The organism is Enterobacter cloacae complex sp. SHL009 (genome assembly GCF_049237205.1).
GTDB classification, from domain to species: Bacteria; Pseudomonadota; Gammaproteobacteria; order Enterobacterales; family Enterobacteriaceae; genus Enterobacter; species Enterobacter cloacae_M.
In genome coordinates, this window is sequence record NZ_JBMKIW010000006.1 from 57,672 (window position 1) to 114,732 (window position 57,061).

Annotated in this window: 55 protein-coding genes and 1 pseudogene (1 of these 56 running past the window's edge); 39 read left to right on the top strand and 17 right to left on the bottom strand. The window is 55.5% G+C overall.

Annotation, left to right across the window (positions count from 1 at the left end; all coding sequences use genetic code 11):
- Nucleotides 1–413: 413 nt before the first annotated feature.
- The 9 genes from ACOTZC_RS15050 to trmL all read left to right on the top strand — a co-directional run bounded on the left by ACOTZC_RS15050 (nt 414) and on the right by trmL (nt 10,562).
- A complete protein-coding gene (locus ACOTZC_RS15050; RefSeq protein ID WP_023309922.1) occupies nt 414–2,321 on the top strand; it encodes a PTS mannitol transporter subunit IICBA in 1,908 nt (635 codons plus the stop codon).
- Nucleotides 2,322–2,419: 98 nt separating this feature from the next.
- A complete protein-coding gene (gene mtlD / locus ACOTZC_RS15055) occupies nt 2,420–3,568 on the top strand; it encodes a mannitol-1-phosphate 5-dehydrogenase (RefSeq protein ID WP_248162862.1) in 1,149 nt (382 codons plus the stop codon).
- The gene (gene mtlR / locus ACOTZC_RS15060) at nt 3,565–4,155 is read left to right on the top strand and encodes a mannitol operon repressor MtlR (RefSeq protein WP_047173755.1); all 591 of its coding nucleotides are present in this window, start codon (nt 3,565–3,567) and stop codon (nt 4,153–4,155) included. The genes mtlD and mtlR overlap by 4 nt, the downstream gene beginning before the upstream one ends.
- 58 nt (nt 4,156–4,213) lie before the next feature.
- Nucleotides 4,214–4,576 carry a YibL family ribosome-associated protein gene (locus ACOTZC_RS15065; RefSeq protein ID WP_010436679.1) on the top strand — a complete coding sequence of 121 codons (363 nt, stop codon included), beginning with the start codon at nt 4,214–4,216 and terminating at the stop codon, nt 4,574–4,576.
- A 335-nt stretch (nt 4,577–4,911) separates the two neighbouring features.
- Nucleotides 4,912–6,567 carry an L-lactate permease gene (gene lldP / locus ACOTZC_RS15070; RefSeq protein ID WP_023309919.1) on the top strand — a complete coding sequence of 552 codons (1,656 nt, stop codon included), beginning with the start codon at nt 4,912–4,914 and terminating at the stop codon, nt 6,565–6,567.
- Nucleotides 6,564–7,337: a transcriptional regulator LldR gene (lldR, locus tag ACOTZC_RS15075; RefSeq protein ID WP_045400284.1), complete on the top strand. Its 774-nt coding sequence runs from the start codon at nt 6,564–6,566 to the stop codon at nt 7,335–7,337. The genes lldP and lldR overlap by 4 nt, the downstream gene beginning before the upstream one ends.
- Entirely contained in the window at nt 7,334–8,521 is a 1,188-nt protein-coding gene (gene lldD / locus ACOTZC_RS15080; RefSeq protein ID WP_045400286.1) for an FMN-dependent L-lactate dehydrogenase LldD, read from the top strand. The genes lldR and lldD overlap by 4 nt, the downstream gene beginning before the upstream one ends.
- Before the next feature lie 181 nt (nt 8,522–8,702).
- Entirely contained in the window at nt 8,703–10,043 is a 1,341-nt protein-coding gene (locus ACOTZC_RS15085) for an MFS transporter (RefSeq protein ID WP_163354489.1), read from the top strand.
- 45 nt (nt 10,044–10,088) lie between these two features.
- Nucleotides 10,089–10,562: a tRNA (uridine(34)/cytosine(34)/5-carboxymethylaminomethyluridine(34)-2'-O)-methyltransferase TrmL gene (gene trmL, locus ACOTZC_RS15090; protein ID WP_033147028.1), complete on the top strand. Its 474-nt coding sequence runs from the start codon at nt 10,089–10,091 to the stop codon at nt 10,560–10,562.
- Here the strand turns inward: trmL and cysE are convergent.
- The 5 genes from cysE to ACOTZC_RS15115 all read right to left on the bottom strand — a co-directional run bounded on the left by cysE (nt 10,559) and on the right by ACOTZC_RS15115 (nt 13,668).
- A complete protein-coding gene (gene cysE, locus ACOTZC_RS15095; RefSeq protein WP_008502718.1) occupies nt 10,559–11,380 on the bottom strand; it encodes a serine O-acetyltransferase in 822 nt (273 codons plus the stop codon). The genes trmL and cysE overlap by 4 nt on opposite strands.
- Nucleotides 11,381–11,454: 74 nt before the next feature.
- Entirely contained in the window at nt 11,455–12,474 is a 1,020-nt protein-coding gene (gpsA, locus tag ACOTZC_RS15100) for an NAD(P)H-dependent glycerol-3-phosphate dehydrogenase (protein ID WP_023309915.1), read from the bottom strand.
- The gene (gene secB, locus ACOTZC_RS15105) at nt 12,474–12,941 is read right to left on the bottom strand and encodes a protein-export chaperone SecB (RefSeq protein WP_003860835.1); all 468 of its coding nucleotides are present in this window, start codon (nt 12,939–12,941) and stop codon (nt 12,474–12,476) included. The genes gpsA and secB overlap by 1 nt, the downstream gene beginning before the upstream one ends.
- Nucleotides 12,942–12,973: 32 nt before the next feature.
- Entirely contained in the window at nt 12,974–13,225 is a 252-nt protein-coding gene (grxC, locus tag ACOTZC_RS15110) for a glutaredoxin 3 (protein ID WP_023309914.1), read from the bottom strand.
- Nucleotides 13,226–13,236: 11 nt separating this feature from the next.
- Nucleotides 13,237–13,668, bottom strand: coding sequence for a rhodanese-like domain-containing protein (locus ACOTZC_RS15115; protein ID WP_023309913.1), 432 nt, complete (start codon nt 13,666–13,668; stop codon nt 13,237–13,239).
- A gap of 247 nt (nt 13,669–13,915) precedes the next feature.
- Between ACOTZC_RS15115 and gpmM the strand changes: the two genes are divergently transcribed.
- Genes gpmM through ACOTZC_RS15130 form a run of 3 tightly spaced genes read left to right on the top strand, consistent with a single transcriptional unit; the run spans nt 13,916 to nt 17,689 of the window.
- A complete protein-coding gene (gene gpmM / locus ACOTZC_RS15120; RefSeq protein WP_126303890.1) occupies nt 13,916–15,460 on the top strand; it encodes a 2,3-bisphosphoglycerate-independent phosphoglycerate mutase in 1,545 nt (514 codons plus the stop codon).
- Between the two features lie 33 nt (nt 15,461–15,493).
- Nucleotides 15,494–16,753 carry a murein hydrolase activator EnvC gene (gene envC, locus ACOTZC_RS15125; RefSeq protein WP_229218481.1) on the top strand — a complete coding sequence of 420 codons (1,260 nt, stop codon included), beginning with the start codon at nt 15,494–15,496 and terminating at the stop codon, nt 16,751–16,753.
- A 3-nt stretch (nt 16,754–16,756) separates the two neighbouring features.
- Entirely contained in the window at nt 16,757–17,689 is a 933-nt protein-coding gene (locus tag ACOTZC_RS15130; protein ID WP_421635851.1) for a divergent polysaccharide deacetylase family protein, read from the top strand.
- Nucleotides 17,690–17,692: 3 nt separating this feature from the next.
- On the opposite strand, the gene ACOTZC_RS15135 is transcribed toward ACOTZC_RS15130, so the two are convergent.
- On the bottom strand, nt 17,693–18,493 hold the full coding sequence (locus tag ACOTZC_RS15135; protein ID WP_047173752.1) for a glycosyltransferase family 2 protein: 801 nt from the start codon (nt 18,491–18,493) through the stop codon (nt 17,693–17,695).
- A 205-nt stretch (nt 18,494–18,698) separates the two neighbouring features.
- On the opposite strand from ACOTZC_RS15135, the gene ACOTZC_RS15140 reads away from it, so the two are divergent.
- Nucleotides 18,699–19,904: a glycosyltransferase gene (locus tag ACOTZC_RS15140; RefSeq protein ID WP_047173751.1), complete on the top strand. Its 1,206-nt coding sequence runs from the start codon at nt 18,699–18,701 to the stop codon at nt 19,902–19,904.
- A 15-nt stretch (nt 19,905–19,919) separates the two neighbouring features.
- A complete protein-coding gene (locus ACOTZC_RS15145) occupies nt 19,920–20,834 on the top strand; it encodes a hypothetical protein (protein WP_421635852.1) in 915 nt (304 codons plus the stop codon).
- Between the two features lie 26 nt (nt 20,835–20,860).
- Here the strand turns inward: ACOTZC_RS15145 and tdh are convergent, their stop codons facing one another.
- Together tdh and kbl are read right to left on the bottom strand one after the other, a co-directional pair.
- The gene (gene tdh / locus ACOTZC_RS15150; protein WP_023309906.1) at nt 20,861–21,889 is read right to left on the bottom strand and encodes an L-threonine 3-dehydrogenase; all 1,029 of its coding nucleotides are present in this window, start codon (nt 21,887–21,889) and stop codon (nt 20,861–20,863) included.
- Nucleotides 21,890–21,898: 9 nt separating this feature from the next.
- Complete coding sequence (gene kbl, locus ACOTZC_RS15155) at nt 21,899–23,095, bottom strand: glycine C-acetyltransferase (RefSeq protein WP_126303899.1); 1,197 nt, start codon at nt 23,093–23,095, stop codon at nt 21,899–21,901.
- A gap of 215 nt (nt 23,096–23,310) precedes the next feature.
- Here kbl and rfaD point away from each other — a divergent pair, with 215 nt between their 5' ends.
- From rfaD to ACOTZC_RS15185, 6 genes are read left to right on the top strand one after another with little or no spacing between them, the layout of a single operon-like run.
- Nucleotides 23,311–24,243, top strand: coding sequence for an ADP-glyceromanno-heptose 6-epimerase (gene rfaD, locus ACOTZC_RS15160; protein WP_008502707.1), 933 nt, complete (start codon nt 23,311–23,313; stop codon nt 24,241–24,243).
- A gap of 2 nt (nt 24,244–24,245) precedes the next feature.
- Entirely contained in the window at nt 24,246–25,292 is a 1,047-nt protein-coding gene (rfaF, locus tag ACOTZC_RS15165) for an ADP-heptose--LPS heptosyltransferase RfaF (RefSeq protein WP_047173748.1), read from the top strand.
- A 3-nt stretch (nt 25,293–25,295) separates the two neighbouring features.
- Complete coding sequence (gene rfaC, locus ACOTZC_RS15170) at nt 25,296–26,279, top strand: lipopolysaccharide heptosyltransferase RfaC (protein ID WP_047173747.1); 984 nt, start codon at nt 25,296–25,298, stop codon at nt 26,277–26,279.
- 3 nt (nt 26,280–26,282) lie between these two features.
- Nucleotides 26,283–27,392: a glycosyltransferase family 9 protein gene (locus tag ACOTZC_RS15175; protein WP_421635853.1), complete on the top strand. Its 1,110-nt coding sequence runs from the start codon at nt 26,283–26,285 to the stop codon at nt 27,390–27,392.
- 5 nt (nt 27,393–27,397) lie between these two features.
- Nucleotides 27,398–28,306 (top strand): glycosyltransferase family 2 protein, encoded by a 909-nt coding sequence (locus tag ACOTZC_RS15180; RefSeq protein ID WP_047173746.1) that lies wholly within the window; start codon nt 27,398–27,400, stop codon nt 28,304–28,306.
- Nucleotides 28,294–29,505: an O-antigen ligase family protein gene (locus tag ACOTZC_RS15185; protein ID WP_248169719.1), complete on the top strand. Its 1,212-nt coding sequence runs from the start codon at nt 28,294–28,296 to the stop codon at nt 29,503–29,505. Before ACOTZC_RS15180 ends, ACOTZC_RS15185 begins: the two co-directional genes overlap by 13 nt.
- A gap of 23 nt (nt 29,506–29,528) precedes the next feature.
- Here the strand turns inward: ACOTZC_RS15185 and ACOTZC_RS15190 are convergent, their stop codons facing one another.
- Complete coding sequence (locus ACOTZC_RS15190) at nt 29,529–30,485, bottom strand: polysaccharide deacetylase family protein (RefSeq protein ID WP_239631598.1); 957 nt, start codon at nt 30,483–30,485, stop codon at nt 29,529–29,531.
- A 150-nt stretch (nt 30,486–30,635) separates the two neighbouring features.
- On the opposite strand from ACOTZC_RS15190, the gene rfaQ reads away from it, so the two are divergent.
- From rfaQ to coaD, 7 genes and pseudogenes are all read left to right on the top strand, one after another.
- Nucleotides 30,636–31,706 carry a putative lipopolysaccharide heptosyltransferase III gene (gene rfaQ / locus ACOTZC_RS15195; protein ID WP_248162867.1) on the top strand — a complete coding sequence of 357 codons (1,071 nt, stop codon included), beginning with the start codon at nt 30,636–30,638 and terminating at the stop codon, nt 31,704–31,706.
- A complete protein-coding gene (locus tag ACOTZC_RS15200; RefSeq protein ID WP_045400323.1) occupies nt 31,703–32,830 on the top strand; it encodes a glycosyltransferase family 4 protein in 1,128 nt (375 codons plus the stop codon). The genes rfaQ and ACOTZC_RS15200 overlap by 4 nt, the downstream gene beginning before the upstream one ends.
- Nucleotides 32,831–32,832: 2 nt before the next feature.
- Nucleotides 32,833–33,933, top strand: a pseudogene (locus ACOTZC_RS15205) (glycosyltransferase).
- Nucleotides 33,934–33,944: 11 nt separating this feature from the next.
- Nucleotides 33,945–34,934: a glycosyltransferase gene (locus tag ACOTZC_RS15210; RefSeq protein WP_045400329.1), complete on the top strand. Its 990-nt coding sequence runs from the start codon at nt 33,945–33,947 to the stop codon at nt 34,932–34,934.
- A 66-nt stretch (nt 34,935–35,000) separates the two neighbouring features.
- The gene (waaA, locus tag ACOTZC_RS15215) at nt 35,001–36,275 is read left to right on the top strand and encodes a lipid IV(A) 3-deoxy-D-manno-octulosonic acid transferase (RefSeq protein WP_045400332.1); all 1,275 of its coding nucleotides are present in this window, start codon (nt 35,001–35,003) and stop codon (nt 36,273–36,275) included.
- Complete coding sequence (locus ACOTZC_RS15220; RefSeq protein WP_045400335.1) at nt 36,275–37,045, top strand: glycosyltransferase family 2 protein; 771 nt, start codon at nt 36,275–36,277, stop codon at nt 37,043–37,045. The genes waaA and ACOTZC_RS15220 overlap by 1 nt, the downstream gene beginning before the upstream one ends.
- A gap of 3 nt (nt 37,046–37,048) precedes the next feature.
- On the top strand, nt 37,049–37,528 hold the full coding sequence (gene coaD, locus ACOTZC_RS15225; protein ID WP_023334018.1) for a pantetheine-phosphate adenylyltransferase: 480 nt from the start codon (nt 37,049–37,051) through the stop codon (nt 37,526–37,528).
- A gap of 2 nt (nt 37,529–37,530) precedes the next feature.
- Here coaD and mutM read toward each other — a convergent pair whose 3' ends face one another.
- The 4 genes from mutM to radC all read right to left on the bottom strand — a co-directional run bounded on the left by mutM (nt 37,531) and on the right by radC (nt 39,726).
- The gene (gene mutM / locus ACOTZC_RS15230; protein WP_047743204.1) at nt 37,531–38,340 is read right to left on the bottom strand and encodes a bifunctional DNA-formamidopyrimidine glycosylase/DNA-(apurinic or apyrimidinic site) lyase; all 810 of its coding nucleotides are present in this window, start codon (nt 38,338–38,340) and stop codon (nt 37,531–37,533) included.
- Between the two features lie 72 nt (nt 38,341–38,412).
- Complete coding sequence (rpmG, locus tag ACOTZC_RS15235) at nt 38,413–38,580, bottom strand: 50S ribosomal protein L33 (RefSeq protein WP_003024094.1); 168 nt, start codon at nt 38,578–38,580, stop codon at nt 38,413–38,415.
- A 22-nt stretch (nt 38,581–38,602) separates the two neighbouring features.
- Complete coding sequence (gene rpmB / locus ACOTZC_RS15240) at nt 38,603–38,839, bottom strand: 50S ribosomal protein L28 (protein WP_002436699.1); 237 nt, start codon at nt 38,837–38,839, stop codon at nt 38,603–38,605.
- Between the two features lie 218 nt (nt 38,840–39,057).
- A complete protein-coding gene (gene radC / locus ACOTZC_RS15245) occupies nt 39,058–39,726 on the bottom strand; it encodes a RadC family protein (RefSeq protein ID WP_023309889.1) in 669 nt (222 codons plus the stop codon).
- A gap of 170 nt (nt 39,727–39,896) precedes the next feature.
- Here radC and coaBC point away from each other — a divergent pair, with 170 nt between their 5' ends.
- From coaBC to slmA, 3 genes are all read left to right on the top strand, one after another.
- On the top strand, nt 39,897–41,108 hold the full coding sequence (gene coaBC / locus ACOTZC_RS15250; RefSeq protein WP_087823747.1) for a bifunctional phosphopantothenoylcysteine decarboxylase/phosphopantothenate--cysteine ligase CoaBC: 1,212 nt from the start codon (nt 39,897–39,899) through the stop codon (nt 41,106–41,108).
- Nucleotides 41,086–41,544 (top strand): dUTP diphosphatase, encoded by a 459-nt coding sequence (dut, locus tag ACOTZC_RS15255; RefSeq protein ID WP_008502691.1) that lies wholly within the window; start codon nt 41,086–41,088, stop codon nt 41,542–41,544. Before coaBC ends, dut begins: the two co-directional genes overlap by 23 nt.
- Nucleotides 41,545–41,664: 120 nt before the next feature.
- Complete coding sequence (gene slmA / locus ACOTZC_RS15260; RefSeq protein ID WP_024906630.1) at nt 41,665–42,261, top strand: nucleoid occlusion factor SlmA; 597 nt, start codon at nt 41,665–41,667, stop codon at nt 42,259–42,261.
- Between the two features lie 40 nt (nt 42,262–42,301).
- On the opposite strand, the gene pyrE is transcribed toward slmA, so the two are convergent.
- The gene (gene pyrE, locus ACOTZC_RS15265; protein WP_045400340.1) at nt 42,302–42,943 is read right to left on the bottom strand and encodes an orotate phosphoribosyltransferase; all 642 of its coding nucleotides are present in this window, start codon (nt 42,941–42,943) and stop codon (nt 42,302–42,304) included.
- A 67-nt stretch (nt 42,944–43,010) separates the two neighbouring features.
- Nucleotides 43,011–43,727 carry a ribonuclease PH gene (gene rph / locus ACOTZC_RS15270; protein WP_010426431.1) on the bottom strand — a complete coding sequence of 239 codons (717 nt, stop codon included), beginning with the start codon at nt 43,725–43,727 and terminating at the stop codon, nt 43,011–43,013.
- 125 nt (nt 43,728–43,852) lie between these two features.
- On the opposite strand from rph, the gene ACOTZC_RS15275 reads away from it, so the two are divergent.
- The gene (locus ACOTZC_RS15275) at nt 43,853–44,716 is read left to right on the top strand and encodes a YicC/YloC family endoribonuclease (protein WP_126303903.1); all 864 of its coding nucleotides are present in this window, start codon (nt 43,853–43,855) and stop codon (nt 44,714–44,716) included.
- 205 nt (nt 44,717–44,921) lie between these two features.
- A complete protein-coding gene (locus ACOTZC_RS15280) occupies nt 44,922–45,539 on the top strand; it encodes a trimeric intracellular cation channel family protein (RefSeq protein ID WP_023334014.1) in 618 nt (205 codons plus the stop codon).
- A 2-nt stretch (nt 45,540–45,541) separates the two neighbouring features.
- Here the strand turns inward: ACOTZC_RS15280 and ligB are convergent, their stop codons facing one another.
- Nucleotides 45,542–47,212 (bottom strand): NAD-dependent DNA ligase LigB, encoded by a 1,671-nt coding sequence (gene ligB / locus ACOTZC_RS15285; RefSeq protein ID WP_126303905.1) that lies wholly within the window; start codon nt 47,210–47,212, stop codon nt 45,542–45,544.
- Nucleotides 47,213–47,463: 251 nt separating this feature from the next.
- Between ligB and gmk the strand changes: the two genes are divergently transcribed.
- The 5 genes from gmk to recG are packed head-to-tail and all read left to right on the top strand — an operon-like array spanning nt 47,464 to nt 53,330.
- Nucleotides 47,464–48,087, top strand: a complete 624-nt coding sequence (gmk, locus tag ACOTZC_RS15290) for a guanylate kinase (RefSeq protein WP_010426438.1) — start codon at nt 47,464–47,466, stop codon at nt 48,085–48,087.
- 54 nt (nt 48,088–48,141) lie between these two features.
- On the top strand, nt 48,142–48,417 hold the full coding sequence (gene rpoZ, locus ACOTZC_RS15295; RefSeq protein ID WP_000135058.1) for a DNA-directed RNA polymerase subunit omega: 276 nt from the start codon (nt 48,142–48,144) through the stop codon (nt 48,415–48,417).
- A 19-nt stretch (nt 48,418–48,436) separates the two neighbouring features.
- The gene (gene spoT / locus ACOTZC_RS15300; protein ID WP_023309883.1) at nt 48,437–50,551 is read left to right on the top strand and encodes a bifunctional GTP diphosphokinase/guanosine-3',5'-bis pyrophosphate 3'-pyrophosphohydrolase; all 2,115 of its coding nucleotides are present in this window, start codon (nt 48,437–48,439) and stop codon (nt 50,549–50,551) included.
- A gap of 4 nt (nt 50,552–50,555) precedes the next feature.
- Nucleotides 50,556–51,245: a tRNA (guanosine(18)-2'-O)-methyltransferase TrmH gene (gene trmH / locus ACOTZC_RS15305; RefSeq protein WP_045354723.1), complete on the top strand. Its 690-nt coding sequence runs from the start codon at nt 50,556–50,558 to the stop codon at nt 51,243–51,245.
- Between the two features lie 3 nt (nt 51,246–51,248).
- Nucleotides 51,249–53,330, top strand: a complete 2,082-nt coding sequence (recG, locus tag ACOTZC_RS15310; protein WP_421635854.1) for an ATP-dependent DNA helicase RecG — start codon at nt 51,249–51,251, stop codon at nt 53,328–53,330.
- A 2-nt stretch (nt 53,331–53,332) separates the two neighbouring features.
- Here the strand turns inward: recG and gltS are convergent, their stop codons facing one another.
- Nucleotides 53,333–54,535: a sodium/glutamate symporter gene (gene gltS / locus ACOTZC_RS15315; protein ID WP_023309880.1), complete on the bottom strand. Its 1,203-nt coding sequence runs from the start codon at nt 54,533–54,535 to the stop codon at nt 53,333–53,335.
- 225 nt (nt 54,536–54,760) lie between these two features.
- Here gltS and xanP point away from each other — a divergent pair, with 225 nt between their 5' ends.
- Nucleotides 54,761–56,152 carry a xanthine/proton symporter XanP gene (gene xanP / locus ACOTZC_RS15320; RefSeq protein ID WP_023309879.1) on the top strand — a complete coding sequence of 464 codons (1,392 nt, stop codon included), beginning with the start codon at nt 54,761–54,763 and terminating at the stop codon, nt 56,150–56,152.
- Between the two features lie 119 nt (nt 56,153–56,271).
- Nucleotides 56,272–57,061 carry the 5' end (the start) of an AsmA family protein gene (locus ACOTZC_RS15325; RefSeq protein ID WP_421635855.1) on the top strand. Its footprint extends 899 nt past the window's final position, so the window shows 790 of its 1,689 coding nt (coding positions 1–790); it begins with the start codon at nt 56,272–56,274; its stop codon lies beyond the right edge, outside the window.

Consider the following 57,061-nt stretch of genomic DNA (forward strand, 5'->3'; position numbering starts at 1 on the left):
TTTAGCTTAACGTGTCGCGCTATGCCATCCTGACGCCGAATCGCTAAGCAGAGTTTGCCCCCGATCACAGCCGGAGAAATCTGCATAAAAATATTTTGTGAAATCAGTCACAATCCAGAAACAAACACACAAAACAAAAGTGTGACAACCATCACAGAAAAGAGTGGTTTTTGCCGCATTTCTCGCCGTCGTATTTTTTTTGCCCACCTTTTTTGTGACCAGGATCACCTCATAGGCATCCACACCCCCCACCTTTACGTGATATGCGTCACACAAATTTTCACTGTCTGGACAGTTGAACGATTCAGTGCCAGATTTCACAGCATCAGAACAGGGCCCGGCTACCTCTGCCGCCTCATTAACAATAAACCTCGGGCCGCAAGCCTAAGCGTAAACAGAAGAAGGGGTGTTTTATGTCATCCGATTTCAAGATCAAAGTTCAAAGCTTTGGTCGTTTCCTCAGCAACATGGTGATGCCAAATATCGGCGCGTTTATCGCGTGGGGTATCATCACTGCATTGTTCATTCCGACAGGGTGGTTGCCTAACGAAACGCTGGCGAAACTTGTTGGCCCAATGATTACCTATCTCCTTCCGCTGCTCATCGGTTTCACCGGTGGTCGTCTGGTGGGCGGTGACCGTGGTGGCGTAGTGGGCGCTATCACGACCATGGGTGTTATCGTCGGTGCGGATATGCCGATGTTCCTCGGAGCAATGATTGCCGGTCCTCTGGGCGGCTGGGCGATTAAGAAATTCGACGTCTGGGTTGATGGTAAGATCAAATCCGGCTTCGAAATGCTGGTGAACAACTTCTCTGCGGGCATCATCGGGATGATCCTCGCAATTCTGGCGTTCCTCGGCATTGGCCCTGCGGTTGAAGTACTGTCCAAAATTCTGGCGGCAGGCGTTAACTTCATGGTTGCGCACGACATGCTGCCGCTGGCGTCTATCTTCGTTGAACCGGCGAAAATCCTGTTCCTGAACAACGCCATCAACCACGGCATCTTCTCGCCGCTGGGTATTCAGCAGTCTCACGATCTCGGCAAGTCTATCTTCTTCCTGATTGAAGCTAACCCGGGTCCGGGTATGGGCGTTCTGCTGGCGTACATGTTCTTTGGTCGCGGCAGCGCTAAGCAGTCTGCTGGCGGTGCGGCAATCATTCACTTCCTGGGCGGTATTCACGAAATTTACTTCCCGTACGTGCTGATGAACCCACGTCTGATCCTGGCCGTTATCCTTGGCGGTATGACCGGCGTGTTCACCCTGAGCGTGCTGGGCGGCGGTCTGGTGTCTCCAGCTTCTCCGGGTTCTATCCTGGCGGTGCTGGCGATGACGCCAAAAGGGGCGTACTTCGCGAACATCGCGGCCATCTGTGCAGCCATGGCCGTCTCCTTCGTGGTCTCTTCTATCCTGCTGAAAACCAGCAAAGTGAAAGAAGACGACGATATTGAAGCGGCGACCCGTCGTATGCACGACATGAAAGCTGAATCCAAAGGCGCGACCCCGCTGGCGGCTGGCGACGTGTCTAACGACCTGAGCCACGTGCGTAAAATCATCGTTGCCTGCGACGCCGGTATGGGTTCCAGCGCAATGGGTGCAGGCGTGCTGCGTAAGAAAGTGCAGGATGCGGGCCTGACCAACATCTCCGTCACCAACAGCGCCATTAACAGCCTGCCGCCGGACGTTGACCTGGTCATCACGCACCGCGACCTGACCGAACGCGCCATGCGCCAGGTGCCGCAGGCGCAGCACATCTCGCTGACCAACTTCCTCGACAGCGGCCTGTACACCAGCCTGACCGAACGTCTGGTTGCGGCGCAGCGTCACGAAGACAACGAAGTGAAAGTGCGCTCAAGCCTGCAGGACAGCTTTGACGAGAGCAACGCCCACCTGTTCAAACTGGGTGCGGAAAACATCTTCCTCGGTCGCACAGCGGCAACCAAAGAAGAAGCGATTCGCTTTGCCGGCGAGCAGCTGGTGAAAGGAGGCTACGTTCAGCCTGAATATGTTGACGCGATGCTGGAACGCGAAAAACTGACGCCAACCTACCTGGGCGAATCCATCGCGGTGCCGCACGGTACGGTTGAAGCGAAAGATCGCGTCCTGAAAACCGGCGTCGTATTCTGTCAGTATCCGCAGGGCGTGCGCTTCGGTGAAGAAGAAGACGACATCGCCCGTCTGGTGATTGGTATCGCCGCTCGCAACAACGAGCACATTCAGGTGATTACCAGCCTGACCAACGCGCTGGACGATGAGTCTGTCATTGCGCGTCTGGCGAGCACCACCAGCGTGGAAGAAGTCCTGGCACTTCTTAACAAATAAGTCCTCTTCCCTCTCCCCTCTGGGGAGAGGGCTAGGGTGAGGGGAAACGTTCCTCACCCCAGCCCTCTCGGGTAAAAACATTGATGAAGGTTAAATCTATGAAAGCATTACATTTTGGCGCAGGTAACATCGGTCGTGGTTTTATCGGTAAACTGCTGGCAGACGCGGGCATTACGCTGACATTCGCCGATGTGAATCAGGTGGTCCTGGATGCCCTGAATGCGCGTCATAGCTATCAGGTCCATGTAGTCGGTGAAAACGAGCAGGTTGAGACGGTATCCGGCGTCAACGCGGTCAGCAGCATCGGGGAAGACGTTATCGACCTGATCGCCAGCGTCGATCTGGTCACCACGGCCGTGGGTCCGGTCGTTCTTGAGCGCATCGCCCCTGCGGTTGCGAAAGGCCTGGCAAAACGTAAAGCGCAGGGCATCGACACCCCGCTGAACATCATCGCCTGTGAAAACATGGTGCGCGGCACCACGCAGCTGAAAGGCCACGTGCTCAACGCTGTAGCAGATGAAGACAAAGCCTGGGTTGAAGCGCACGTCGGGTTTGTGGATTCCGCCGTAGATCGCATCGTTCCGCCGTCTGAATCCGCCAACAACGACCCGCTGGAAGTGACCGTAGAAACCTTCAGCGAGTGGATCGTTGATAAAACCCAGTTTAAAGGCGCCCTGCCGACCATTCCGGGAATGGAATTAACCGATAACCTGATGGCATTTGTCGAACGCAAACTCTTCACGCTGAACACCGGGCATGCTATAACCGCGTACCTCGGAAAATTGGCCGGTCATCGGACCATTCGTGATGCGATCCTCGATGAGAAGATCCGCGCGGTGGTAAAAGGGGCAATGGAAGAGAGCGGCGCGGTGCTGATCAAACGCTACGGTTTTGATGCTGATAAACACGCAGCATACATCCAGAAAATCCTCGGTCGCTTTGAAAACCCGTATCTGAAAGATGACGTTGAGCGCGTGGGCCGTCAGCCTCTGCGCAAACTGAGCGCAGGCGACCGTCTGATTAAGCCGCTGCTGGGCACGCTTGAATACGGCCTGCCGCACGCCAACCTGGTGAAAGGGATTGCCGCCGCGATGCACTACCGCAGCGAGCAGGACCCGCAGGCGCAGGAACTGGCTCAGCTGATTAATGACAAAGGCGCGCAGGCTGCGCTGGCGCAGATTTCCGGTCTGGACGCCAACAGCGACGTGGTTGTGGAGGCGGTTAACGCATACAACGCAACCAAATGATGCACAGTGCGGCGCAGGTTAACCTGCGCCCAAATAATAGATTGTCAGATATGCAGGCAATAATGGAACAAACCCAGGCCTTTGAAAATCGTGTGCTTGAGCGTCTGAATGCTGGCAAAACCGTACGAAGCTTCCTGATTGCCGCCGTCGAGCTGTTAAACGAGGCGGTGAATATCCTGGTGCTTCAGGTGTTTCGCAAAGACGACTACGCGGTAAAGTATGCTGTAGAACCGTTACTGGACGGAGACGGACCGCTGGGCGATCTATCCGTGCGTCTGAAGCTAATTTATGGTCTTGGCGTTCTGAACCGGCAGGAGTATGAAGATGCGGAGCTGTTAATGGCGCTGCGCGAAGAACTCAATCATGACGGTAACGAGTACACCTTTACCGATGATGAGATCCTGGGGCCCTTCGGCGAGCTGCACTGCGTCACCGCGCTGCCCCCTGCTCCCCATTTTGATAACAGCGACCCTGAGCTCTACGCGATGCAAAAGCTGCGTTATCAGCAGGTTGTCCGTTCCACGATGGTTCTCTCCCTGACTGAGCTGATTTCCCGAATCAGCTTAAAAAAAGCGTTTCAGAAGTAAGCCTGCTCACATTGGTGTATCCTTCCCTGTAAATTCCCCGTTTTCAGAGTTATTTGTCATGAAAGAAGTCGAAAAGAACGAAATTAAACGCCTGAGCGACCGCCTGGATCTGATCCGCCATCAGATGGCTGGCCTGTCACTGGTCGATTCCGCCGAGAAGTACGCCGAGCTGGAAAAAGAAGCCGCCACGCTGGAAACAGAAATCGAGCGCCTGCGCGAAGTGAAAGGCCAGAAGCTGAGCAAAGAAGCGCAGAAGCTGATGAACATGCCGCACCGCCGCGCGATCACCAAAAAAGAACAGGCCGACATGGGTAAGCTTAAGAAAAGCGTCCGCGGTCTGGTGGTGGTACACCCGATGACCGAGCTTGGCCGCGAAATGGGCCTGAAAGAGATGACGGGTTTTTGTAAGACCGCGTTCTGATACTTCCCCCTCACCCAAACCCTCTCCCCAAAGGGGCGAGGGGACTGTACGGTGCGGTTTTCTCCCTCTCCCCATGGGAGAGGGCCGGGGTGAGGGCATCAGGCCCCACCCCGCTTCAAATTGGCCCAACCAATCCCCCTTTTCTTTCTTCCCTGGTTCACAATTCCATTATTTCCGCTCACAAACTCATTGCTTGACCATAACATTTGGTTAACCATTCATTGTCATTAACCCTACAACACAACATTGGCAGGACCACTTTTACACAACCTGTGACGCAGAGTTGAGCGGAGACTCACCCGCAGCGCAGGCTGTCTGGTCCCCAGGAGACCTGCATGAGCCTCTGGCAACAAAACTACGACCCGGCCGGTAATATCTGGCTGTCGAGCCTGATCGCATCGCTTCCGATCCTGTTCTTCTTCTTTGCGCTGATTAAGCTCAAGCTGAAGGGCTACCTCGCCGCGACGTATACCGTTGCTATCGCCCTGATGGTGGCGCTGTTCTTCTATAAAATGCCGGTCGATCGCGCGCTGGCCTCCGTCGTCTACGGTTTCTTCTACGGCCTGTGGCCGATTGCGTGGATCATCATCGCGGCGGTGTTTGTCTATAAAATCTCGGTGAAAACCGGGCAGTTCGACATTATCCGCTCGTCGATTCTTTCCATCACGCCGGACCAGCGCCTGCAGATGCTGATTGTCGGCTTCTCCTTCGGGGCATTTCTGGAGGGCGCGGCAGGCTTTGGCGCACCGGTGGCGATCACCGCCGCGCTGCTGGTCGGTCTGGGCTTTAACCCGCTCTATGCCGCGGGCCTGTGCCTGATTGTGAACACCGCGCCGGTTGCGTTTGGCGCGATGGGTATTCCGATTCTGGTGGCCGGACAGGTTACCGGGCTGGACAGCTTCGAGATCGGCCAGATGGTCGGCCGCCAGCTGCCCTTCCTGACCATTATCGTCCTGTTCTGGATCATGGCGATTATGGATGGCTGGCGCGGCGTGAAGGAAACCTGGCCTGCGGTGATGGTGGCGGGCGGTTCGTTCGCTATCGCTCAATACCTCAGCTCGAACTTCCTCGGCCCGGAGCTGCCGGACATCATCTCTTCGCTGGTGTCGCTGGTCTGTCTGACGCTGTTCCTGAAACGCTGGCAGCCGGTGCGTATTTTCCGCTTCGCCGACATGGGCGCTTCGCAGGTTGATCAAACCCTGGCCCGTACGGGCTATACGGCAGGACAGGTGATCCGCGCCTGGTCGCCGTTCCTGTTCCTGACCGCAACGGTCACCCTGTGGAGCATCCCGCCGTTTAAAGCCCTGTTCGCGCCGGGTGGGGCGCTGTACGACATGGTGATTAATATTTCCGTACCGTTCCTCGACAAGATGGTCGCCCGTATGCCGCCGGTGGTGCACGCTGCCACGCCGTATGCCGCGGTCTATAAATTCGACTGGTTCTCCGCCACCGGTACCGCCATCCTGTTTGCCGCTATTCTTTCCGTAGTATGGCTGCGCATGAAGCCTGCGGCCGCGGTGCAGACCTTTGCCGCGACCGTTAAAGAGCTGATGCTGCCGATTTACTCCATCGGCATGGTGCTGGCGTTCGCGTTTATCTCGAACTACTCCGGCCTGTCATCGACGCTGGCGCTGGCGCTGGCCCATACCAGCCACGCCTTCACCTTCTTCTCGCCGTTCCTCGGCTGGCTGGGGGTGTTCCTGACCGGTTCCGATACCTCGTCTAACGCCCTGTTCGCCGCGCTGCAGGCAACGGCGGCCCAGCAGATTGGCGTGTCGGACGTCCTGCTGGTGGCCGCGAATACCACCGGCGGCGTGACCGGGAAAATGATCTCTCCACAATCCATCGCCATTGCCTGTGCGGCGGTGGGACTGGTCGGTAAAGAGTCGGATCTGTTCCGCTTTACCGTGAAACACAGCCTGATATTCACCTGCATGGTGGGGGTGATCACCACCCTGCAGGCCTATGTCTTAACCTGGATGATCCCATGATAGTAATGCCCAGACGCCTGTCCGACGAGATTGCCTCTCGCGTGCGGGCGCTGATTGAAGAACAACAGCTGGAAGCGGGCATGAAGTTGCCCGCCGAACGCCAGCTCGCCGCCCAGCTTGGCGTGTCGCGCAATTCTCTGCGTGAGGCGCTGGCGACGCTGGTTAGCGAAGGGGTGCTGGTGAGCCGTCGCGGCGGCGGCACCTTTGTACGCTGGCAGCATGACGACTGGTCCGAGCAAAACATCGTGCAGCCGCTGAAGACGCTGATGGAGAACGACCCGGACTACAGCTTCGACATCCTTGAAGCGCGTCACGCCATCGAAACCAGTACCGCCTGGCACGCGGCCATGCGGGCAACCGACGCCGACAAAGAGAAACTCATCGCCTGCTTTGAGGCCACGCAAAGCAGCGACCCGGATATCGCCTCCCAGGCGGACGTCCGTTTTCACCTGGCGATTGCCGAGGCGTCGCACAACGTGGTGCTGCTCCAGACCATGCGCGGGTTCTTCGACCTGCTGCAATCCTCCGTGAAGCAGAGCCGCCAGCGCATGTATCTGGTTCCGCCAGTGTTTGCCCGACTAACCGAACAGCACGAGGCGGTGCTCAACGCCATTCTGGCCGGTGATGCCGAGGCCGCGCGCAAAGCGATGATGGCGCATCTCGGTTTCGTGCACACCACCATTAAACGATTCGATGAAGACCAGGCCCGACAGGCGCGTATTACCCGTCTGCCTGGCGACAGTGATATTTCCAGGGAGAACAAAGCATGATTATTTCAGCAGCCAGTGACTATCGCGCCGCGGCGCAGCGCATTTTGCCCCCGTTCCTGTTCCACTACATCGACGGCGGGGCGTATGCCGAATACACCCTGCGCCGCAACGTGGAAGACTTGTCGGAGGTGGCTCTGCGCCAGCGCGTGCTGAAGAATATGTCTGACCTGAGCCTTGAGACAAAGCTGTTTAACGAAACGCTTTCCATGCCCGTCGCGCTCGCGCCTGTGGGCCTGTGCGGCATGTATGCCCGCCGTGGCGAAGTGCAGGCGGCCGCGGCGGCGGATGCCAAAGGCATTCCGTTTACCCTTTCCACCGTGTCCGTCTGCCCGATTGAAGAGGTCGCCCCGACCATCAAGCGCCCGATGTGGTTCCAGCTGTACGTCCTGCGCGATCGCGGCTTTATGCGCAACGCGCTCGAGCGCGCCAAAGCGGCGGGCTGCTCCACGCTGGTCTTTACCGTCGATATGCCAACGCCCGGGGCACGCTATCGTGATGCCCACTCAGGCATGAGCGGCCCGAATGCTGCGTTACGCCGCTACTGGCAGGCCATGACCCATCCGCAGTGGGCGTGGGATGTCGGCCTGAACGGTCGTCCGCACGATCTCGGGAATATCTCGGCATACCTCGGTAAACCGACCGGGCTGGAGGATTACATTGGCTGGCTGGCGAACAACTTCGATCCGTCGATCTCGTGGAAAGACCTGGAGTGGATCCGCGAATTCTGGGACGGCCCGATGGTGATCAAAGGGATCCTCGATCCGGAAGATGCCCGCGACGCGGTACGCTTTGGCGCAGACGGGATTGTGGTCTCTAACCACGGCGGACGCCAGCTTGACGGGGTGCTCTCTTCCGCACGCGCCCTGCCGGCCATCGCCGATGCGGTGAAAGGCGATATTGCGATCCTGGCCGACAGCGGCATCCGCAACGGGCTGGACGTGGTGCGCATGATTGCGCTGGGCGCCGACAGCGTGCTGCTGGGACGCGCGTATCTGTATGCGCTGGCGACGGCGGGCCAGGCAGGGGTGGCGAATCTGCTCAACCTGATCGAAAAAGAGATGAAGGTGGCGATGACGCTGACAGGAGCGAAAACGATCGGTGAAATCAGCAGAGATTCTCTGGTGCAGGAGTTAAGCAAATTACCGGCGGCGCTGGCGCCACTTGCTCAGGGAAACGCGGCCTGACCTTCGCCGGTTAATCCCCCTTTCTCACGCGCCCGATTTCCCCCTCGGGCGCTTTTTTACGCCAAAAATAACATCCAGATAACATATTGGATAAGAAAATTTGACATCCACCCGCCGTCCGCAATTGTATAGACAAGCAAATACAAGAACACAAAAACAACATCAGATCGGAGTGGAGCGTATGGCGTATTCAGGTAAGGTGGATATTCAGCAGGTGATCGATGAGAGTCCCTTTTCAGGGTTTCACTGGCTGCTCATTGTACTAGGCTTTCTGGTTCTGGCGATCGATGGTTTTGATACGGCAGCGATGGGTTACATCGCGCCTACGCTGTCGGCAGAATGGGGAATACACAAACAGGATCTGGGGCCGGTGCTGAGTGCGGCGCTGCTGGGGCTGTCGCTGGGCGCGCTGGTTGCCGGTCCGGTATCGGACCGGATGGGGCGCAAGCGCGTGCTGGTCTTTTCGTGCCTGTTCTTCGGCCTTGCGAGCCTGGGGACGGCCTGGGCGCAAAGTCTGAATACCCTGACGCTGTGGCGCTTTCTGACGGGCCTGGGCCTCGGCGCCGCAATGCCTAACGCCATCACGCTGATCTCCGAGTTTGCCCCCCAGCGCTGTCGCGCCATGGCGATCAATGCCATGTACTGCGGCTTCCCTCTGGGCGCGGCGGGCGGCGGCGCGATCTCTTCCTGGCTTATCCCCCACCACGGCTGGCGAAGCGTGCTGCTGACCGGGGCGATTGCGCCGCTGGTTTTAACGCTGCTGCTGGCGCTGTTTTTACCGGAGTCCGTGAAGTTTCTGGTGCAGCGCGGGAAAGACGTCATGCAGGTCCGCCGCATCGCCAGCCGGTTTGCCCGCAGCACGCTGGATAGCGTCACGGGCTTTTTCCTGGCGGAGGAGAAAGTCGCCTCTAAAAAAGGGAGCGTGTCGCAGCTGTTTTCCATGCCCTGGCTGCCCGGCACCCTGATGCTGTGGGTGACCTATTTTATGGGGCTGGTCATTTACTACGTTCTGCTAAGCTGGATGCCAACGCTGATGCAGGGGATGGGCTATGCCCTGGCAGAATCCGCATGGCTGACCTCGCTGTTCACCTTCGGCGGCACCGCAGGCATTCTGCTCGCGGGCTGGATGATGGACCGCTGGGAAGCGCACAGGGTGGTCGCGTGTGGTTTCGTGCTGACAATGGGCCTCATCCTTTTGCTTGGCATTGAGCATAACCATATCGCCCTGTTTGGCGGGCTGATTTTCCTGATGGGGATCGCGATGAACGGCGCGCAATCGGGCATGCAAACCCTGGCCGCCACCTTTTACCCTACCGAGTGCCGCGCGACGGGCATCGCCTGGATGCAGGGGATCGGCCGCTTTGGCGGCGTGGCGGGAACCATGACCAGCGCCCAGCTTCTCTCTATGCAGTGGCAGGCAGACAGTATTTTAATGATCCTCAGCGTGCCCGCTCTGGTAGCCGCTGCGGCAACCGTCTACAAAATGCTGTACGGCCGCTCGCAGGAACCCGGCGTCGCGTAGTTCCTCTCTTTTCTGCTATTCTGCCCCCGCAATTAAGGGGGCAGCATGCTTAACATCGTTTTATTCGAACCAGAAATTCCGCCGAATACCGGCAATATTATCCGCCTGTGTGCCAACACCGGTTTTCGTCTGCATATCATTGAGCCGATGGGCTTTACGTGGGACGACAAACGTCTGCGTCGCGCAGGGCTGGATTATCATGAATTTACCGCCGTCGTTCGCCATCACGATTACGCCGCGTTTCTGGAAGCAGAGAAGCCGCAGCGCATGTTCGCCCTGACTACCAAAGGCACGCCAGCGCATAGCGCCGTGAGCTATCAGGCAGGTGACTATCTGATGTTTGGCCCGGAAACCCGCGGCCTGCCGGCCACGATCCTGGATGCCCTGCCCGCCGAGCAGAAAATCCGTATTCCGATGATGCCGGACAGCCGCAGCATGAACCTGTCGAACGCGGTGTCGGTGGTGGTGTATGAAGCCTGGCGCCAGCTGGGGTATCCGGGCGCCATTCTCAGAAGTTAAATGCCGTCACCATACTCGAACGTATGGTGAATGCCGTTGAAGTGCTGATCCATGTCCATGGAAGGCTTATCGCTGTCTGGTTTACCGACGATGCGCGCCGGTACGCCAGCGGCGGTGGTATGCGGCGGCACGGGCTGGAGCACTACGGAGCCTGCGCCGATCTTCGCACCGCGCCCGACTTCGATATTGCCAAGGATTTTGGCACCCGCGCCAATCATCACCCCTTCACGGATTTTCGGGTGGCGATCGCCGCTGGTTTTACCGGTACCGCCCAGGGTAACCGACTGCAGGATCGAGACGTCATCTTCAATGACCGCCGTTTCCCCGACGACAATCCCGGTGGCGTGGTCGAGCATGATCCCGCGGCCAATTTTCGCAGCCGGGTGAATATCGACCTGGAACGTCACGGAAACCTGGTTTTGCAGGAAGATCGCCAGCGCGCGGCGGCCTTCATTCCACAGCCAGTGGCCGATGCGGTAAGCCTGCAGGGCGTGGAAGCCTTTCAGGTACAGCAGCGGCGTAGAATATTTATCGACCGCCGGATCACGCGTGCGCACGGCCTGAATATCGCAGGCGGCAGAGGCGATCATTTCCGGGTCTGCAGCGTAAGCCTCTTCCACCACTTCCCGAATGGCGATAGCTGGCATGATCGAGGAAGCCAGCTTGTTGGCGAGCATATAGCTCAGCGCGCTGCCGAGGTTTTCGTGCTTAAGTAGCGTCGCGTGGTAGAAACTGGCCAGCATAGGCTCGCAGTCGGCCAGCGCCCGGGCTTCGGCTTTAATATTGTTCCAGACGATATCCAGTTCTTCACACGGCATTGCTTACTCCAGACGATAGTTAATGACCAGCCAGTTCTGCGCTGGCTGGGTCATTCAGGTGACAACGGTTCCGACTAGTTACTGCTGCGCTCGTCCTTGCGCGCACGACCTAATAAGGTCAATGCTGCCTCGCGCGCATTTTTTCCGCAATACAATACCTGATAAATTTCCTCGGTTATTGGCATTTCGACACCGAAACGGTGCGCCAACTCGCGGACTTCCTTGGTATTGCGGTAGCCTTCAACCACCTGACCAATCTTCTCCTGCGCGCCTTTAACATCGCTGCCCTGTCCGAGCATCATGCCAAAACGGCGGTTACGAGACTGGTTATCGGTACAGGTCAGCACCAGGTCGCCCAGGCCAGCCATTCCCATAAAGGTGGCCGGATCGGCACCCAGCGCTTCGCCCAGGCGGGACATTTCGGTCAGTCCTCGGGTGATCAGCGCCGTACGCGCATTGGCACCAAAACCAATGCCGTCTGACATCCCGGCACCAATCGCAATCACGTTCTTCACCGCACCGCCCAGCTGCACGCCGATAAAATCGGGGTTGCTGTAGACGCGGAAGCTCTTGCCGCAGTGCAGCAGCTGTTGAAGATCGTCGGAGAAGGCCTGATCGGTGGAGGCCAGCGAAATCGCCGTCGGCAGGCCAGCGGCCAGCTCTTTGGCAAAGGTCGGGCCGGAGATGACCGCCAGCGGGATCTCATCACCCAGCGCTTCGCGGGCAACGTCCTGCAGCAGGCGTCCGGTTTCGGCTTCCAGTCCTTTTGTCGCCCAGACAATGCGCGCATCCGGGCGCATCAGCGGCTTAATCTGGCGGAGCACGTCGCCAAATACATGGCTCGGGACCACAATCAGAATGTTGCGGCTGGCCGCCAGCGCGGTCGCAAGGTCGCTTTCAAGGTGCAGGGAGTCGGGGAACGGAACGTCCGGAAGAAACGCCACGTTACAACGGTCGCGTTGCAGCGTTGCGATATGTTTTGGATCGTGGCCCCAGAGAACCACTTCGTGACCATTTCTTGCCAGCGTGATGGCAAGAGCGGTGCCGTATGAGCCGGCACCGATCACAGTCATTGACGCATTAACAGTGCTCATCAGGCATCCTGATGTTGTTCAGCACCTTCGCCAGCTTGCTGCTGCAGATAGTTCATGAACAGCGCATCAAAGTTAACTGGCGCAAGGTTCAGTTGCGGGAATGTACCGCGAGAAACCAGGCTGGTGATGCATTCACGCGCATACGGGAACAGAATGTTCGGGCAGTACGCACCCAGGCAATGCGCCATCTGGTTGCCTTCGATACCGCCGATAGAGAAGATGCCGCCCTGCTGTACTTCACACAGGAATGCAGTTTCTTCGCCCAGGGACGCGGTAACGGTCACACGCAGCACGACTTCATACACGTCATCTGCCAGCTGGGTAGATGCGGTATCCAGATCAAGTTTAACCTCTGGCTGCCAGTCTTTCTGGAAAACATGTGGCGCATTTGGCGCTTCGAAAGAGACGTCCTTGGTGTAGATACGCTGGATCTGGAAAGTCATTTCGGTGTTGTTTTGTTCTGACATGGAAATACCCTTTTTAATTGTCCTAAAGTCTCTTAGCTCAGCAGCGGATCGAGTCCACCACGGGCGTCGAGCGCATACAAGTCATCACAGCCGCCAATGTGCTGCGCATCAATAAAAATCTGCGGAACCGTCGTGCGACCACTACGTTTGATCATCTCTTCGCGTTTAATCGCGTCACCGTCGATCGGCAGTTCCTGGAACGTGACGCCTTTGCTGTTCAGCAGCGCTTTCGCACGATGACAGAACGGGCACGTCGCTTTGGTATAGATCTCAATATTGGCCATGACTGAACTCCTTATTTACCGCGTACCAAAGGAAGATTTTCCCCGCTCCAGCCGGAAATACCTTCTTTCAGCACCGTTACGTTTTCGAAGCCTGCTTTATGAAGCGCGCTGGCAGATTCCTGTGCCTGCATGCCGGTCGCATCGACAACGATAATCGGCTGGGCTTTGTGTTTCTCAAGCTCACCGACGTTGTTCGCTTTGATTTCAGCTGGCAGCAGGTTGATTGCGCCCGCAATGTGACCTTTACGGAAATCGTCACGCTGACGCAGATCGACCACGACGGCATCTTCTTTGTTGATCAGACGCGTCGCTTCACCACGGGTGATAACCTTAATTTTAGACGTCAGGCTCTTAAATGTGGTGAACAGCACAGCAGCCAGCAGGCCAATCCACGCGATGCTCAGAACCGGATGGCGGCTAACGAATTGCATAATTTCTTGCATGGAGGGTAACTACTCCCGACTAAGTGATAAAAAAAACCAGGACAGGAGTATACCTGTGCGTTCTGGCAAATACAGCCAGCGACCATAACCTAATCCATTTTCTGCGGCATGCCACCTAAAAAAATGCCTCAAAATGGTCTGATGAACATCTTGCCCCTGCGCTTTCTTTGATCTTCTGCGGCTATTTGATCGATTCAGCTGTAGTAAAATTACGCAAATTTTGACTCTTGAGCATGAGGTTGTCGCAATGTCGGTTTCTAAAAAACCTATGGTACTGGTGATTCTGGATGGCTATGGCTACCGTGAAGATAGCCAGGATAACGCTATTTTCAACGCCAAAACCCCGGTCATGGATGCCCTGTGGGCGAAACGTCCGCATACGCTGATTGACGCGTCTGGCCTGGAAGTAGGCCTGCCGGACCGCCAGATGGGCAACTCCGAAGTCGGCCACGTAAACCTGGGCGCCGGGCGTATTGTGTATCAGGATCTGACGCGTCTGGACGTTGAAATCAAAGAACGCACCTTCTTCTCCAACCCAACGCTGTCTGGCGCGGTCGATAAAGCCGTTGCCGCTGGCAAGGCCGTACACATCATGGGCCTGCTCTCTGCTGGCGGCGTGCACAGCCACGAAGATCACATCATGGCGATGGTTGAACTGGCCGCTGAACGCGGTGCAGAAAAAATCTATCTGCACGCCTTCCTGGACGGTCGCGATACGCCACCACGCAGCGCAAAAGGCTCTCTGCAAGCCTTCGAAGACAAATTCGCCGCGTTGGGTAAAGGCCGCGTAGCATCCATTATTGGCCGTTACTACGCCATGGACCGCGACAACCGCTGGGATCGCGTTGAACAGGCCTATGACCTGTTGACCCTGGCAAAAGGTGAATTCCAGTTCGCGACCGCCGTTGAAGCGCTGGAAGCAGCTTATGCTCGTGATGAAAACGACGAATTCGTCAAAGCGTCCGTCATTCGCGCTGAAGGCCAGACCGACGCCGCCATGGAAGATGGCGACGCGCTGATCTTCATGAACTTCCGCGCTGACCGCGCGCGCGAAATCACCCGTGCTTTCGTCAACAGCGACTTCGACGGTTTTGCCCGCAAGAAAGTGGTAAACATCGACTTCATCCAGCTGACCGAATATGCGGCAGACATCAAAGCGCCGTGCGCATACCCACCGGCCTCGCTGGCAAACACCTTCGGTGAGTGGATGGCGAAGAACGACAAAACGCAGCTGCGTATTTCCGAAACTGAAAAATACGCGCACGTGACCTTCTTCTTTAACGGCGGCGTTGAAGAGCCGTTCAAAGGCGAAGACCGCATTCTGATCAACTCACCGAAAGTCGCGACCTACGATCTGCAGCCAGAAATGAGCTCTGCAGAATTGACGGAAAAACTGGTTGCGGCCATCGAGAGCGGTAAATATGACACCATCATTTGTAACTACCCGAACGGCGACATGGTGGGTCATACCGGGGTGATGGAAGCGGCAGTGAAAGCGGTTGAAGCGCTGGACCACTGCGTTGAGCAGGTAGCGAAAGCGGTTGAATCCGTTGGCGGCCAGCTGCTGATCACCGCAGATCACGGTAACGCTGAACAGATGCGCGACCCGGCGACCGGCCAGGCGCACACGGCCCATACCAACCTGCCTGTTCCGCTGATTTATGTGGGTGATAAATCACTGAAAGCAGTGGAAGGCGGCAAGCTTTCTGACATCGCGCCAACCATGCTGTCGCTGATGGGTATGCCGATCCCTGAAGAGATGACTGGTAAGCCGCTGTTCATCGTGGAATAATCGCTCCCCATGAGGGGAAAGGCGATTTTTTCAATCACATGGGTCGTGAAGCCGCTTAGGTTATCAGTCAGACCTCTGTTTTACGCCAGCGCACTCAGCGCTGGCGTATTGCTGTGCGCCGTATCCGCCCACGCGGATGACCGCGACCAGCTGAAATCCATTCAGGCCGATATCGCCGCCAAAGAGCGTGCGGTACGCCAGCAGCAGCAGCAGCGCTCCGCCCTGCTCGCCCAGCTTAAGCAGCAGGAAGAGGCGATCTCCGCCGCAACGCGTAAACTCCGTGAAACGCAAAATACCCTCGCCCAGTTGAATAAACAGATCGACGAGATGAACGCGTCGATTGCCAAACTCGAGCGCCAGCGCGATGCGCAGGAGCGCAATCTTGCCGCACAGCTTGATGCCGCATTCCGTCAGGGTGAACATACCGGACTCCAGCTGATCCTCAGCGGCGAAGAGAGCCAGCGCGGCCAGCGCCTGCAGGCCTACTTTGGCTATCTCAACCAGGCGCGTCAGGAGACGATCGCGCAGCTGAAGCAGACGCGCGAAGAGGTCTCAACGCAAAAAGCCGAGCTGGAAGAGAAGCAGAGCCAGCAGCAGACATTGCTCTACGATCAGCAGGCCCAGCAGGCGAAGCTCGAGCAGGCCCGCAACGAGCGTAAGAAAACCCTGGCCGGTCTCGAGTCCTCGATTCAGGAAGGACAGAGCCAGCTGAGCGAAATGCGCGCCAACGAATCCAAACTGCGTAACAGCATCGCCCGTGCGGAAGCCGCGGCGAAAGCGCGCGCCGAAAAAGAGGCTCGCGAGGCGCAGGCCGTTCGCGACAAGCAGCAGGAAGCCTCCCGCAAAGGCACCACCTACAAGCCAAGCGAAAGTGAACGTTCCCTGATGTCGCGTACCGGCGGCCTGGGCTCACCTCGCGGCCAGGCTTTCTGGCCCGTTCGCGGTTCAATTCTGCATCGCTATGGCGAACAGCTGCAGGGTGAGCTACGTTGGAAAGGGATCGTTATCGGTGCGTCTGAAGGTAGCGAAGTGAAAGCGATTGCCGATGGTCGTGTGATTCTGGCCGACTGGTTGCAGGGTTACGGACTGGTGGTGGTAGTCGAACACGGTAAAGGTGATATGAGCCTTTACGGCTACAACCAGAGCGCGCTGGTCAGCGTCGGCACGCAGGTGCGCGCGGGCCAACCCATCGCCCTTGTGGGCAGCAGTGGCGGTCAGGGCCGCCCGTCACTCTATTTCGAAATTCGTCGTCAGGGTCAGGCGGTCAATCCACAGCCGTGGTTGGGAAGATAAGTTTTGCTTCAATTTCGTCGAATCGTTTTCTCCGTCGTCAGCGCGCTGGCGCTGGCTGCACCGGTATACGCAGGTAAGCTCGCTATCGTGATTGATGACTTTGGTTATCGTCCGCACTATGAAAATCAGGTGCTGGCGATGCCGTCAGCCATCTCCGTTGCCGTCCTGCCAAATGCCCCCCATGCGCGTGAGATGGCGACCAAAGCCCACAGCAGCGGGCATCAGGTTCTCATCCACCTGCCCATGGCCCCGCTCAGCAAACAGCCGCTGGAAAAAGATACCCTGCGCCCGGATATGAGCAGCGAGGAGATCGAGCGCATCATCCGCGACGCCTACAACAAGGTGCCGTATGCCGTAGGGCTGAACAACCATATGGGCAGCGCTATGACCTCCAGCCTGTACGGGATGCTAAAAGTGATGCAGGCGCTGGAGCGTTACAACCTCTACTTCCTCGACAGCATGACCATCGGCAACAGCCAGGCGATGCGCGCCGCTCAGGGAACGGGCGTAAAGGTGATTAAGCGCAAGGTGTTCCTGGATGACACCCAGAACGAAGCCGATATTCGTATGCAGTTCAATCGCGCGGTACAGCTGGCCCGCCGCAATGGTTCGGCCATTGCCATCGGTCACCCGCACCCGTCGACCGTCCGCGTCCTGCAGCAAATGCTGCCGACCTTACCTTCCGATATCACGCTGGTGCGCCCGAGCGATCTGCTTAACGAGCCGCAGGTGGATACCTCTACGCCGAATTCTGCGCAGCCCGTGCCAACTGCACCGCGTAATCCGTTCCGCGGCGTGAAGCGCTGCGTACCGAAGCAGCCGCTTGAGCCGGTCTATGCAACCCGCTTCTTCTCCGTCATCGGAGACAGCATCAGTAACAGTACGCTGGTGAATTACGTCCAGCAGCAGTGGCAGGGATGGGGTAAGAAAGCCTGACGCTTATTTCGCAATCTGAGAGTCCGTCTGCTCGTTAGCAACGGGCTCTTTTTTTTCCTGATGCTGATACCAGGATTTGAAATACTTCAAAAAGCTATAGGCTGTGGCGTACAGTCCCGTCGCCACCCCCACTTTGCCCTTACGCCAGGCGCCGCTAAACAGATACCATTTGAAAAAAGCCCCGATGGCGCTGATTACGCCGCGCCCGATAGAGGGCCGTATTTTTTGATGTTGAACCAGGCGGGTTGTATAACAATTTAATTTGTTAAAAAGCTCATGCATCGTGGGAAACGTATCATGTTTTACATAACCCGGAATACGTTCACAACGGAGAAAACCTTCGACCTGATCGTCTACCGGTCGGTTATTAAACCGAGACTGGTTACGGTTAAAAAGACGCACAGGATAATCAGGGGATGAAACAGGATAAATCGTCCGGACTTCCTCACCCAGAACAAACCAGTGGCGGCATATTTGCCATGCCATTCCCGGGTCTGGCTCATCGCCTGCTTTTAACGTTAAAACGGCATTAACCGTTTCCTGATCAAGAATTTCGTCGCTGTCGATGCACAGGACCCAGTCATGGCTGGCTAAGGATATAGCATAGTTCATCTGCTCGCCATGCCAGCCAAATTTTTTATAGACGGGTTGAAGGCCAAAGCTTTCACAAATATATCGTGTTTTGTCCGTGCTGCCAGAATCGACTACGACAATTTCATCCGCTATTTTCAAAAGAGGCGGGATAACATCGTGCAATAATCTTTCAGAATTAAACGTTAATAAGCAGACCGTTATTTTAAACATTTCCCCACTCTCAATAGCAGTCTAAATTAATATTATTAATACTATATAAATGAGTAGAGACGATTAAAGTCCTGAATCACACTTTTCAAATAAGCACGCTTGAAATTTTGTCTAATCCTGAAGCGCAATAAAATAGAAAAATCTATTTTATTTCAACAGATTCTTTATAATGCAGTCAGTTGAAGGGTAGCACACGGATTCAGACATGCCGCACAAAAGTAAAATTCTCCTCCTGGATACGGGTAAAGAATGGGGGGGAGGCACCAACAGTATGCTTGAGCTCCTGAAGCGAATCAATCGCGATAAATTCGATATTACCTGTTGTTTTTACAGTGATTATAGTCGTGCTGAAGGTGAGACGATTGGCCAGGTGCTCAACGGCATCGGGATCCCACTCATCGTTATCCCTCAACGCCAGCAGCCGGTCTGGGCCAAATTGCTGAAGGAAGCGGGACGTAGCCTGCTGTTTTTCTCACGCGGCGCCCGCAAGGCATTTACACGTCATGTGGATATCATGTGGCGCATCAGGCCTAACGTCAGCAAAATCGAAACCCTTTTCAAGCAGGGCGGTTTCGATACGCTCTATATGAATAACCAGCCGGGCTCAAATGAGGAAGGCTATCTCGCGGCGGCAAAGCTGCAGGCGCGGTTGATTCAGCACTGCCGCATTGAACCTGTTTTAACCCCGCCGCTGGTAAAGCTGGTTAATGCCCATGCCACAAAAATCATCGCCGTCTCGCACGGCGTTGAACGCGTGTTGCTTGAGCATGGCGTCCGGCCCGAACTGTGTACGACGGTCAATAATGCCATCGACATCCACCAGCCTTTACCTGACCGACGCGCGATGCGCCAGCGCCTGAACATCGATGACGACACGTTTGTGTTCGGCAGTATCGGGTCGTTAATCCCTCGCAAAGCCAACCACCACACGCTGGAGGCGCTGGCACAGTTCAGCCAGAAACATCCCCAGGCGAAATGGAAAATGGTGCTGGTCGGAGAAGGTGCCGAGCGTCGCGCTTTAACAGAACAAGCCCGAGCGCTGGGAATTGAATCCCGCGTCATCTTCACCGGTTTTCAGAATACCCCATTTGATTACCTCGCTACGTTTGACGCCTTTATTCTGGCCTCAAAAAGCGAGGGGCTGCCGCGCGTGGTGCTGGAAGCGATGCTTCTCAATATCCCCGTGATTGGCTCTCAGGTGACCGGCACGGCGGAATTGATTGATCATGATTCGACAGGGCTGCTCTTCCCCTGGAGCGATGTTTCACAGCTTGCACAGCATCTGGACAATATCTGGTCAGATGCGGACCTGCGGGCTCGACTGGCTGCGGCTGCATACCAGAACGTCTGTCATACCTATGCCATCGAAAACTATGTCAGCGGTGTCGAAGCCGTGCTTGGCGCGCACTAACCAAACGAGATAACTATGTTTAAATTTCTTAATGCTCGCTATCGTCATATCACCGGGCGACACAACATTCTTTACAGCTCTCTGCCCGTGACGGGCGCGCTTGCTGCGGTGGATTCTATTGTGATTCCGTGTACCGGCGCAGATTTCGTCGAAGAAGCATTACTCTCTGCCACCTTCGCGGAACGCTATGCCACCGGGGTGAGCGAAATCGTCATCGTCAGCGATCAGCCTGAATCCGCCTTTGGGGTACTGCCGCCGAAAACACGCGTAGTGACGCTTAACCTTCCGGTTCGTGAGGAAGGTTACCGCTATAAGCAGATCTACCTCAGCCGCCTGGTGAAGCTTAACGCCCCGCTGCAGGCGCGCGGTGAAGGCGTATTGATGATCGATTCCGATCTCAACTTGCTCAAGATGCCCGAGATCAACATGGCAGATATGCATATCTACTCCAGCTTCCGTCAGGGCAAAATGATTGCCAAGCTGGACGGTGCGCCAGCGGAGAAAGTGCCGGCGTATTACAAAGAGACGGTGCGCCCGTATCTGGTCGATCACGTTAACGGCGCGTTTCTTGCGGCAACTAAAAAAACCTGGCGCCGTATCTGCCCGCTGTGGCTGACGCTGTTCCAGGATACCTGGGAGCTGATGGACGACACGCAGCCGCCGACCGATCAGCTGCCGCTCGCCGCGCTGCTGGACATGCTGGATCTAAAAACGGTTAACCTGGGTGACTGGATGAACTGGCCGGTCTCGAAGAAAATCGGCGGTCAGGAAGCCGTTGTACCGAAAGAGGTGATTGGCGCGCACGGCGGTTTCCCTCTCTCCGAATGGCAGAAGTATCTTGAATCGCCGGATAACAAACTGTTGTTCAAAGGTCAGGACTACACCCGCAAGGTGCGTTACCTGACGGACGAAGAGAAAAAGAATCAGTAAAAAAGGGGCCTGAGGCCCCTTTTTGATTACTTATCCCAGCTCAGGATCACTTTTCCTGACTGGCCGGAACGCATCGCGTCGAAGCCCTGCTGGAACTCATCGATGGAGAAGCGGTGAGTAATAATCGGGGACAGATCCAGACCGGACTGGATCAGCGCCGCCATCTTGTACCAGGTCTCGAACATCTCGCGGCCATAGATGCCCTTGATGAACAGCCCCTTGAAGATGACTTTGTTCCAGTCGATAGACATATCTGACGGCGGAATACCCAGCATCGCGATACGGCCACCGTGATTCATGGTGTCGAGCATGGTGCGGAACGCCGGCGGCGCGCCGGACATCTCCAGACCTACGTCAAAGCCTTCGGTCATGCCCAGCTCTTCCATCACGTCGGTCAGGCTCTCTTTCGAGACATCTACCGCACGGGTGACGCCCATTTTGCGTGCCAGCGACAGACGGTATTCGTTCACGTCGGTGATCACAACGTTGCGCGCACCCACGTGCTTCGCCACCGCAGCCGCCATAATGCCGATTGGGCCCGCGCCGGAGACCAGCACGTCTTCACCGACCAGGTCGAAGGAGAGCGCCGTGTGCACCGCGTTGCCGAACGGGTCGAAGATGGAGGCCAGATCGTCAGAGATATTGTCCGGGATTTTGAAGGCGTTAAAGGCCGGGATCACCAGATATTCCGCGAAGCAGCCCGGACGGTTTACGCCCACGCCAATGGTATTACGGCACAGGTGCGTACGCCCGCCGCGGCAGTTACGGCAGTGGCCGCAGGTAATATGGCCTTCACCGGAGACGCGATCGCCAATTTGGAAGCCTTTCACTTCCTGGCCGATACCCACCACTTCACCGACATATTCGTGACCGACAACCATCGGTACCGGAATGGTTTTCTGCGACCACTGGTCCCAGTTGTAGATGTGAACGTCAGTACCGCAGATGGCGGTTTTACGAATTTTGATCAGCAGATCGTTATGACCGACTTCCGGCTCCGGCACGTCGGTCATCCAAATCCCTTCTTCCGCTTTCAGTTTGGATAACGCTTTCATCACACGTCCTCAGGCAATTACGCCCAGCTGTTTGCCGATGCGGGTAAAGGCTTCCACCGCACGTTCAATTTGTTCAGGCGTATGCGCCGCAGACATCTGGGTGCGGATACGCGCCTGACCTTTTGGCACCACCGGGAAGAAGAACCCGGTGACGTAAATCCCTTCTTTCTGCAGCTCGCGAGCAAATTGCTGCGCGACGACCGCATCACCCAGCATCACCGGAATGATCGCGTGGTCAGCACCGGCCAGGGTAAACCCTGCGGCGCTCATTTTTTCGCGGAACAGACGGGCGTTGGACCACAGGCGGTCGCGAAGCTCAGCGCCGGACTCCACCATCTCCAGCACTTTGATGGAGGCAGAAACAATGGCCGGCGCCAGGGAGTTGGAGAACAGATACGGGCGGGAGCGCTGGCGCAGCCACTCGACCACCTCTTTACGCGCGGCGGTATAGCCGCCGGACGCGCCGCCGAGCGCTTTGCCCAGCGTACCGGTGATGATGTCCACGCGGCCCATCACGTCACAGTATTCGTGGGAACCGCGGCCGTTTTCGCCGACAAAGCCGACCGCGTGAGAGTCATCGACCATCACCAGCGCGTCGTATTTATCCGCCAGGTCGCAAACGCCCTTCAGGTTGGCGATCACGCCGTCCATGGAGAACACGCCGTCGGTGGCGATCAGCACGTGGCGAGCACCGGCTTCACGCGCCTCTTTCAGGCGCGCTTCCAGCTCGACCATGTCGTTGTTGGCGTAGCGGAAACGCTTCGCTTTGCACAGGCGTACGCCGTCGATGATGGAAGCGTGGTTCAGGGCGTCGGAGATAATCGCATCTTCTGCGCCAAGCAGGGTCTCAAACAGACCGCCGTTGGCGTCAAAGCAGGAGGAGTACAGAATCGCGTCTTCCATTCCGAGGAAGCTCGCCAGCTTTTGCTCAAGCTGCTTGTGGCTGTCCTGCGTACCGCAGATAAAGCGTACGGAGGCCATGCCGAAACCGTGGGTGTCCATGCCGTTTTTTGCAGCGGCAATCAGCTCAGGGTGATTCGCAAGACCTAAATAGTTGTTCGCACAAAAGTTGATCAAATGGCTGCCGTCGGCAACGGTGATGTCCGCCTGCTGGGCAGACGTGATAATACGCTCTTCCTTGAACAACCCTTCCGCACGTGCGGTGTCGAGGTCGCTGTTTAACTGTTTGTAAAAATCACCACGCATTGCAATTCTCCAGACTCGGCAAATTTCGGGACATATTACCCAAACCTATAGTTCATGACGAGATGACACGTCATCTCTTGTCGTTTTTGCAGCATAAATCACGCGTACCCCTGCGCTGTGAAGGTGAATGGCTGAAGGGCAGCCATACTAATGATATGATAGAGACATTAGCGTCCGGGATTGTCCCCGGGCTCCACACTTCAAAGGTTACAGTTATGATCATCGTTACCGGCGGCGCGGGCTTTATCGGCAGCAATATTGTTAAGGCTCTCAATGACAAAGGCATCACCGACATCCTGGTGGTTGACAACCTGAAAGACGGCACCAAGTTCGTCAACCTGGTGGATCTGAACATCGCTGACTACATGGATAAAGAAGACTTCCTTATCCAGATTATGGCAGGCGAAGAGTTCGGCGAGATCGAAGCCATCTTCCACGAAGGTGCGTGCTCTTCCACCACCGAGTGGGACGGTAAGTATATGATGGACAACAACTATCAGTACTCCAAAGAGATCCTGCACTACTGCCTGGAGCGTGAAATTCCGTTCCTGTATGCCTCTTCTGCGGCCACTTACGGCGGGCGCACCTCGGACTTCATCGAGTCCCGTGAATATGAGCAGCCGCTGAACGTCTACGGCTACTCCAAATTCCTGTTCGACGAGTACGTGCGTCAGGTGCTGCCAGAAGCGAACTCGCAGATCGTCGGCTTCCGTTATTTCAACGTCTACGGACCGCGCGAAGGCCACAAAGGCAGCATGGCGAGCGTGGCGTTCCACCTGAACACCCAGCTGAATAACGGCGAAAGCCCGAAACTGTTCGAAGGCAGCGACGGCTTTAAGCGCGACTTCGTTTACGTAGGCGACGTTGCCGCAGTGAACCTGTGGTTCTGGGAAAACGGCGTATCCGGCATCTTCAACCTGGGTACCGGCCGCGCGGAGTCCTTCCAGGCCGTGGCTGACGCAACGCTGGCTTATCACAAAAAAGGCAGCATCGAGTACATTCCGTTCCCTGACAAGCTGAAAGGCCGTTATCAGGCGTTCACCCAGGCCGATCTGACCAACCTGCGCGCCGCAGGCTACGACAAGCCGTTCAAGACCGTTGCCGAAGGCGTAACGGAATATATGGCCTGGCTGAACCGCGACGCGTAAGTATGAAGATTCTGGTGATCGGCCCGTCATGGGTGGGCGACATGATGATGTCGCAAAGTCTCTATCGCACGCTCAAGGCGCGTTATCCCCAGGCGATAATCGACGTGATGGCACCCGCATGGTGCCGTCCGCTGTTGTCGCGTATGCCGGAAGTGAACGAGGCGATCCCGATGCCGCTTGGCCACGGGGCGCTGGAAATTGGCGAACGCCGTAAACTCGGCCATAGCCTGCGCGAGAAGCGCTACGATCGGGCGTATGTCCTGCCAAACTCCTTTAAATCCGCCCTGGTGCCCTTTTTTGCGGGTATTCCACATCGCACCGGCTGGCGCGGTGAAATGCGCTACGGCCTGCTGAACGATGCGCGGGTGCTGGATAAAGAGGCCTGGCCGCTGATGGTGGAGCGCTATGTGGCGCTAGCCTACGACAAAGGCGTGATGCGCAGTGCGAAAGATCTGCCGCAGCCTCTGCTATGGCCACAGCTTCAGGTCAACGACGGTGAAAAATCCCAGACCTGTAACGCGTTTGGCCTTTCGTCTGAACGTCCGATGATTGGCTTCTGCCCCGGCGCCGAGTTCGGCCCGGCAAAACGCTGGCCGCACTACCACTATGCGGAGCTGGCGAAACAGCTGATTGACGAAGGCTACCAGATTGTCCTGTTCGGTTCGGCAAAGGACCACGAGACAGGCAACGAAATTCTCGCGACGCTCAGTAATGAACAGCAGGCCTGGTGCCGCAACCTGGCGGGAGAAACGCAGCTTGAACAGGCGGTTATTCTGATCGCCGCCTGTAAGGCTGTGGTCAGCAACGATTCGGGCCTGATGCACGTCGCTGCCGCGCTCAACCGCCCGCTGGTGGCGCTGTATGGCCCAAGTAGCCCGGACTTCACGCCCCCGCTTTCTCATAAAGCGCGCGTCATCCGCCTGATCACGGGCTACCATAAAGTTCGCAAGGGCGATGCCGCAGAAGGCTACCATCAGAGCCTGATCGACATTACGCCAGAGCGCGTTCTCGAAGAGCTTAACGAACTGCTGTTGAGTGAAGAAGGATAACGAATGCGGGTACTGATCGTTAAAACTTCTTCGATGGGCGATGTGCTGCATACGCTCCCGTCACTGACGGACGCCATGCGGGCCGTTCCCGGCATTCGTTTTGACTGGGTGGTGGAAGAAGGCTTCGCGCAGATCCCCACCTGGCATGAAGCGGTTGACCGCGTGATACCGGTGGCGATTCGCCGCTGGCGCAAAGCGTGGTTCTCCGCGCCGATTAAAGCCGAACGCAAGGCCTTCCGTGAGGCGGTGCAGGTACAGCATTATGACGCTATCATCGACGCCCAGGGGCTGGTGAAAAGCGCCGCGCTGGTGACGCGTCTGGCACATGGCGTAAAGCACGGTATGGACTGGCACACCGCCCGCGAACCGCTGGCGAGCCTGTTCTATAATCGTCGCCACCACATCGCAAAGCAACAGCATGCCGTCGAACGTACCCGCGAGCTGTTTGCAAAAAGCCTGGGCTACGCGAAACCGGAAACCCAGGGCGACTACGCCATTACGCAGCACTTTTTGCGCAATACAGATCCCTGTGCTCAGCCTTATCTTGTCTTCCTGCATGCCACAACGCGCGACGATAAACACTGGCCGGAATCGCACTGGCGAAGCCTGATTGAACTAACGCAACCCACCGGCATCCATATTAAACTCCCGTGGGGTGCCGAACATGAGCGGCAGCGTGCAGAGCGTCTGGCAGACGGCTTTTCACACGTCGAGGTATTGCCAAAACTCACGCTGGCACAGGTTGCAGCGCAGCTGGCGGGAGCGAATGCTGTTGTTTCCGTTGATACAGGTTTAAGCCATTTAACCGCGGCGCTGGATCGTCCGAATATTACGATTTTTGGTCCGACCGATCCTGGATTGATCGGGGGTTACGGCAAAAACCAGCATCAGATGGTCAGCCCGACCCAGCAAACGAAGGATATCAGCGCAGATGCTATTTTTTCATTTTTACAGGGCAGCCGTTGGCTTTCCAACAGGGATATCTAACGCATGAGTTACGTATTTCTGCTGATTTTACTCTTTCCGGTGAAGCTTATCCGGAAGCTGTTCCGCAAAGAGACGGGTAAAAACCTGGTCATTCAGACAGCAAAAATCGGCGATTTTGTTAATGCAACGCCCCTTCTGGCGTACCTGCAAAAAAGCGACGTGCTCATCAGCCGTAGCGTAGGTGCGCTGGCGAAGCATGATGAGACGATCGACAAGATTTTTTTTATCGAGCAGCATAAGCGTAACCTGTGGCGAAAGCTGGTCTTTGCCTGCCGGATCATGGACCGCTATGACAATGTCTATCTCCTGCAACCCAACAGCGTGAACCTCTTTTTCGCCTCCGTATGTAACGCTAAAAACAAACAGTTTTTAAGCACTTACACGCGCAGATGGTATCACGGCATTTTCTATGCAACGGCAGACGGTACTGTTGAACACGGTAAGAAGACGCTTTCGGTCACGAACTATCTCAGGCTGGCCGATCGCGCCTTATCCTGGCAAGACTCGCCAAAGCACGCCACAAAACCCCTTTTCAAACCCGCGACCTATCCGGCAATCCTCGACAAACCCGGCGTGATCCGCATTGGCATCAGCGTAGCCGCCGGGAATAAAGCGAAAACCGTTCCGCCGGTCATCTGGAAGCAAATTGCCGATCGTCTCGTCGACCTGCCCTGCGAGTTTTATGTCTTTGGCGCGCCGAATGAACAATCGTGGATGGATGATATCACCCGCGCTTATGGTGAACTGCCCAACTTTATTAATCTGATTGGCAAAATCTCGCTTGAAGAGCTGCCGTGGGCCATTTCTAAAATGGATTGCTATATCGCGTCTGACTCGGGGAATGTCTACATTGCCGATGCTGTCGGCGTGCCGGTAATCTTACTGTTTGGGCCTTGTTGCCACTATGAACAGCGTCCGCTGGGCAACGTATTGCTAATTGGTAATGATGACAATATTTGCTCATATGTTTTTGAAACACGATATTACTTCTCACAGGGCCGGGAAGAACTCTTCGCTGTAACAGACGAATCGCTGCGTGAACTTAAACATTTCATCTGTGAGCTACCAACAATTAACGCAACCGCATACTCCTTTGATGCTCAGGGAAACTAATTTTTATGGCCTTTCTAAGCATCATTATTGCCGCGCATAACGCCAAAGAGACGCTTCACACAACGCTAGAAAGCCTGCAAAACGCGATTGAGGGTGCGGGCGAAGATGTGGAGATCATTATCTTTAACGACAGTTCCAATGACTCTACACAGGATATTATTGAGGCGTGGCTACCAACGCTTCCGAATGCGCAATCCCGATACGTTGAGTACCGTAACGTCGGTCATGTTCGAAGCAGTGCCCTCTCGCTGGCCTCAGGCGAATACATTACCATGCTGGATAGCGATGACCGATTGAAACCAGGCAGCATCAGGGACGCCGTGGCGTTTCTCAAAACAGAGCGCCCTGATATGCTTCTGACGCGCCTGCTGGAAATTCGCGACACAAAAAAAATTACAGCCGAGTGGCAGGGGTTCTCTCCTGTTGCTTTGTCACAGCATGAGGCAATAAAGCGATTCCTGCAGCACAAAGATTTTCAGGCACACCTCATCGGGCAATTCATTCATCGGAAATTGTATGTAGATAACCCGATTCCTTCGATGGTTTGCTATGAAGATTTCGCCGTATTTCCCGGCATGCTGGTGCAATCGAGTAAAATCGTTTATCAGCGTCAGGGACACTATTATTACATCAAACGTAGCGACAGTTTGTCGAGCCGTCTCGACGCCACTAAAATCGCTACGCTGGTTGAATGCACATTACAGATGGAAAAAACATTCCCTCGTTCTTTTCAGCATCTTGTTAATTGTCACTGGTTTGATATCTACCGTAACCACCGGCAGCATCTGACTGACCTGCAACTCAAACTGGTCAAACAGCGGGTCAATGCACTTTATTCTCTCTCTTTCTTCTTCTCAAGAGATGTACGTTTCAGCTACAAAAAAAGGGTTATTGAGGCATTATGGAAAAAGTAAAACTGCGACTTTATCAGCTTACGCTGATTATGAGCCTTATTTCGCTCGCGCTGGCGCTGCTGAGTTCTGGTAAGCAGCGAGAGTTTTTCTATATTGCGATTTATGCCAGCATTATCGGCTTAGCGTGCGAATATAAAAAAATCACAGTGCGTCCTTTTTCTATCGCCTTACCGATTCTACTAATTGGGTTGCTCAATCTTGGCTGGTATCTGGTGTATGAATATCATAGCGAAGGTCTGAACGCTTATAGCGATTATCTCGGTGCAAGTAAAAAGTTGATTCTCGCAAGTATTCTCATTTTTTACCTTGACCGGTTTAAGTCTTATATTGATAAAGCTTCCTTCCAGAAATATTTTTTATACGCCTCTGGTGCAGGGGTTATACTTGCCACTGGTTATGGCTTATGGCAGGCATCACAGGGTATGGGACGTATTGAGATGGCCATAAACCGTGCGACCGTGTCGGCCTATGTTTACTCTGTACTGTCGCTAGCGTTTGTATACAGCCTTTATCTACAGAAAAATATAAAACTGTATGTAGCCGCAGGACTCATCATCTTAATATCTTATTTTGTTATTCTTCTAACGGGCACGCGTGCCGCAATGGGATTATATTTGATCCTGGCGATTGTACTCACGCTTTATCACTTCAAAAGAATACACCTTAAATCAACGCTGATTTTCTTATGTATTGTGGCGGGTATTGTTATCGTTAGCTACAAGCCATTAATTTTACCCAAGTTACAACAAACACAAACTGAAGTTGAAAGTTATCAAAAAGGCAATGATGCAACTTCACTCGGCGCACGTTTTTCTATGTGGAGTGTTGGTATTCAAAATGGCCTTGCCCATCCTTTAGGGCAGTCAGTTGAAGACCGTGAAGTATGGACACAGCAATATGTGAAAAATGGACATCCACATCTTGCATCCGCACTCGATTATATCAGGGTGCATCTACATAATGAGTTTATTGAAAAATATTCTCTGCAGGGGATCCCCGGGCTGGCGATATTATTCTTTTTCTATATATCGATGATCGTTTACGCACTTAAAAACCGGAATGGCCTGCTGCTGACGACTATGCTTCTTTTATTACTCTATGGCCTGACGGACGTCATACTGTTGAGTTCAGAAGCCTTAATCTTCTTTGTCACCGTGTTTGCGCTGAGTACACCTTTTTCGCAAACCCGGCAACGCTAACGATAATGCCCGCGTCGCGGGCATTATTTTTTCTTGTATTGATAAAACTCCGCCAGCGTCATCCCTACCGTCTTATCGGATAACCAGCCAAAGAGCATTTCTAAATCCTGATATAATCCTTCGATCGCCGCCTCATCTTTAAATGTGGGGCTTCCCCCAGGCATAAATTCCGACGAATGAAGCATAAACTCCACGTACTCACTTCCCTGCGACAGACATTGCTGTGCGACCTGAATCATCTGCGCCGCATTCCCACCGGACGGTCTTAGCCAGTTCACAGAGGGTGAGCGGTATTTACCGCGAAGCCTGTCGTAACCCTGTTTGATCGTGTTCAACCAGGCCGGGTGTTTATACTGGATGCTCATCGGCACTTCGAGTAGTGGGCTATTGCCCGCCCGGGAAATATTATCTAAATCGATAAAATAGGCGTGGTCGGGGAAATGCTGGTAATTCGTTCCGCCATTACCCTGCGGCGCACCTTTCGCATTGCGCCAGTTCACCCGCGGCGTCACGGAGCAATCAACCTGGTAACCCAGTTCAACGAGCAATTTTGCGTAGCGACTGTCAAATGCCCAACGCCCGGCACGGTGGCTTAACATTTTGGTCTGGAATGTCTCTTCCAGCAGGCGGGTCATGAACAGCACTTTCTCGCGCATCACCTCATCCGAAAATTCAATTAAATAAGGCTGCCAGCGCCAGTCGTCTCCCGTGAGATCGTGTTCCGGTGGGCTATTCCAGGCGTGAAGGTGCATTCCCACCTCGCCCTGACCGCGGCCAATCACGTCCCTGGCGAATTCAATGAAAACGGGTTCGATCGCCATCTCGTAATTGGTCAGCCACACGGGCTTAAAACCGAAACGCTCACAAAGCGTCTGGAACCGCGCCAGATAGCGCGCATTTTCCGTTTTAATGACGCGGTGATTTTGCCAGAGATTATCGCCCTCAGTATCAATTGTGATGATAAACGCTGGTTTGTTCATAATGAGTCCGCAAGACAGGAAAGTTAGCGCTATGTTACGCACTCTCCAAAGCATGAGTAAACCCTTCCAGGGAAATTCCTGAGATTATGGAGAAAGAGTGCAAGTCGCTATCAGGTCTATTAGAATTGCCATCAGTACAACGCCGATAAGATGATGATGAATAACTTACCTGACACACCTGATTTGCGCATTTTACTTATCAAACTCCGCCATCATGGCGACATGTTGCTGACCACTCCCGTCATTGATTCGTTACGTCAAAAATGGCCGCAGGCGCAGATTGATGTCCTGCTGTATGAAGAAACGCGCGATATGCTCGCCGCGCATCCGGCGATCGGTACAATTTATGGAATCGATCGTAAATGGAAGCAGCTGGGCACGCTGAAGCATCTTCAAAAAGAGTGGCAGCTACTGTGTGCGTTAAGAAATCAGCATTATCATCTGGTCATTAACCTTGCCGATCAATGGCGTAGCGCAATTGTCACCCGCTTCACCGGCGCCCCCGTTCGCCTCGGATTTGCATTTAACAAACGCAATAGTGCCTTTTGGCGTTTTTGTCACACCGATCTGGTCTCTGTCGACGGCCACAAATCCCTGCATACGGTCGAGCAGAATCTCTCCATTCTGGGGCCATTATCTGTCGCGCCGCAGCCTGCCGTCACCATGGCCTACACCGCAGAAGACTGGGATCATGCCCGTCAAAGACTGACGCAGACGGGTGTTGGCGACAGCTACATCGTGATCCAACCAACGTCCCGCTGGTTCTTTAAATGTTGGAGCGAAGACAAAATGGCGCAAACCATTACTGCACTGCAGCAGGAGGGCCATACGGTTGTGCTCACCGCGGGGCCGGATAAAAAAGAGCTGGCGATGATCGATCGCATTCTCGCCGCCTCGCCGAAGACGGGGGGCGTCTCTCTGGCGGGCCAGCTAACGTTGCGCCAGCTGGCCTCACTCATCGATCATGCGCGTCTTTTTATTGGCGTTGACTCCGTTCCTATGCATATGGCTGCCGCGCTTCAAACGCCCTGCGTGGCATTGTTTGGTCCATCAAAACTGACGTTCTGGTCACCGTGGCAGGTTAAAGGGGAAGTGATCTGGGCCGGCGATTACGGCCCGCTACCCGATCCGGATGCCATTGATACCAAAACGAAAGAACGCTATCTCGACGCCATTCCCGTTGATGCTGTCGTCTCCGCCGCAAGGAGATATCTGTCATGAAACCCAATCGCCTGGCCATTGTTCGCCAAAAGTATCGCCCTGATGGCGGAGCAGAACGCTTCGTTTCGCGCGCCCTCACCGCGCTGAGCAATCAGAACCTTGAGCTAAACGTCATCACGCGCGAGTGGCAGGGAGAGAAGCAAGACGACTGGCATATCCACATTTGCAACCCTCAGAAATGGGGCCGTATCAGTCGAGAACGCGGATTTGCACAGGCCGCGCGCGCGCTGTGGCAGCAACAGCAGTTTGATATTGTTCAAAGCCATGAGCGCATCCCGGGGTGTGATATTTATCGCGCGGGTGATGGGGTGCATCGTCGCTGGCTGCTGCAGCGCGCGCGCATTTTACCTGCCTGGCGCGCGCAAATGCTGATGTATGACCGCTATCACCGCTATGTGATGCGTGCGGAACGGGAAATGTATCAGGCGCCTGAGTTAAAAGCCGTAATCTGTAATGCGGAGATGATCAAACGCGAAATCGTTGAAGACTTTAATATTGACGCAAAGAAAATTCATGTGATTTATAATTCTATTGATTCCAGCCGCTTCGTTCCGGCCCAGGAGGCACAGCGTGCGATTTTGCGCCAACAATTTGGTTTGCCAGCCGATGCCGTTGTGTTCTGTTTTGTAGGCTCAGGGTTTGAACGAAAAGGATTAGCCAGCGCCATACGCGCTATTGCTGGAACATCTGCCTGGCTGATTGTGGTTGGGCAAGATAAAGCAGAACGTCGTTACCGCGACCTCGCCCGTTCGTTAGGCTGCGAGGGGCAAATCCGTTTCCTGGGGATGCAAAAAGAAACTCTGCCTTTTTATCAGCTATCCGATGGTTTACTGTTGCCAACGCTGTATGATCCCTTTCCTAACGTCATTCTTGAAGCGATGGCCTGCGGCTTGCCCGTCATTACTTCAGAGAGTTGCGGTGGTGCAGAATTTATTCAACAAGGCCAGAACGGATTTTATTGTGACGCACTTGATATCAGTACATTGAAGGAAGCGGTAGCCGCTATCCCTTCACTGGAAAAAAATAACAATATGGGACGAGCGGCACGTGAACGTGTAAAAGACGCCACTCCCGAAAAACTATCAAGTCAGCTTATTACGCTTTATCAAAAATTACTGGATTAAAAATGCGCATCCTAATGATTATTGATGGTTTACCCGGTGGAGGAGCCGAAAAAACGGTTCTTACACTCTCCCGCGGGTTAATAGAAATGGGGCATCAGGTCTCTCTATTCTCTCTGCGGAAAGTGTGCGACTACGCCATCCCGGAAGGCATCGATTATCAGGTTGTTCAGGACACATGTAAAAAACCGTGGCGAAAGCTGACGGAGATCCCACGCCGCGCCCAACTGCTTGATCAGGCGATTGAGCGAGCTGAGCGCAGCGGCAAATTTGATGTGGTGTTCTCTCACCTGCACAAGACAGACCGCATTGTGGCGCACTGCCGCGCGCTGGAACGTGACAAAGTCTGGTTCTGCGTGCACGGCATGTTCTCGTTTTCCTATCTTCGCCATCGCAGCGGACTTTCGCGCTGGTTTAAACATCTTAAAATTCGTCATACCTACGAAAACCGCAACGTTGTCGCCGTCTCAGGCGCCGTGTTGAAAGATCTTTCCGAGACGCTGGCGCTCAATCTTCGACGCAAAGCGGTTATCCATAATCCTTTTGATATTCCTGAAATTCAGCGTCTGGCGGATGCGCCTTTCGAAATGCAGGGAAAGGATTACATTATTCATGTTGGCCGCTTCCATGAGCACAAACGCCACGACCGACTCTTACGTGCGTTCGCCCTGAGCAAAATTGACACCACGCTGGTCATGATGGGCAATGGCTCTGACGCTCAAATTCGCAAACTCAAGCAGCTTGCAGCCGAGCTGGGTATTGAAAACAAAACGGTTTTCCGCCCGTTCGACTCCAATCCCTATCCCTGGATTAAAGGGGCACGCCTTTTAGTGTTAAGTTCTGACTGCGAAGGTTTTGGTAATGTGCTGGTCGAAGCCATTATCTGCCAGACGCCACCGGTCAGTACAAATTGCCCCTGAGGCCCTGCTGAAATCCTCACCGGAGCCTTAGCGCGCGGGCTGGCAGAGTTAAATGACGCGTCACTGGCAAAAACGCTGGCGGATATTTATACCGCCCCGCCGGTCGTTGGCGATGCAACCATCGCGTCGTTCGGTATCAGTGCCATTTGCCAGCAATATATTGCTCTGGTCGACAATCAAAAATAATCAGGTTTCTTATGCAAAATTCTGCCCCATTGTTAAGCGTGGTGGTTGCCGTTTATAACGGTGAAGCTTTCCTGGATCAGTTCTTTACCTGCCTTGTCAATCAACGCATCGACAGCATGGAAGTCATCATTGTCAATGACGGCTCTACTGACCGCTCGATGGAGATCGTCGAAAAATGGCGAGAAAAACTACCGCAGATGCAGGTTATAGAACAGCAAAACCAGGGCGTATCCATCGCGCGTAACACCGGTCTGGCCGTTGCGACGGGTCAATATCTCTCTTTCCCGGATATTGATGATGTCTTTAAACCCGGCATGTACCAGCGCCTGCTGGATATGGCCGTCACGCAGGATCTGGATGTCGCCACCTGTAACGGGAACTACGTCTGGGAGAACAACAAGAAACCCTCACGCCCGATCTTCCCTGAAGACAAACTGGCTTCCACAGGGGTCATGGCTGGCCCTGCGTGGTTAAAAATGGCGCTGGATTCACGTAAATTCCTTCACGTCACCTGGCTGAACATCTATCGCCACGACTTTATCCGTAAACACAGTTTCCATTTCGAACCCGGCCTGCGCCATCAGGATATTCCGTGGACCACCGAAGTGCTGCTTGCGGCAGAGCGGGTTCAGTACACCAGTGAACGTTATTACGACTACTACATTCACTCTGCATCGGTGTCTCATATGCCGGACAATGACGACACGCTAATTCGCTCCGCGCGTCACTACATGAAAATCCTGCAGATGCTCGACGCCATCAATCAGCGCTACCCGGATAAAGTGAAAGGGATCCCTGCCTGCCACTGGCAAATTGCCAAAGAGGGGTTGGGCATTATTCACACCTTCGACAACATGAAGGATGAGAAGAAGAAATCAATGATTATTAAAGAGTTCTTCGAAACAGGCATCTGGAAACTCATCTGGAAAAGTGCAAAAAATCCGCGTCTGCGCTGGCGGCTGGGTCGACGTTATTTCCGTTTGAAACGGTATCTGGCATAAGAGATAGCTTTACCTGGCCTAAATGCTTAGAATTTGCCCGCCGAAACTAAAAAAACGGATAATCGCTTGGAATTGTTGTATACCGCTCTGCTCTACATCATTCAGCCACTGGTGTGGCTGAGACTGTTGCTTCGTAGCCGGAAAGCGCCTGCGTATCGTAAACGCTGGGCTGAACGCTATGGCTTCTGCCGCAATAAAGTCGTACCGGACGGTATTTTGCTGCATTCCGTTTCTGTCGGTGAAACGCTGGCGGCGATCCCGCTGGTTCGCGCCCTGCGTCACCGCTACCCTTCGCTGCCAATCACCGTCACGACGATGACGCCAACCGGCTCGGAGCGCGCGTTATCCGCTTTCGGCAAAGACGTGCAGCACGTCTATCTGCCTTACGATCTGCCCTGCGCCATGAATCGTTTCCTCAACACCGTTCGCCCGAAGCTGGTGATCGTGATGGAAACCGAACTGTGGCCGAACATGATTTCCGCTCTGCATGCCCGTAAAATCCCGCTGGTCATTGCCAACGCGCGCCTGTCAGAGCGCTCGGCGATAGGTTACGGCAAGCTGGGTAAATTTATGCGCCGCCTGCTGGGCAAAATCACGCTGATTGCCGCGCAGAACGAAGAGGACGCGGCGCGCTTTATCTCTCTGGGCCTGAAACGCAACCAGCTTGCGGTAACGGGCAGCCTGAAGTTCGATATTTCCGTTACCCCTGAACTCGCCGCCCGTGCGATCACGCTGCGTCGCCAGTGGGCCCCGCGTCGTCAGGTCTGGATTGCGACCAGTACCCATGATGGCGAAGAAGAGATCATCCTGCAGGCTCACCGCAAGCTGCTGGAAAAATTCCCTGATTTACTGCTGATCCTCGTGCCTCGCCATCCGGAGCGTTTTAAAGATGCCCGTGAAATGGTTCAGAAAGGCGGCTTCAGCTTCACGCTGCGCAGCAGCGGTGAAATCCCTTCCGGCAGCACCCAGGTGGTGATTGGCGACACGATGGGCGAGCTGATGTTGCTGTACGGAATCGCTGACCTCGCGTTTGTCGGTGGCAGCCTGGTGGAGCGCGGCGGTCATAACCCGCTGGAGCCGGCAGCCCACGCCATTCCGGTACTGATGGGGCCGCACACGTTTAACTTCAAAGATATCTGCGCGAAATTACAGCAGGCCGATGGTTTAATTACCGTGACCGATGCGGATTCGGTGGTTAAAGAGGTATCGACCCTTCTGACTGACGAAGATTATCGCCTGTGGTACGGGCGTCATGCCGTCGAAGTGCTGCACCAGAACCAGGGCGCACTGACCCGACTGCTGCAGCTTCTGCAACCTTATCTGCCCCAGCGGAGCCACTGATGTCAACGCGTCTGTCGGTCGTCATGATCGCCAAAAACGCCGCCGACCTGCTTCCGGATTGCCTGGCGTCGGTTGCCTGGGCTGACGAGATAGTCATTCTTGACTCCGGAAGTACGGATAACACGGTGGATCTTGCCCGGGCAGCGGGCGCAAACGTCTTTGTCGACGCTGACTGGCAAGGCTACGGCATCCAGCGCCAGCGCGCACAGGGGTATGCCACAGGTGATTATGTCCTGATGCTCGACACCGACGAACGCATCACGCCGGAGCTTCAGCAGGCCATTCAGGCTGTACTTTCCTCGCCCCAGCCTGGCGCCGTGTACAGCATTGCCCGCCGCAACTACTTCCTTGGCCGTTTTATGCGCCACAGCGGCTGGTATCCTGACCGCGTGATGCGCCTCTACGAGCGCGAGCGGTATCAGTACAACGACAATCTGGTGCATGAATCCCTGAGCTGCGATAGCGCTCAGGTCATCCCCCTGAAGGGCGATTTGCTGCACCTGACCTGCCGTGATTTCGCGAGCTTCCAGCGTAAACAGCTCAACTATGCCACCGCATGGGCGCAGGAGCGTCACCAGCGCGGCAAGAAGGCCTCGCTGACGGGAATCTTCACCCACACGCTGGGCGCGTTTCTGAAAACGCTGCTGCTGCGTGGTGGCGTGCTGGACGGCAAGCAGGGCTGGTTACTCGCGGTAGTGAATGCCCAGTATACTTTCAACAAATACACCGAGCTGTGGGCGCTCTGCCGCGGCTACTCAGAGAAAACGTGAGCCATGAGCACAAAAGCGATTTATCCGGGTACCTTCGATCCTATCACCAACGGTCATCTTGATATCATCACCCGTGCGGCGTGCATGTTCGACAAGGTGATCCTGGCCATTGCCGCCAGCCCCAGCAAAAAGCCGATGTTTGACCTCAACGAGCGCGTACAGCTCGCCACCGATGCCATTTCGCACCTGCCGAATGTTGAGGTGGTCGGGTTTAGCGACCTGATGGCTAACTTCGCCCGCGCTCAGCAGGCAAACATTCTTATCCGTGGTTTACGCGCGGTGGCAGACTTCGAGTATGAGATGCAGCTGGCGCACATGAACCGCCACCTGATGCCGGAGCTGGAGAGCGTTTTCCTGATGCCCTCCAAAGAGTGGTCGTTTATCTCTTCTACTCTGGTAAAAGAGGTGGCGCGTCATCACGGCGACGTCACACATTTCCTGCCGACTAACGTCCACCAGGCATTGATGGAAAAGCTAAAGTAACCTTATTTCTGGCACTGACGGCAGTAGAACGTGGCGCGCTGGGCGTGCTTCGTGGCAATCACTGGCGTGCCGCAGACTCTGCACGGTTCGCCTTTACGGCCATACACCTGCAGCTCCTGGGCAAAATAGCCCGGCTTGCCGTCACTTTGCAGGAAGTCCTTCAACGTTGTCCCGCCCTGCTCAATCGAGCGAAGTAATACGGCTTTAATCACCCGGACCAGCAGCTCGCACTCCTGCGCAGACAGCGAAGAGGCCAGCCGATCGGGATGGATCCCGGCCGCAAACAGCGATTCGCTGGCGTAGATATTCCCCACGCCGACCACCAGCTTGTTATCCATCAGCCAGGGCTTAATCGGGCTTTTCTTCTTCGCACACTTCGCCTTGAGGTATTCCGCGTTAAACGCGTCTGAGAGCGGCTCCGGGCCCAGATGCGCCAGCACGTTATGCCCTTCCAGCTCCTTCGTCCACAGCCACGCGCCAAAGCGCCGTGGGTCGGTGTAACGGAGCACTTTGCCGTTGCTCATCACCAGATCGACATGGTCATGCTTTTCCGCAGGCAGTTCTTCGGTAAGAATGCGCAGGCTCCCGGACATTCCCAGGTGGATAATAATCCAGCCGTCGGGCAGCTCCAGCAGCAGGTATTTCGCGCGACGCTGTACGCTAAGGACGGGTTTATCGCTCAGGGTATGGATCTCATCGGACACCGGCCAGCGCAGACGTCCATTGCGGACCACCGCGTGAAGAATCGTTGCGCCGACCAGATGGGGCTCAATGCCGCGACGGCTGGTTTCTACCTCAGGTAATTCAGGCATGGTTCCTCCGTTGAGATTCAGAATGCAAAAAACCCCGCAGTTGCGGGGTTTTTCGATACAAGGAGACTAAAATTATTTGATTTTAGCTTCTTTGTACAGTACGTGCTGGCGTACAACTGGATCGAATTTTTTCAGTTCCAGTTTTTCCGGCTTAGTACGTTTGTTCTTCGTGGTGGTGTAGAAGTGACCTGTACCAGCAGAAGAAACCAGCTTGATTTTCTCGCGAATACCTTTAGCCATGATTTATTTCCTCTTTAAGTACTTAGTACTTTTCGCCACGGGCACGCAGTTCGGACAGAACTGTATCGATGCCTTTCTTATCGATTACACGCATACCTTTAGCAGATACGCGCAGGGTGACAAAACGCTTCTCGCTCTCAACCCAGAAACGGTGAGAGTGCAGGTTCGGCAGGAAACGGCGTTTAGTCGCGTTCAGTGCGTGGGAACGGTTGTTACCGGTCACCGGACGCTTGCCAGTAACTTGGCAGACTCGGGACATGTCTATTCTCCAAAAATCAAATTAGCTCGAGCTTCGTATGGGGTATCGGCGCCTCGTCAGGCTTTACAGCCCGGTCATCGCATAGTTCTAAGTGAACTCTCGATTGCCAGGCCCAAATGCCAAACCCGAGATTCTCAAAGGTGGCGTAGTATACGCTGACTCGGCGGTGTGCTCAAGTCCCGAACAGACAAAGATCCCGACGGATCGCGAGAAATAGCCTAAATCCAGCCATGTTCTGCGAAAGAAATGTACTCACCGCGGCCAATTATCAGATGGTCCAGCACACGAATGTCCATGAATTGACAGCATTTGATAATGCGTTCGGTGATTTCTTTGTCCGCTCTGCTCGGTTCTGCACAGCCAGAGGGGTGATTATGCGCGAGGATCACGCCCGCTGCATTCACTTTTATCGCTTCCCGCACAATTTCACGCGGATGCACCTCAACGTGGCTCAACGTGCCCGCAAAGAGACAGCTATGTTTCAGCACCCGATTTCTGTTATCGACAAAGATCACCATAAAGATCTCGCGTTCAATATCGGTTAACTGGCTCTGCAGGAATTCACGCGTCATTTCTGGCGTCAGGATCGGATCTTCCTTCTCCATGCGGACATTGTAAAAACGGCGGGCAAGTTCAGCAATGCCCCTCAGCTGGGCATATTTCGCCACGCCAATTCCCTCAACGTGCTTAAACTGCGCCAGGTCGGCGGTCAATAAACCGTACAGTGAACCGAAATGTGCTATCAGCTCTTTTGCCAGCGTAAATACCGTTTTTCCGGGCGTTCCGGTACGTAAAAAGAGCGCCAATAGTTCATCGTCTTTTAACAGGGTGACGCCATAGCGCAGCAGTTTTTCGCGCGGCAGCAGCTCCTCATCCTCTTCTTCCATGCTCTTTCTCCTTTTTAACCTCATGCTGCCACAGGCCAATCCGTCGCTCGACGGCCACATTGCGTTCTTGCGTAGCGCCTCGCAAAGTGGACGAAGTACAAAATCACTCCGCTTTGGGGATTGTGATAAAATGCCCGCTCTCTGGTGAAACCCAACAGGAAAGAATCATGATGAGCCTGGCCGGTAAAAAAATCGTTCTTGGCGTGAGCGGCGGCATTGCTGCTTATAAAGCGCCGGAGCTGGTGCGTCGTCTGCGCGAGCGCGGAGCTGACGTGCGGGTCGCGATAACCGAAGGCGGTAAAGCCTTTATCACTCCTCTGAGCCTGCAGGCCGTTTCAGGATACCCGGTATCTGACAGCCTGCTCGATCCGGCCGCCGAAGCCGCCATGGGCCATATTGAGCTGGGTAAATGGGCAGACCTGGTTATCCTCGCCCCCGCCACGGCTGATTTAATCGCTCGGGTGGCGGCCGGTATGGCAAACGATCTGGTCTCCACCATTTGTCTGGCCACGCCAGCTCCAGTTGCCGTCGTTCCTGCCATGAACCAGCAGATGTACCGTAACGCGGCCACCCAGCACAATCTCGAGACGCTGGCCTCACGCGGCCTGCTTATCTGGGGTCCGGACAGCGGCAGCCAGGCCTGCGGCGACGTTGGCCCGGGTCGCATGCTTGATCCGCTGACGATTGTTGATATGGCCGCTGCCCATTTTTCGCCTGTCAACGATCTGCAACATCTCAACATCATGATTACCGCGGGCCCCACGCGCGAGCCGCTGGATCCGGTGCGCTACATCACCAACCACAGCTCCGGCAAAATGGGCTTCGCGATTGCCGCCGCCGCCGCAAGGCGTGGCGCGAACGTCACGCTGGTGAGCGGCCCGGTATCGCTGCCTACCCCTGCGTTTGTGAAGCGAATTGACGTGACTACCGCGCTGGAGATGGAAGCCGCCGTGCAGGCACATGCGCAAAGCCAGCAGATTTTTATCGGCTGTGCGGCCGTCGCAGACTATCGTGCCGAGACGATCGCCGAGGCTAAAATTAAAAAGCAAGGCGATGAATTAACACTAAAAATGGTGAAAAACCCGGACATTGTTGCCGGCGTCGCCGCACTAAAAAGCCATCGTCCATACGTTGTTGGGTTTGCCGCAGAAACGAATAATGTGGAAGAATATGCCCGGCAAAAACGTACCCGCAAAAACCTCGATTTGATTTGCGCGAACGACGTATCGCTGGCCACACAAGGATTTAACAGCGACAGCAACGCACTGCACCTTTTCTGGCAGGATGGAGATAAAGTCTTACCGCTTGAGCGCAAGGAACTCCTGGGCCAACAATTACTGGACGAGATCGTTACCCGTTATGATGAAAAAAATCGACGTTAAGATTCTGGACCCGCGTGTTGGCGAGCAATTCCCGCTGCCAACCTATGCCACCTCCGGTTCTGCCGGTCTTGACCTGCGCGCCTGTCTCGATGACGCCGTAGAACTGGCTCCGGGTGCCACTACCCTGGTTCCAACTGGCCTGGCAATTCACATTGCTGACCCGTCTCTGGCAGCGGTGATCCTGCCGCGTTCTGGTCTGGGCCATAAGCACGGCGTTGTGCTGGGTAACCTGGTGGGCCTGATCGACTCCGACTACCAGGGTCAGCTGATGGTCTCCGTCTGGAACCGCGGTCAGGACAGCTTCACCATTGAACCGGGCGAGCGTATCGCCCAGATGGTCTTTGTACCGGTGGTACAGGCAGAATTTAACCTGGTGGCAGACTTTGACGCCACCGACCGTGGCGAAGGCGGCTTCGGCCATTCCGGGCGCAAATAACGGCCCGAAAGACACGTATCTCACAGCGTTATAATGCAATAACAAACCGCAAACGCCCGTTTGCGGTCGCTGTGTGGATGCCAGCCTGGCAAGTGCTTATTTTCAGGGGTATTTTGTAACATGGCAGAAAAACAAACTGCGAAAAGGAATCGTCGCGAAGAAATACTTCAATCTCTGGCTCTGATGCTTGAATCCAGCGATGGCAGTCAACGCATCACCACCGCTAAACTGGCCGCCTCTGTAGGCGTGTCTGAGGCGGCGCTGTACCGTCATTTCCCGAGCAAGACCCGGATGTTCGACAGCCTGATCGAGTTTATTGAAGACAGCCTGATTACGCGCATCAACCTGATTCTGAAAGACGAAAAAGACACTACCGCGCGTCTGCGTCTGATTGTGCTGTTAATCCTGGGCTTCGGTGAACGCAATCCGGGCTTAACCCGCATTCTCACCGGCCACGCGCTGATGTTTGAACAGGACAGACTGCAGGGCCGCATTAACCAGCTTTTCGAGCGTATTGAAGCGCAATTGCGCCAGGTTCTGCGCGAGAAGAAAATGCGTGAAGGCGAAGGTTACAGTATTGATGAGACTCTGCTGGCGAGCCAGATACTGGCGTTTTGTGAAGGGATGCTCTCCCGCTTTGTGCGTAGCGAATTTAAATACTGTCCAACGGACGATTTTGACGCCCGCTGGCCGTTAGTGGCTGCTCAGTTGCAGTAATCTGTAAGCCCGGTAAGCGTAACGCCACCGGGCAATTTAATTACACCCCGAACTCTTCGCGATACGCTTTTACCGCTGCCAGATGGTCCGCCATTTCAGGCTTCTCTTCCAGATACGCAATCAGCTCTTTCAGGGTAATAATCGACGTCACTTTGCAGTTATAGTCACGCTCCACTTCCTGAATAGCGGAAATCTCGCCACGGCCACGCTCCTGACGATCCAGCGAAATCAGCACGCCAGCCAGCGTCGCAGCGTTGGCCTGGATAATTTCCATCGATTCGCGGATCGCCGTGCCCGCGGTGATTACGTCATCGACCAGCATGACGCGGCCCTGCAGCGGGCTGCCGACCAGATTCCCGCCTTCGCCGTGGGTTTTAGCCTCTTTGCGGTTAAAGCAGTAGGGCACGTCGCGGTCATGGTGTTCCGCCAGCGCCACCGCGGTGGTGGTCGCAATCGGAATGCCTTTGTAGGCCGGGCCAAACAGCAGGTCAAAATCAATCCCGGAATCCACCAGCGCTTCGGCATAGAAACGGCCTAACAGTGCCAGATCGCGCCCGGTATTAAACAGCCCGGCGTTGAAGAAATAGGGACTCTTACGCCCGGATTTCAGCGTAAATTCGCCAAACTTAAGTACCTGCTTGTTAAGCGCAAACTCAATAAACTGGCGCTGATACGATTTCATGGATTTGCTCCTTTGGTTTTTCTGTCTTACAGGCAAAAAAAAGGCGACTAATTGGTCGCCTTTAAAATCAATTTTCTAACGCCGCTTTCTGCGTCGTTACAATGGATTCGATTCCCCCTCGGGCCAACGCCAGCAGGGAGAGAAGTTCTTCGTGGGTGAACGGCTCGCCTTCTGCCGTGCCCTGCACCTCAATGATGCGACCGTCTTCGGTCATCACCACGTTCATGTCGGTTTCTGCTGCGGAATCTTCAACGTATTCCAGATCGCAAAGCGCTTCACCATTAACGATACCGACAGAAACCGCCGCAACCATGCCTTTCATTGGGTTGGTTTTCAGCTTGCCGGCCGCAACCAGCTTGTTCAGGGCATCGGCCAGCGCCACGCAGGCACCGGTAATCGACGCCGTACGCGTACCGCCGTCAGCCTGAATCACGTCGCAATCGAGAGTAATGGTGAATTCGCCGAGGATTTTCAGGTCAACGGCGGCGCGCAGCGCACGCGCGATCAGACGTTGAATCTCCATGGTACGCCCGCCCTGCTTACCCTTCGCCGCTTCACGGGCGTTACGGGTATGGGTCGCACGCGGCAGCATGCCGTATTCAGCGGTGATCCAGCCCTGGCCCTGACCTTTCAGGAAGCGCGGAACGCCTTCTTCGATGGAGGCGGTGCACAGCACTTTAGTGTCACCAAACTCAACCAGCACGGAGCCTTCAGCGTGTTTTGTATAGTTACGGGTCAGGGTGACGGGACGCACCTGATTGGCGCTACGACCTGATGGACGCATGATGGATTCTCCGGCTTGAAACGAATGTGGCTGCGCATTATACGGATAAAGGACGCTTATTCCTATCCTGAGAAGCCCCCGAAAGCTATAATCCCCCCATCTCTCCTTTAAAAACGGGAATGTCTATGATCCGCAGTATGACCGCCTACGCCCGGCGTGAAATCAAGGGTAGCTGGGGTAGCGCCACATGGGAAATGCGCTCGGTAAACCAGCGTTACCTGGAAACGTATTTCCGTATGCCGGAGCAGTTCCGCAGCCTTGAGCCTGTCGTACGTGAACGTATCCGTACGCGTCTGACGCGCGGAAAAGTGGAATGTAACCTGCGCTTTGAGCCCGATGCCAGCGCACAGGGCGAGCTCATCCTCAACGAAAAACTGGCGAAACAGCTCGTGAATGCAGCGAACTGGGTCAAAATGCAGAGCGATGAAGGCGAAATCAACCCGGTTGATATTCTGCGCTGGCCTGGCGTCATGGCGGCCGGTGAGCAGGATCTGGATGCTATTGCCGCTGAAATCCTGGCAGCCCTCGACGGCACGCTGGACGACTTTATCGTTGCCCGCGAAACCGAAGGCCAGGCGCTGAAAGCGATGATTGAGCAGCGCCTTGAAGGCGTGAGCACCGAAGTAGCGAAAGTCCGCACCCATATGCCAGAAGTGCTGCAATGGCAGCGCGAGCGCCTTGTCGCCAAACTGGAAGAAGCGGAAGTTCAGCTGGAAAACACCCGTCTGGAACAAGAGCTGGTGCTGATGGCGCAGCGTATTGATGTCGCTGAAGAGCTGGACCGTCTGGAAGCGCACATTAAAGAAACCTACAACATTCTGAAGAAGAAAGAAGCTGTGGGCCGCCGTCTGGACTTTATGATGCAGGAGTTCAACCGCGAGTCGAACACCCTGGCGTCTAAATCGATCAATGCAGAAGTGACGAATTCAGCGATTGAGCTGAAAGTGCTGATTGAGCAGATGCGCGAGCAAATCCAGAATATCGAATAATGCTTTTCGGGTGGTGTCGACCGCACCACCCATTACTATTTCTAATCCATCCCAACAGCAATTTTGTCGCTTTACCGCCCTCCATCAAGCTTTCTCTATAGAACTTGATAAAAATTTATAGGGCAAACTGACTCGCCTTAGAAAATCTCAATCGTGATCTTGCGCACAAATCGCTAACCTCCCCCACGTTCACACCGGAGGGTATATGCTGCTTCACATCCTTTATCTCATTGGCATCACCGCAGAAGCCATGACCGGCGCGCTTGCCGCCGGACGTCGCCGTATGGACACCTTCGGCGTGATCATTATTGCTACGGCGACCGCACTGGGCGGCGGTTCCGTGCGCGATATTCTGCTTGGCCATTACCCGCTCGGCTGGGTTAAACACCCTGAGTACGTGATTATTGTGGCGACGGCCGCCGTGTTAACGACCATAGTGGCGCCCGTTATGCCCCATCTTCGCCGCCTGTTTCTGGTGCTTGATGCGCTGGGGCTGATTGTCTTTTCGATCATCGGCGCACAAATCGCGCTCGATATGGGGGAAGGACCGGTTATCGCCACCATCGCCGCCGTGGTCACGGGCGTATTCGGCGGTGTGCTGCGCGATATGTTCTGCAAACGCATCCCCCTGGTCTTTCAAAAAGAGCTGTATGCCGGCATCTCCTTTGCGGCAGCGGTGCTCTATATCGCTCTGCAGCATTACGTTTCAAACCATGACGTGGTGGTCATCTCAACGCTGCTGTTTGGCTTTACGGCCCGCATGCTGGCGCTGCGTCTGAAGCTCGGGCTGCCCGTTTTTCATTACAAACACAGCGCCCACTAGCTTCAGAACCCGTTGATGTGCTGTTCAGCGAGCCATTTCGCCAGCACATCTATCTGAGGGGCGTGAATCCAGTTAACGATTTGTCGCGCTTTCTCCTCTCCTGTTCCCGGCAGGGTCTGCCAGTCCTTTGCGTTGCGCCCGCTCATCTTCTGCCACGATATGTCTCCCATCGCCTTCAGCGAAGCCTGGGTCAATGGCACACCCATTGCCATGAGCCAGCGGATAAACGGCTTCTCGCGCACCAGATTAAATCGGTGCCAGAGCGCCAGCCCGCGTGCAGAGGAAAACCCCGGTGTAGCCTGCAGCTGCGCCTGCGTTAATAACAGCCATGAAAAGAGATGTTCAAAATGATGCGCCTGCCAGAGGGTTCGCCAGCCTGACTCGCCTACTCCTTCAATATCAAGTACCTGCTTTGAACTGAGCCAGGTCAGCCGGGCAAAGAACTGCTCCATACACTCCGGTGAAGCATAGAAACAGCTAAGAGCATGATAGCGTGAGGCCGGTGGCTCTGGTTTATGTCTGTCCGTTCCGCGCCAGAGCACCTTATCAAACCGGGGGATACCCTGCCCGGCCAGGCTGATCTGTATCTGATCCCCTGGAGCAATATCCAGATTCTGCCAGCGCCCAACCGAGCCCAGACTCACCCGCTGCACCTGTTTATCATCCAGTTGTACGGGCTCCAGCGCTGCTACAACGAAAATTTTGCCCGTGCGCCCCACGGAAAAATGAATATCACTCACCTCTGCAACCTGGGCTGCGGGAGGATATTTCCACGCGACAACCCAGCTGCCTTCTCCCGGTAACCACTCTTCACCCGCGGGTTCATCCTCCGAACGCACCACAATCCCATCCGTGGCAAAGGGTAATGCGGTCACGTGCCAGGCCGCGCGCTGCTTCTCGACGGCATCGACAGATTCGGCGGGTAGCGTATACCGTGCCGACAGCGTAAAACCGGCCTGAGACAGTTCAGCTAAAGAGGTACGCATATCTTTCGGTCCGTCCGGCCAGGCCCAGATGAATACGCCGATCTTGCTCAATAGCGAGTTATCCTTTTGCCGCATCATCGCCCCTGCCACCTTTGCGCGAGCGTTCATTCCGCCCATCTGCTGCTGAATGTGATTGTCGCGTAACCAGAAAAGCTCGCCCTGTAAGACGCTATTCGCCAGCGCGCCGGTGAGCTTTTGCGGAACAGACGGGATTAAACGCACCTTCCCGGTCCAGTCTTCCCCTTTCAGGCCATCACCGCGACTGATAGCCTGGGTTAACTTTCCGTTGCGATAGACCAGCGTCACCGCCACACCGTCAACTTTCGGCTGCATCCACAGATGCTGTCGGGCACGCATCCACTGTCTCAACTCCTCTTTGCTGGCCACTTTATGTACACCCGTATGGGCAACAGGATGTTTTACGCTTCCCACCAGCGCCGGGAGTTTCTCTTCTGAAGGCTCGCTGCCAAAACAGCGCTGCCACAGCGTTAACCGCCCGTGAAGCTGGTCGTAAACCTCGTCGCTGATCTCGCTCACGCCCTGCTTCCAGTAGGCCTCATCCCAGCCTTTGATTTGCGCGCTTAACGACGCCATCTCTTTTTCTGCTTTTGCCTGCGACCACACCGGACACACTGCCGCGCCATAGCCACACCACAACAGCATTAACCCGCTTATCCATCGCCACATCGCTACCCCTCCTTTGCATTGCAGGAGGTATACCCGGATGCCTGAAACAACGCTAACGGCAACGTTTCACAATGCGAGACGCTATCCGGTGTTTCTTTTGGTTGCTGAAAACCACGGATAAAACCTGAAAACGGCACGCAAAATTCAAGAATCCAGGGGAAAAAGTGTGACAAAGGCTACGTCACACGGCGGTGACGTGTATAATAAGCCCGTATGTAGGACTTCTTCGTTAACACATACAAAAGACTCTCATGGCTCAAGGCACGCTTTATATTGTTTCTGCCCCTAGTGGCGCGGGTAAATCCAGCCTTATTCAGGCACTGTTAAAAACCCAACCGTTGTACGACACACAGGTTTCTGTTTCTCACACCACGCGAGCGCCGCGTCCGGGTGAAGTGCACGGTGAACACTATTTCTTTGTGGATCACGACGAATTCAGAGCGATGATCGGCAGAGACGCGTTTCTTGAACACGCTGAAGTATTCGGTAATTACTACGGTACCTCGCGTGAAACCATTGAGCAGGTTCTTGCCACGGGCGTGAATGTGTTCCTTGATATCGACTGGCAGGGCGCACAGCAAATTCGTAAGAAAATGCCTGACTCGCGCAGTATCTTTATTTTACCGCCATCGAAAGATGAGCTGGATCGCCGCCTGCGTGGCCGCGGTCAGGACAGCGAAGAAGTGATCGCAAAGCGTATGGAACAGGCTGTTGCAGAAATGAGCCATTACGCGGAATATGATTACCTTATTGTGAATGATGATTTTGATGCCGCACTGAGCGATCTCAAAACCATTCTTCGTGCAGAACGTCTGCGTATGAGCCGCCAGAAGCAGCGACATGACGCATTAATCACCAAACTGTTGGCAGACTGAACCCACTTTCAGTATCATGCCCAGTCATTTCTTCACCTGTGGAGCATTTTAAGTATGGCACGCGTAACTGTTCAGGACGCTGTAGAGAAAATTGGTAACCGTTTTGACCTGGTGCTGGTCGCCGCGCGTCGCGCTCGTCAGATGCAGGTAGGCGGTAAAGATCCGCTGGTACCGGAAGAAAACGATAAAACCACCGTTATTGCACTTCGCGAAATCGAAGAAGGTCTGATCAACAACCAGATCCTCGACGTGCGTGAGCGCCAGGAGCAGCAAGAGCAGGAAGCCGCAGAACTGCAGGCCGTAACCGCTATTGCTGAAGGTCGTCGTTAATTAAACCTGCGGGTCGCCCTTGTATCTGTTTGAAAGCCTGAATCAACTGATTCAAACCTACCTGCCTGAAGACCAGATTAAGCGTCTTCAGCAGGCGTATCTCGTTGCACGTGACGCTCACGAGGGCCAGACACGTTCAAGCGGTGAACCCTATATCACGCACCCGGTAGCGGTGGCCTGTATTCTGGCCGAGATGAAACTCGACTACGAAACGCTGATGGCCGCTCTGCTGCATGACGTGATCGAAGATACCCCTGCCACTTATCAGGACATGGAACAGCTGTTTGGCAAAAGCGTTGCCGAACTGGTGGAAGGGGTCTCTAAGCTTGATAAGCTGAATTTCCGCGACAAGAAAGAGGCGCAAGCCGAAAACTTCCGCAAGATGATTATGGCGATGGTGCAGGATATCCGCGTCATTCTCATCAAACTCGCTGACCGTACCCACAACATGCGCACGCTGGGCTCACTTCGCCCGGATAAACGTCGCCGCATTGCCCGTGAAACTCTCGAAATCTACAGTCCGCTGGCGCACCGTTTAGGTATTCACCACATTAAAACCGAGCTGGAAGAGCTGGGTTTTGAAGCGTTGTACCCGAACCGCTATCGCGTGATTAAAGAGGTGGTGAAAGCCGCACGCGGTAACCGTAAAGAGATGATTCAAAAAATCCTCTCGGAAATTGAAGGGCGCTTACAGGAAGCGGGAATCCCGTGCCGCGTCAGCGGTCGTGAAAAACATTTGTACTCCATCTACTGCAAAATGGTGCTCAAAGAGCAGCGTTTTCACTCGATCATGGATATCTACGCTTTCCGCGTGATCGTCCACGACTCGGACACCTGCTATCGCGTGCTGGGGCAGATGCACAGCCTCTACAAACCGCGTCCGGGGCGCATGAAAGATTACATCGCTATCCCAAAAGCGAACGGCTATCAATCTTTGCACACCTCGATGATCGGTCCGCACGGCGTGCCTGTTGAGGTGCAAATTCGCACCGAAGACATGGACCAGATGGCAGAGATGGGTGTTGCCGCACACTGGGCGTATAAAGAGCACGGTGGCGAAAGCAGCACGACCGCACAAATCCGCGCCCAGCGCTGGATGCAGAGCCTGCTGGAGCTTCAGCAGAGTGCGGGTAGCTCGTTTGAATTTATCGAGAGCGTTAAATCCGATCTCTTCCCGGATGAGATTTACGTTTTCACCCCTGAAGGCCGCATTGTCGAACTGCCTGCGGGCGCAACGCCGGTCGACTTCGCTTACGCCGTGCACACCGATATCGGGCATGCCTGCGTCGGCGCGCGCGTCGACAGACAGCCTTATCCGCTCTCTCAGCCGCTCTCCAGCGGCCAGACGGTAGAAATTATTACCGCGCCGGGCGCACGTCCGAACGCAGCCTGGCTGAACTTTGTCGTGAGCTCCAAAGCACGCGCCAAAATTCGCCAGCTGCTGAAAAACCTCAAGCGTGATGATTCCGTCAGCCTGGGGCGTCGTCTGCTCAACCACGCGTTGGGCGGCAGCCGTAAGCTGGCTGAAATTCCGCAGGAGAACGTCCAGCGCGAGCTGGAGCGCATGAAGCTCGCGTCGCTTGATGACCTGCTGGCAGAGATTGGCCTCGGCAACGCCATGAGCGTGGTGGTGGCGAAGAACCTGCAGCAAGGCGACACGACAGCGGTGCCTGCAACCACGCAAAGCCACGGACACCTGCCGATTAAAGGCGCGGATGGGGTGCTGATCACCTTCGCAAAATGCTGTCGTCCAATACCTGGCGACCCGATTATTGCGCACGTCAGCCCGGGCAAAGGGCTGGTTATCCACCACGAGTCCTGTCGTAACATTCGCGGCTACCAGAAAGAGGCCGAGAAGTTTATGGCGGTCGAGTGGGATAAAGAGACGGCGCAGGAATTTATCACCGAAATTAAGGTGGATATGTTCAACCATCAGGGTGCCCTGGCGAACCTGACGGCAGCGATCAACACGGCTTCTTCCAACATTCAAAGCCTGAATACGGAAGAAAAAGATGGCCGCGTGTACAGCGCCTTTATTCGTCTGACCGCCCGCGACCGCGTGCATCTGGCGAATATTATGCGCAAGATCCGCGTCATGCCGGACGTGATTAAAGTCACCCGAAACCGAAACTAGGTTTATGAATTCACAACGTTATGCACGTATCTGCGAAATGCTCGCCAGGCGTCAGCCTGACCTGACGGTCTGCATGGAGCAGGTGCACAAACCTCATAACGTCTCTGCTATCGTTCGTACCGCAGATGCCGTCGGTGTGCATGAAGTGCACGCCGTTTGGCCGGACGGCCGTATGCGCAATACGGTCTCGGCGGCGGCAGGCAGCAACAGCTGGGTGTCTGTCAAAAATCATCACACCATTGGCGAAGCCGTATCGCACCTGAAAGGGCGCGGGATGCAGATCCTTGCCACTAACCTGTCCGCTAAAGCCGTAGATTTCCGCGAGATCGACTACACCCGCCCGACCTGCATTTTGATGGGTCAGGAGAAAACCGGGATCTCCCGGGAAGCGCTGGATCTGGCGGATCGTGACATTATCATTCCGATGATCGGCATGGTGCAGTCTTTGAACGTCTCCGTGGCGTCCGCACTCATTCTGTATGAAGCGCAGCGTCAGCGTCAGAACGCCGGGATGTACGAGCGCAGCAACAGCATGCTGCCGGAAGATGAACAGCAGCGCCTGCTGTTTGAAGGTGGTTATCCGGTGCTGGCTCGCGTTGCGAAGCAGAAAAAATTGCCTTACCCCCACGTCAATGCGCAGGGCGAAATTGAAGCCGATGCCGAGTGGTGGGCCACCATGCAGTACGCCGGGTAAGCGATGAAAGGCCGCCTGCTGGATGCCATCCCGCTTAACAGCCTGACAGGCGTGGGCGCGGCGCAAAGCAATAAGCTGGCAAAAATTGGCCTACACACCGTGCAGGATCTCCTGCTTCACCTCCCCCTGCGTTACGAAGACCGCACTCAGCTCTACAAGATTGGCGATCTCCTTCCCGCCATTTACGCCACCGTTGAAGGCGAAGTCCTGAACTGCAACATCACCTTCGGCGGACGCCGGATGATGACCTGCCAGATCAGCGACGGCACCGGCATTCTCACCATGCGTTTTTTCAACTTCAGCGCGGCGATGAAAAACAGCCTGGCGACGGGCCGCAGGGTGCTGGCCTATGGCGAAGCCAAACGCGGGAAATACGGCGCAGAGATGATCCACCCGGAGTACCGCGTGCAGGGCGATCTCAGCACGCCGGAAATGCAGGAGACGCTCACCCCGGTTTACCCGACGACCGAAGGCATCAAGCAGGCGACGCTGCGTAAGCTCACCGATCAGGCGCTGGAGCTGCTGGATACCTGCGCAATTACCGAGCTGCTGCCGCCCGAGCTGGCGCAGGGCATGATGAGCCTGCCCGAGGCGCTGCGAACCCTGCATCGACCGCCGCCAACGCTGCAGCTCAGCGATTTAGAAAGCGGCAAACACCCCGCCCAACAGCGTCTTATCCTTGAGGAATTACTGGCACATAACCTGAGCATGCTGGCGCTTCGCGCGGGCGCGCAGCGTTTCCACGCCCAGCCCTTAAGCCCTCGTGATGAGCTCAAAGATAAGCTGCTGGCCTCTCTGCCGTTTAAACCCACCGGCGCGCAGGCGCGCGTCACCGCCGAGATTGAACGCGATATGGCGCTCGACGTGCCGATGATGCGCCTGGTGCAGGGCGACGTGGGCTCCGGTAAAACGCTGGTTGCCGCCCTGGCGGCCCTGCGCGCGATTGCCCACGGTAAACAGGTGGCGCTAATGGCGCCGACCGAGCTGCTGGCTGAACAGCACGCCAACAATTTCCGCGCCTGGTTTGCGCCACTCGGGATTGAAGTGGGCTGGCTTGCCGGGAAGCAAAAAGGCAAAGCGCGCCTTGCGCAACAGGAGGCTATTGCCAGCGGGCAGGTGCAGATGATTGTCGGCACGCACGCTATCTTCCAGGAGCAGGTGCAGTTTAACGGTCTTGCGCTGGTGATCATCGACGAGCAGCACCGCTTCGGCGTGCATCAGCGTTTGGCATTATGGGAGAAAGGGCTGCAGCAGGGCTTCCACCCGCATCAGCTGATCATGACCGCCACGCCGATCCCGCGCACCCTGGCGATGACCGCCTACGCCGATCTGGATACCTCCACCATCGACGAACTGCCGCCGGGCCGTACGCCGGTCACCACGGTCGCCATTCCCGACACGCGCCGCAGCGATATCATTGACCGCGTGCGCAACGCCTGCACCCAGGAAGGGCGTCAGGCCTACTGGGTCTGTACGCTGATTGAAGAATCTGAACTGCTGGAAGCGCAGGCTGCCGAAGCCACGTGGGAAGAGCTTAAGCTGGCGCTGCCGGAGCTGAACGTGGGTCTGGTTCACGGACGCATGAAGCCCGCTGAAAAACAGGCGGTGATGCAGTCGTTCAAACAGGGTGATTTGCATTTGCTGATCGCCACCACGGTGATCGAAGTCGGCGTGGACGTCCCGAATTCCAGCCTGATGATCATCGAAAACCCGGAGCGTCTCGGCCTTGCCCAGCTCCACCAGCTGCGCGGGCGCGTCGGCCGTGGCGCGGTTGCGTCCCACTGCGTTCTGCTCTACAAAGCGCCTCTTTCCAAAACCGCCCAGATGCGTCTTCAGGTGCTGCGCGACAGCAACGACGGTTTTGTGATTGCGCAAAAAGACCTGGAGATCCGCGGCCCGGGCGAACTGCTGGGCACGCGTCAGACGGGGAACGCCGAGTTCAAAGTGGCGGATTTGCTGCGCGATCAGGCCATGATCCCAGAAGTTCAGCGCCTGGCTCGCCATATTCATGAACACTACCCCGAACAGGCGGCAGCGTTAATTGAGCGCTGGATGCCGGAAACCGAGCGCTATTCCAACGCCTGATTTCAGGCAAACATCGGCAGCATCAGATACAGCTTAATCACCAGCGCGTTGACGATATCAATGAAGAATGCGCCAACCATCGGGACCACAAGAAACGCCATGTGCGATGGCCCGAACCGTTCTGTGATCGCCTGCATATTGGCGATAGCCGTTGGAGTGGCCCCCAGACCAAACCCGCAGTGACCCGCCGCCAGCACCGCCGCATCGTAGTTTTTGCCCATCATGCGCCAGGTCACGAACATGGCGTACAGCGCCATAAACAGCGCCTGTACCGCCAGAATCGCCACCATCGGCAGCGCCAGCGAGGCCAGCTCCCACAGCTTGAGGCTCATCAGCGCCATCGCCAGGAACAGCGACAGGCAGACGTTGCCGAGCACCGATACCGCCCGTTCAAACACGCGGTAGAAGCCCATCAGCGCCAGACCGTTGCTCAGGATCACCCCGATAAACAGCACGCAGACAAACGTCGGCAGTTCAAACGCGGACCCCGCCAGCCATTGAGCAACCACTTTGCCCACGGTCAGGCAGATGGCGATCGTCGCGATGGTTTCAATCAGCACCAGCGAGGTAATGCTGCGCCCGACGTCCGGCTTTTCGAACGCGGTCGGCACCAGCTCATCGTCAGGCCTGCCGTTCGGCGTGGTGGAGTGCTTAACCAGATACCGCGCCACCGGGCCGCCAATCAGGCCCCCCAGCACCAGGCCAAAGGTCGCACAGGCCATCGCCACTTCCGTCGCGTTTTCAAACCCGTAGCGCTCGATGAACAGCTTGCTCCACGCGGCCCCGGTTCCGTGACCGCCCGAAAGGGTAATCGACCCCGCCAGCAATCCCATCAGCGGATCCAGCCCCAGCAGCGTTGCCATGCCGATGCCAATGGCGTTTTGCATCAGCAGCAGCCCCACCACCACAATCAGGAATACGCCGAGCACCTTACCGCCCGAGCGCAGGCTCGCCAGGTTGGCGTTCAGGCCGATAGTGGCAAAGAAGGCCAGCATCAGCGGATCTTTCAGGGACATATCAAAATCGATTTCCCAGCCCATGCTTTTTTTCAGTATCAGCAGGGCCAGCGCCACCAGCAGGCCACCGGCGACAGGTTCAGGAATGGTGTATTTCTTCAGAAGGGAAACGCTATGTACCAGCTTGCGACCAAGCAGAAGAACCAGCGTTGCGGCAACAAGGGTCGACAACGTATCGAGATGAATCATAAAAGGCTCCTGTAATGCGCGTGTTCCATACACACGCGGCGTTATCCTGGGCCGGGTTGCGCTCTTCATGAGCTCCCGGCGCAAAAAGTGTAATTTTTTTTCCCCACGCGTTGTAGAAAACCTGCTCACAGCAGCAGATTTTCTTCCCTTTTTTTGCTGGCAATCGTTTGCTTTTACCAGGTGGTCAGATAAAATGCCCACTTTTCCACCGTGGGATTGCCGCCGATGTCCGTTAACACCATAGAGTCGCCTGATGCGCAACCGATTGCGCAGAAGCAAAATAGCGAACTGATTTACCGCCTTGAAGACCGCCCGCCGCTGCCGCAAACGCTTTTCGCCGCCTGCCAGCATCTTCTGGCAATGTTTGTTGCGGTGATCACCCCGGCGCTGCTGATTTGCCAGGCGCTCGGTTTACCGGCGCAGGACACGCAGCACATTATCAGCATGTCTCTCTTCGCCTCCGGCGTGGCCTCGATTATTCAAATTAAAGCGTGGGGTCCGGTGGGGTCGGGATTATTGTCGATTCAGGGCACCAGCTTTAACTTCGTGGCACCGCTGATCATGGGCGGTACGGCGCTGAAAACCGGCGGTGCGGATGTTCCGACCATGATGGCGGCGCTGTTCGGCACGCTGATGCTGGCCAGCTGTACGGAGATGGTGATCTCCCGCGTTCTGCATCTGGCTCGCCGCGTCATCACCCCGCTGGTTTCCGGCGTGGTCGTGATGATTATCGGCCTGTCGCTGATCCAGGTGGGCCTGACGTCCATCGGCGGCGGCTATGCCGCAATGAGCGACCACACCTTCGGCGCGCCGAAAAACCTGCTGCTGGCGGGTGTCGTGCTGGCGATCATTATTCTGCTTAACCGTCAGCGTAACCCTTACCTGCGCGTCGCCTCGCTGGTGATCGCCATGGCGGCGGGCTACCTGCTGGCGTGGGCGCTGGGCATGCTGCCGGAGAACACCGCGCCGACCAACAGCGCGCTGATCGTCGTTCCTACGCCGCTGTACTACGGACTGGGCATTGACTGGGGCCTGCTCCTGCCGCTGATGCTGGTCTTTATGATCACCTCTCTGGAGACCATCGGTGATATCACCGCCACCTCGGACGTCTCCGAGCAGCCGGTGTCCGGCCCGCTGTACATGAAGCGCCTCAAAGGCGGCGTGCTGGCGAACGGCCTGAACTCGTTTGTCTCTGCGGTATTCAACACCTTCCCGAACTCCTGCTTCGGTCAGAACAACGGCGTGATCCAGCTGACCGGCGTTGCCAGCCGCTACGTCGGTTTTGTGGTGGCGCTGATGCTGATCGTTCTCGGCCTGTTCCCGGCGGTAAGCGGCTTTGTGCAGCATATCCCTGAGCCAGTGCTGGGCGGCGCGACGCTGGTGATGTTCGGCACTATCGCGGCCTCCGGCGTGCGTATTGTCTCCCGCGAGCCGCTGAACCGCCGCGCGATCATGATTATCGCGCTGTCGCTGGCCGTTGGCCTGGGCGTGTCCCAGCAGCCGCTGATCCTGCAGTTTGCGCCTGACTGGGTGAAAAACTTGCTCTCTTCCGGCATTGCCGCGGGCGGTATCACCGCTATCGTTCTGAACCTCGTTTTCCCGCCTGAAAAGAACTGATCATCTTCACGGCAGGTAGTCAATGCCTGCCGTGACATCTAATTACACCATTCCCGCCTTGAGGATTGCGCATAAATCGTGCATAACTCCCTTATGTGCGTTTTGCGGGATGGAAGACCATGAAATTTATTGGAAAGCTCCTCATCTATCTTCTGGTAGCCCTGCTCATTGTGCTGCTGGCGCTCTATATTCTGCTCCAGACCCGCTGGGGCGCGTCTCAGGTCAGCAGCTGGGTGACGGTGAATACCGACTACGAACTCAGTTTCGACAAGATGAATCACCGCTTTTCGTCGCCTTCCCACATCATTCTGGAAAACGTCACCTTCGGTCGGGACGGTAAACCCGCCACGCTGGTTGCCAAAAAAGTCGATATCGGCCTGAGCAGCCGCCAGATAACCGATCCGCTGCATATGGACACCATCACCCTGTTCGACGGCACGCTGAATCTCTCGCCTCAAACGGCACCGCTGCCGTTCCAGGCGGATCGCCTGCAGCTGAACAATATGGCGTTTAACAGCCCGAATACCGAATGGGACCTGAGCGCGCAAAAGGTCACGGGCGGCGTCAGCCCGTGGCAGCCGGAAGCGGGCAACGTGCTGGGGAACAACGCGCAGATCCAGATGAGCGCGGGCTCGCTGACCCTGAACGGCGTACCGGCAACCAACGTGCTGATCGAGGGCCAGCTTAACGGCAGGGAAGTGGTGCTGAAAACGATTGGCGCCGATATGGCCCGTGGCTCGCTTACCGGCTCCGCCCTGCGCAACGCCGACGGGAGCTGGATTATCGACACCATGCGCCTGAATGAGATCCGCCTGCAGAGCGATAAAACGCTAATGGCGTTCTTTGCGCCGCTGGCCTCCATCCCTTCTCTGCAAATTGGTCGTCTGGACGTGACCGACGCCCGGCTTC

Coding starts and splice junctions, on each gene's coding strand:
- ACOTZC_RS15185 (WP_248169719.1), top strand. CDS start 28,294: ATGGAAAAAGTAAAACTGCGACTTTATCAGCTTACGCTGATTATGAGC.
- grxC (WP_023309914.1), bottom strand. CDS start 13,225: ATGGCCAATATTGAGATCTATACCAAAGCGACGTGCCCGTTCTGTCAT.
- gltS (WP_023309880.1), bottom strand. CDS start 54,535: ATGATTCATCTCGATACGTTGTCGACCCTTGTTGCCGCAACGCTGGTT.
- trmL (WP_033147028.1), top strand. CDS start 10,089: ATGCTTAACATCGTTTTATTCGAACCAGAAATTCCGCCGAATACCGGC.
- mutM (WP_047743204.1), bottom strand. CDS start 38,340: ATGCCTGAATTACCTGAGGTAGAAACCAGCCGTCGCGGCATTGAGCCC.
- lldP (WP_023309919.1), top strand. CDS start 4,912: ATGAGCCTCTGGCAACAAAACTACGACCCGGCCGGTAATATCTGGCTG.
- ACOTZC_RS15065 (WP_010436679.1), top strand. CDS start 4,214: ATGAAAGAAGTCGAAAAGAACGAAATTAAACGCCTGAGCGACCGCCTG.
- ACOTZC_RS15220 (WP_045400335.1), top strand. CDS start 36,275: ATGTCAACGCGTCTGTCGGTCGTCATGATCGCCAAAAACGCCGCCGAC.
- rpmG (WP_003024094.1), bottom strand. CDS start 38,580: ATGGCTAAAGGTATTCGCGAGAAAATCAAGCTGGTTTCTTCTGCTGGT.
- cysE (WP_008502718.1), bottom strand. CDS start 11,380: ATGCCGTGTGAAGAACTGGATATCGTCTGGAACAATATTAAAGCCGAA.
- rfaF (WP_047173748.1), top strand. CDS start 24,246: ATGAAGATTCTGGTGATCGGCCCGTCATGGGTGGGCGACATGATGATG.
- gpsA (WP_023309915.1), bottom strand. CDS start 12,474: ATGAGCACTGTTAATGCGTCAATGACTGTGATCGGTGCCGGCTCATAC.
- kbl (WP_126303899.1), bottom strand. CDS start 23,095: ATGCGTGGTGATTTTTACAAACAGTTAAACAGCGACCTCGACACCGCA.
- rph (WP_010426431.1), bottom strand. CDS start 43,727: ATGCGTCCATCAGGTCGTAGCGCCAATCAGGTGCGTCCCGTCACCCTG.
- coaBC (WP_087823747.1), top strand. CDS start 39,897: ATGAGCCTGGCCGGTAAAAAAATCGTTCTTGGCGTGAGCGGCGGCATT.
- rpoZ (WP_000135058.1), top strand. CDS start 48,142: ATGGCACGCGTAACTGTTCAGGACGCTGTAGAGAAAATTGGTAACCGT.
- rfaQ (WP_248162867.1), top strand. CDS start 30,636: ATGATGATGAATAACTTACCTGACACACCTGATTTGCGCATTTTACTT.
- ACOTZC_RS15085 (WP_163354489.1), top strand. CDS start 8,703: ATGGCGTATTCAGGTAAGGTGGATATTCAGCAGGTGATCGATGAGAGT.
- secB (WP_003860835.1), bottom strand. CDS start 12,941: ATGTCAGAACAAAACAACACCGAAATGACTTTCCAGATCCAGCGTATC.
- coaD (WP_023334018.1), top strand. CDS start 37,049: ATGAGCACAAAAGCGATTTATCCGGGTACCTTCGATCCTATCACCAAC.
- rpmB (WP_002436699.1), bottom strand. CDS start 38,839: ATGTCCCGAGTCTGCCAAGTTACTGGCAAGCGTCCGGTGACCGGTAAC.
- ACOTZC_RS15200 (WP_045400323.1), top strand. CDS start 31,703: ATGAAACCCAATCGCCTGGCCATTGTTCGCCAAAAGTATCGCCCTGAT.
- ACOTZC_RS15115 (WP_023309913.1), bottom strand. CDS start 13,668: ATGCAAGAAATTATGCAATTCGTTAGCCGCCATCCGGTTCTGAGCATC.
- slmA (WP_024906630.1), top strand. CDS start 41,665: ATGGCAGAAAAACAAACTGCGAAAAGGAATCGTCGCGAAGAAATACTT.
- mtlR (WP_047173755.1), top strand. CDS start 3,565: ATGATGCACAGTGCGGCGCAGGTTAACCTGCGCCCAAATAATAGATTG.
- ACOTZC_RS15280 (WP_023334014.1), top strand. CDS start 44,922: ATGCTGCTTCACATCCTTTATCTCATTGGCATCACCGCAGAAGCCATG.
- lldR (WP_045400284.1), top strand. CDS start 6,564: ATGATAGTAATGCCCAGACGCCTGTCCGACGAGATTGCCTCTCGCGTG.
- ACOTZC_RS15180 (WP_047173746.1), top strand. CDS start 27,398: ATGGCCTTTCTAAGCATCATTATTGCCGCGCATAACGCCAAAGAGACG.
- gmk (WP_010426438.1), top strand. CDS start 47,464: ATGGCTCAAGGCACGCTTTATATTGTTTCTGCCCCTAGTGGCGCGGGT.
- ACOTZC_RS15140 (WP_047173751.1), top strand. CDS start 18,699: ATGCCGCACAAAAGTAAAATTCTCCTCCTGGATACGGGTAAAGAATGG.
- ACOTZC_RS15145 (WP_421635852.1), top strand. CDS start 19,920: ATGTTTAAATTTCTTAATGCTCGCTATCGTCATATCACCGGGCGACAC.
- ACOTZC_RS15135 (WP_047173752.1), bottom strand. CDS start 18,493: ATGTTTAAAATAACGGTCTGCTTATTAACGTTTAATTCTGAAAGATTA.
- radC (WP_023309889.1), bottom strand. CDS start 39,726: ATGGAAGAAGAGGATGAGGAGCTGCTGCCGCGCGAAAAACTGCTGCGC.
- ACOTZC_RS15275 (WP_126303903.1), top strand. CDS start 43,853: ATGATCCGCAGTATGACCGCCTACGCCCGGCGTGAAATCAAGGGTAGC.
- gpmM (WP_126303890.1), top strand. CDS start 13,916: ATGTCGGTTTCTAAAAAACCTATGGTACTGGTGATTCTGGATGGCTAT.
- mtlD (WP_248162862.1), top strand. CDS start 2,420: ATGAAAGCATTACATTTTGGCGCAGGTAACATCGGTCGTGGTTTTATC.
- pyrE (WP_045400340.1), bottom strand. CDS start 42,943: ATGAAATCGTATCAGCGCCAGTTTATTGAGTTTGCGCTTAACAAGCAG.
- trmH (WP_045354723.1), top strand. CDS start 50,556: ATGAATTCACAACGTTATGCACGTATCTGCGAAATGCTCGCCAGGCGT.
- lldD (WP_045400286.1), top strand. CDS start 7,334: ATGATTATTTCAGCAGCCAGTGACTATCGCGCCGCGGCGCAGCGCATT.
- ACOTZC_RS15175 (WP_421635853.1), top strand. CDS start 26,283: ATGAGTTACGTATTTCTGCTGATTTTACTCTTTCCGGTGAAGCTTATC.
- recG (WP_421635854.1), top strand. CDS start 51,249: ATGAAAGGCCGCCTGCTGGATGCCATCCCGCTTAACAGCCTGACAGGC.
- dut (WP_008502691.1), top strand. CDS start 41,086: ATGATGAAAAAAATCGACGTTAAGATTCTGGACCCGCGTGTTGGCGAG.
- tdh (WP_023309906.1), bottom strand. CDS start 21,889: ATGAAAGCGTTATCCAAACTGAAAGCGGAAGAAGGGATTTGGATGACC.
- ACOTZC_RS15210 (WP_045400329.1), top strand. CDS start 33,945: ATGCAAAATTCTGCCCCATTGTTAAGCGTGGTGGTTGCCGTTTATAAC.
- ACOTZC_RS15190 (WP_239631598.1), bottom strand. CDS start 30,485: ATGAACAAACCAGCGTTTATCATCACAATTGATACTGAGGGCGATAAT.
- ligB (WP_126303905.1), bottom strand. CDS start 47,212: ATGTGGCGATGGATAAGCGGGTTAATGCTGTTGTGGTGTGGCTATGGC.
- rfaD (WP_008502707.1), top strand. CDS start 23,311: ATGATCATCGTTACCGGCGGCGCGGGCTTTATCGGCAGCAATATTGTT.
- rfaC (WP_047173747.1), top strand. CDS start 25,296: ATGCGGGTACTGATCGTTAAAACTTCTTCGATGGGCGATGTGCTGCAT.
- ACOTZC_RS15050 (WP_023309922.1), top strand. CDS start 414: ATGTCATCCGATTTCAAGATCAAAGTTCAAAGCTTTGGTCGTTTCCTC.
- xanP (WP_023309879.1), top strand. CDS start 54,761: ATGTCCGTTAACACCATAGAGTCGCCTGATGCGCAACCGATTGCGCAG.